The 57,030-nt window shown below is 72.8% G+C and carries 50 protein-coding genes, 1 tRNA gene and 1 other RNA gene (2 of these 52 cut by a window edge); 33 read left to right on the top strand and 19 right to left on the bottom strand.

Translation table 11 applies throughout. The features are described from left to right. Positions 1–709: the 3' portion of a hypothetical protein gene (locus ACH4EB_RS21225; RefSeq protein WP_398349079.1), read on the top strand. The gene continues 212 nt to the left of window position 1, outside the view; the window shows 709 of its 921 coding nt (coding positions 213–921); its start codon lies beyond the left edge, outside the window; its stop codon occupies positions 707–709. A 144-nt stretch (positions 710–853) separates the two neighbouring features. Here the strand turns inward: ACH4EB_RS21225 and ACH4EB_RS21220 are convergent, their stop codons facing one another. Next, positions 854–1,042 carry a hypothetical protein gene (locus ACH4EB_RS21220; RefSeq protein ID WP_398349078.1) on the bottom strand — a complete coding sequence of 63 codons (189 nt, stop codon included), beginning with the start codon at positions 1,040–1,042 and terminating at the stop codon, positions 854–856. 295 nt (positions 1,043–1,337) lie between these two features. Here ACH4EB_RS21220 and ftsE point away from each other — a divergent pair, with 295 nt between their 5' ends. The 5 genes from ftsE to ssrA all read left to right on the top strand — a co-directional run bounded on the left by ftsE (position 1,338) and on the right by ssrA (position 5,281). Further along, complete coding sequence (gene ftsE / locus ACH4EB_RS21215) at positions 1,338–2,027, top strand: cell division ATP-binding protein FtsE (RefSeq protein ID WP_003986514.1); 690 nt, start codon at positions 1,338–1,340, stop codon at positions 2,025–2,027. Positions 2,028–2,059: 32 nt separating this feature from the next. Then, complete coding sequence (gene ftsX, locus ACH4EB_RS21210; protein WP_365835497.1) at positions 2,060–2,971, top strand: permease-like cell division protein FtsX; 912 nt, start codon at positions 2,060–2,062, stop codon at positions 2,969–2,971. 67 nt (positions 2,972–3,038) lie between these two features. Next, a complete protein-coding gene (locus ACH4EB_RS21205; RefSeq protein WP_398349077.1) occupies positions 3,039–4,223 on the top strand; it encodes a S41 family peptidase in 1,185 nt (394 codons plus the stop codon). 18 nt (positions 4,224–4,241) lie between these two features. Beyond that, complete coding sequence (smpB, locus tag ACH4EB_RS21200; protein ID WP_398349076.1) at positions 4,242–4,760, top strand: SsrA-binding protein SmpB; 519 nt, start codon at positions 4,242–4,244, stop codon at positions 4,758–4,760. 151 nt (positions 4,761–4,911) lie between these two features. After that, positions 4,912–5,281: a transfer-messenger RNA gene (ssrA, locus tag ACH4EB_RS21195) on the top strand. A gap of 104 nt (positions 5,282–5,385) precedes the next feature. On the opposite strand, the gene ACH4EB_RS21190 is transcribed toward ssrA, so the two are convergent. Continuing rightward, a complete protein-coding gene (locus tag ACH4EB_RS21190) occupies positions 5,386–6,681 on the bottom strand; it encodes an MFS transporter (protein WP_398349075.1) in 1,296 nt (431 codons plus the stop codon). Between the two features lie 320 nt (positions 6,682–7,001). Here ACH4EB_RS21190 and ACH4EB_RS21185 point away from each other — a divergent pair, with 320 nt between their 5' ends. Both ACH4EB_RS21185 and ACH4EB_RS21180 read left to right on the top strand, forming a co-directional pair. Beyond that, positions 7,002–7,979 carry a LysR family transcriptional regulator gene (locus ACH4EB_RS21185; RefSeq protein ID WP_398349074.1) on the top strand — a complete coding sequence of 326 codons (978 nt, stop codon included), beginning with the start codon at positions 7,002–7,004 and terminating at the stop codon, positions 7,977–7,979. A gap of 100 nt (positions 7,980–8,079) precedes the next feature. Continuing rightward, positions 8,080–8,601 carry a DUF4232 domain-containing protein gene (locus ACH4EB_RS21180; RefSeq protein WP_398349073.1) on the top strand — a complete coding sequence of 174 codons (522 nt, stop codon included), beginning with the start codon at positions 8,080–8,082 and terminating at the stop codon, positions 8,599–8,601. 116 nt (positions 8,602–8,717) lie between these two features. Here the strand turns inward: ACH4EB_RS21180 and ACH4EB_RS21175 are convergent, their stop codons facing one another. The 4 genes from ACH4EB_RS21175 to ACH4EB_RS21160 all read right to left on the bottom strand — a co-directional run bounded on the left by ACH4EB_RS21175 (position 8,718) and on the right by ACH4EB_RS21160 (position 11,909). Then, entirely contained in the window at positions 8,718–9,128 is a 411-nt protein-coding gene (locus ACH4EB_RS21175; RefSeq protein WP_398349072.1) for a lasso peptide biosynthesis B2 protein, read from the bottom strand. Beyond that, positions 9,125–9,382, bottom strand: coding sequence for a lasso peptide biosynthesis PqqD family chaperone (locus tag ACH4EB_RS21170; protein WP_398349071.1), 258 nt, complete (start codon positions 9,380–9,382; stop codon positions 9,125–9,127). Before ACH4EB_RS21170 ends, ACH4EB_RS21175 begins: the two co-directional genes overlap by 4 nt. 5 nt (positions 9,383–9,387) lie before the next feature. After that, positions 9,388–11,265: an asparagine synthase-related protein gene (locus ACH4EB_RS21165; RefSeq protein WP_398349070.1), complete on the bottom strand. Its 1,878-nt coding sequence runs from the start codon at positions 11,263–11,265 to the stop codon at positions 9,388–9,390. 500 nt (positions 11,266–11,765) lie between these two features. Continuing rightward, on the bottom strand, positions 11,766–11,909 hold the full coding sequence (locus tag ACH4EB_RS21160) for a lasso RiPP family leader peptide-containing protein (protein ID WP_398349069.1): 144 nt from the start codon (positions 11,907–11,909) through the stop codon (positions 11,766–11,768). A 326-nt stretch (positions 11,910–12,235) separates the two neighbouring features. Here ACH4EB_RS21160 and ACH4EB_RS21155 point away from each other — a divergent pair, with 326 nt between their 5' ends. Both ACH4EB_RS21155 and ACH4EB_RS21150 read left to right on the top strand, forming a co-directional pair. Next, positions 12,236–13,633: a nitrate/nitrite transporter gene (locus ACH4EB_RS21155; RefSeq protein WP_398349068.1), complete on the top strand. Its 1,398-nt coding sequence runs from the start codon at positions 12,236–12,238 to the stop codon at positions 13,631–13,633. 140 nt (positions 13,634–13,773) lie between these two features. Further along, complete coding sequence (locus ACH4EB_RS21150; protein ID WP_398349067.1) at positions 13,774–15,153, top strand: uroporphyrinogen-III synthase; 1,380 nt, start codon at positions 13,774–13,776, stop codon at positions 15,151–15,153. 145 nt (positions 15,154–15,298) lie between these two features. Here the strand turns inward: ACH4EB_RS21150 and ACH4EB_RS21145 are convergent, their stop codons facing one another. Next, a complete protein-coding gene (locus tag ACH4EB_RS21145; protein ID WP_398349066.1) occupies positions 15,299–16,075 on the bottom strand; it encodes a class I SAM-dependent methyltransferase in 777 nt (258 codons plus the stop codon). A gap of 142 nt (positions 16,076–16,217) precedes the next feature. Here ACH4EB_RS21145 and ACH4EB_RS21140 point away from each other — a divergent pair, with 142 nt between their 5' ends. The 6 genes from ACH4EB_RS21140 to ACH4EB_RS21115 all read left to right on the top strand — a co-directional run bounded on the left by ACH4EB_RS21140 (position 16,218) and on the right by ACH4EB_RS21115 (position 23,915). Next, the gene (locus ACH4EB_RS21140; protein ID WP_398349065.1) at positions 16,218–16,856 is read left to right on the top strand and encodes a CGNR zinc finger domain-containing protein; all 639 of its coding nucleotides are present in this window, start codon (positions 16,218–16,220) and stop codon (positions 16,854–16,856) included. Positions 16,857–17,454: 598 nt separating this feature from the next. Then, positions 17,455–17,943 (top strand): sigma-70 family RNA polymerase sigma factor, encoded by a 489-nt coding sequence (locus ACH4EB_RS21135; RefSeq protein ID WP_398349138.1) that lies wholly within the window; start codon positions 17,455–17,457, stop codon positions 17,941–17,943. After that, positions 17,940–18,680 (top strand): anti-sigma factor family protein, encoded by a 741-nt coding sequence (locus tag ACH4EB_RS21130; protein WP_398349064.1) that lies wholly within the window; start codon positions 17,940–17,942, stop codon positions 18,678–18,680. Before ACH4EB_RS21135 ends, ACH4EB_RS21130 begins: the two co-directional genes overlap by 4 nt. Positions 18,681–19,024: 344 nt before the next feature. After that, positions 19,025–21,448, top strand: coding sequence for a HelD family protein (locus ACH4EB_RS21125; protein ID WP_398349063.1), 2,424 nt, complete (start codon positions 19,025–19,027; stop codon positions 21,446–21,448). 445 nt (positions 21,449–21,893) lie between these two features. Further along, complete coding sequence (locus ACH4EB_RS21120) at positions 21,894–23,327, top strand: NAD-dependent malic enzyme (protein WP_398349062.1); 1,434 nt, start codon at positions 21,894–21,896, stop codon at positions 23,325–23,327. Positions 23,328–23,633: 306 nt separating this feature from the next. Further along, a complete protein-coding gene (locus ACH4EB_RS21115) occupies positions 23,634–23,915 on the top strand; it encodes an HU family DNA-binding protein (RefSeq protein WP_004571953.1) in 282 nt (93 codons plus the stop codon). Between the two features lie 709 nt (positions 23,916–24,624). On the opposite strand, the gene murA is transcribed toward ACH4EB_RS21115, so the two are convergent. Continuing rightward, positions 24,625–25,971, bottom strand: coding sequence for a UDP-N-acetylglucosamine 1-carboxyvinyltransferase (gene murA, locus ACH4EB_RS21110; RefSeq protein ID WP_360136259.1), 1,347 nt, complete (start codon positions 25,969–25,971; stop codon positions 24,625–24,627). 309 nt (positions 25,972–26,280) lie between these two features. On the opposite strand from murA, the gene ACH4EB_RS21105 reads away from it, so the two are divergent. After that, positions 26,281–26,871, top strand: coding sequence for a YqgE/AlgH family protein (locus ACH4EB_RS21105; protein WP_030018029.1), 591 nt, complete (start codon positions 26,281–26,283; stop codon positions 26,869–26,871). A 540-nt stretch (positions 26,872–27,411) separates the two neighbouring features. On the opposite strand, the gene ACH4EB_RS21100 is transcribed toward ACH4EB_RS21105, so the two are convergent. The 4 genes from ACH4EB_RS21100 to ACH4EB_RS21085 form a co-directional block, all read right to left on the bottom strand. Continuing rightward, the gene (locus ACH4EB_RS21100; RefSeq protein WP_398349061.1) at positions 27,412–28,338 is read right to left on the bottom strand and encodes a LysR family transcriptional regulator; all 927 of its coding nucleotides are present in this window, start codon (positions 28,336–28,338) and stop codon (positions 27,412–27,414) included. A 168-nt stretch (positions 28,339–28,506) separates the two neighbouring features. Further along, a complete protein-coding gene (locus ACH4EB_RS21095) occupies positions 28,507–28,905 on the bottom strand; it encodes a hypothetical protein (protein ID WP_398349060.1) in 399 nt (132 codons plus the stop codon). Positions 28,906–28,930: 25 nt separating this feature from the next. Then, a complete protein-coding gene (locus ACH4EB_RS21090; RefSeq protein WP_398349059.1) occupies positions 28,931–29,494 on the bottom strand; it encodes a hypothetical protein in 564 nt (187 codons plus the stop codon). Positions 29,495–29,663: 169 nt separating this feature from the next. Beyond that, positions 29,664–29,918 (bottom strand): hypothetical protein, encoded by a 255-nt coding sequence (locus tag ACH4EB_RS21085; RefSeq protein ID WP_398349058.1) that lies wholly within the window; start codon positions 29,916–29,918, stop codon positions 29,664–29,666. 1,123 nt (positions 29,919–31,041) lie between these two features. On the opposite strand from ACH4EB_RS21085, the gene ACH4EB_RS21080 reads away from it, so the two are divergent. Beyond that, positions 31,042–32,253, top strand: a complete 1,212-nt coding sequence (locus ACH4EB_RS21080; RefSeq protein ID WP_398349057.1) for an MFS transporter — start codon at positions 31,042–31,044, stop codon at positions 32,251–32,253. Beyond that, a complete protein-coding gene (locus tag ACH4EB_RS21075) occupies positions 32,240–32,533 on the top strand; it encodes a DUF3039 domain-containing protein (RefSeq protein ID WP_031007434.1) in 294 nt (97 codons plus the stop codon). Before ACH4EB_RS21080 ends, ACH4EB_RS21075 begins: the two co-directional genes overlap by 14 nt. Before the next feature lie 162 nt (positions 32,534–32,695). Here the strand turns inward: ACH4EB_RS21075 and ACH4EB_RS21070 are convergent, their stop codons facing one another. Further along, positions 32,696–33,121: an SSI family serine proteinase inhibitor gene (locus ACH4EB_RS21070; protein ID WP_398349056.1), complete on the bottom strand. Its 426-nt coding sequence runs from the start codon at positions 33,119–33,121 to the stop codon at positions 32,696–32,698. Positions 33,122–33,421: 300 nt separating this feature from the next. Between ACH4EB_RS21070 and ACH4EB_RS21065 the strand changes: the two genes are divergently transcribed. The 7 genes from ACH4EB_RS21065 (at position 33,422) to ACH4EB_RS21035 (ending at position 44,796) form a co-directional block, all read left to right on the top strand. Further along, complete coding sequence (locus ACH4EB_RS21065) at positions 33,422–34,720, top strand: extracellular solute-binding protein (RefSeq protein ID WP_398349055.1); 1,299 nt, start codon at positions 33,422–33,424, stop codon at positions 34,718–34,720. A 41-nt stretch (positions 34,721–34,761) separates the two neighbouring features. Further along, positions 34,762–35,673 carry a carbohydrate ABC transporter permease gene (locus ACH4EB_RS21060; protein WP_398349137.1) on the top strand — a complete coding sequence of 304 codons (912 nt, stop codon included), beginning with the start codon at positions 34,762–34,764 and terminating at the stop codon, positions 35,671–35,673. After that, positions 35,670–36,536: a carbohydrate ABC transporter permease gene (locus ACH4EB_RS21055; RefSeq protein ID WP_398349054.1), complete on the top strand. Its 867-nt coding sequence runs from the start codon at positions 35,670–35,672 to the stop codon at positions 36,534–36,536. The genes ACH4EB_RS21060 and ACH4EB_RS21055 overlap by 4 nt, the downstream gene beginning before the upstream one ends. An 83-nt stretch (positions 36,537–36,619) precedes the next feature. Continuing rightward, positions 36,620–38,386, top strand: coding sequence for a beta-N-acetylhexosaminidase (locus tag ACH4EB_RS21050; protein ID WP_398349053.1), 1,767 nt, complete (start codon positions 36,620–36,622; stop codon positions 38,384–38,386). A gap of 445 nt (positions 38,387–38,831) precedes the next feature. Beyond that, entirely contained in the window at positions 38,832–39,728 is an 897-nt protein-coding gene (locus ACH4EB_RS21045) for an FAD binding domain-containing protein (protein ID WP_365835450.1), read from the top strand. Beyond that, positions 39,725–42,478, top strand: coding sequence for a 2Fe-2S iron-sulfur cluster-binding protein (locus ACH4EB_RS21040; RefSeq protein WP_398349052.1), 2,754 nt, complete (start codon positions 39,725–39,727; stop codon positions 42,476–42,478). The genes ACH4EB_RS21045 and ACH4EB_RS21040 overlap by 4 nt, the downstream gene beginning before the upstream one ends. Further along, on the top strand, positions 42,475–44,796 hold the full coding sequence (locus ACH4EB_RS21035) for a xanthine dehydrogenase family protein molybdopterin-binding subunit (RefSeq protein ID WP_398349051.1): 2,322 nt from the start codon (positions 42,475–42,477) through the stop codon (positions 44,794–44,796). Before ACH4EB_RS21040 ends, ACH4EB_RS21035 begins: the two co-directional genes overlap by 4 nt. 185 nt (positions 44,797–44,981) lie before the next feature. On the opposite strand, the gene ACH4EB_RS21030 is transcribed toward ACH4EB_RS21035, so the two are convergent. Continuing rightward, positions 44,982–45,053: transfer RNA gene (locus ACH4EB_RS21030), tRNA-Cys, on the bottom strand. Between the two features lie 373 nt (positions 45,054–45,426). On the opposite strand from ACH4EB_RS21030, the gene ACH4EB_RS21025 reads away from it, so the two are divergent. From ACH4EB_RS21025 to ACH4EB_RS21000, 6 genes are all read left to right on the top strand, one after another. Continuing rightward, a complete protein-coding gene (locus ACH4EB_RS21025) occupies positions 45,427–46,182 on the top strand; it encodes a hypothetical protein (RefSeq protein ID WP_398349050.1) in 756 nt (251 codons plus the stop codon). A gap of 91 nt (positions 46,183–46,273) precedes the next feature. Beyond that, positions 46,274–46,528, top strand: a complete 255-nt coding sequence (locus ACH4EB_RS21020; RefSeq protein ID WP_398349049.1) for a hypothetical protein — start codon at positions 46,274–46,276, stop codon at positions 46,526–46,528. Between the two features lie 214 nt (positions 46,529–46,742). Next, a complete protein-coding gene (locus ACH4EB_RS21015) occupies positions 46,743–48,281 on the top strand; it encodes an MFS transporter (RefSeq protein ID WP_398349048.1) in 1,539 nt (512 codons plus the stop codon). A gap of 42 nt (positions 48,282–48,323) precedes the next feature. Beyond that, complete coding sequence (locus ACH4EB_RS21010; RefSeq protein ID WP_398349047.1) at positions 48,324–50,123, top strand: DEAD/DEAH box helicase; 1,800 nt, start codon at positions 48,324–48,326, stop codon at positions 50,121–50,123. 372 nt (positions 50,124–50,495) lie between these two features. Next, positions 50,496–51,137 (top strand): IclR family transcriptional regulator, encoded by a 642-nt coding sequence (locus ACH4EB_RS21005; protein ID WP_398349046.1) that lies wholly within the window; start codon positions 50,496–50,498, stop codon positions 51,135–51,137. Positions 51,138–51,213: 76 nt separating this feature from the next. After that, entirely contained in the window at positions 51,214–51,993 is a 780-nt protein-coding gene (locus ACH4EB_RS21000; RefSeq protein WP_398349045.1) for a S16 family serine protease, read from the top strand. A 73-nt stretch (positions 51,994–52,066) separates the two neighbouring features. Here the strand turns inward: ACH4EB_RS21000 and ACH4EB_RS20995 are convergent, their stop codons facing one another. Genes ACH4EB_RS20995 through ACH4EB_RS20975 form a run of 5 tightly spaced genes read right to left on the bottom strand, consistent with a single transcriptional unit; the run spans position 52,067 to position 56,340 of the window. Then, on the bottom strand, positions 52,067–53,071 hold the full coding sequence (locus ACH4EB_RS20995) for a glycine betaine ABC transporter substrate-binding protein (RefSeq protein ID WP_398349044.1): 1,005 nt from the start codon (positions 53,069–53,071) through the stop codon (positions 52,067–52,069). Next, complete coding sequence (locus ACH4EB_RS20990; RefSeq protein ID WP_398349043.1) at positions 53,068–53,967, bottom strand: ABC transporter permease; 900 nt, start codon at positions 53,965–53,967, stop codon at positions 53,068–53,070. The genes ACH4EB_RS20995 and ACH4EB_RS20990 overlap by 4 nt, the downstream gene beginning before the upstream one ends. Further along, positions 53,964–55,217 carry a betaine/proline/choline family ABC transporter ATP-binding protein gene (locus ACH4EB_RS20985; RefSeq protein ID WP_398349042.1) on the bottom strand — a complete coding sequence of 418 codons (1,254 nt, stop codon included), beginning with the start codon at positions 55,215–55,217 and terminating at the stop codon, positions 53,964–53,966. The genes ACH4EB_RS20990 and ACH4EB_RS20985 overlap by 4 nt, the downstream gene beginning before the upstream one ends. Beyond that, a complete protein-coding gene (locus ACH4EB_RS20980; RefSeq protein WP_398349041.1) occupies positions 55,210–55,857 on the bottom strand; it encodes an ABC transporter permease in 648 nt (215 codons plus the stop codon). The genes ACH4EB_RS20985 and ACH4EB_RS20980 overlap by 8 nt, the downstream gene beginning before the upstream one ends. 15 nt (positions 55,858–55,872) lie before the next feature. Further along, entirely contained in the window at positions 55,873–56,340 is a 468-nt protein-coding gene (locus tag ACH4EB_RS20975) for an Lrp/AsnC family transcriptional regulator (protein WP_073761201.1), read from the bottom strand. Between the two features lie 129 nt (positions 56,341–56,469). Here ACH4EB_RS20975 and hppD point away from each other — a divergent pair, with 129 nt between their 5' ends. Continuing rightward, positions 56,470–57,030, top strand: the start of a protein-coding gene (hppD, locus tag ACH4EB_RS20970) for a 4-hydroxyphenylpyruvate dioxygenase (RefSeq protein ID WP_398349040.1). It continues 585 nt past the right edge of the window; only the first 561 of its 1,146 coding nucleotides appear in the window; the start codon lies at positions 56,470–56,472; the stop codon falls past the right edge of the window.

Below are 57,030 nucleotides of genomic sequence, written 5' to 3'. Positions count from 1 at the left end.
CGGTGGTTCCGAGACCGGCGGTAGCGAGACCGGTGGTTCCGAGACCGGTGGCAATGAGACCGGTGGCAGCGAGACCGGTGGCAATGAGACCGGCGGTAGCGAGACCGGTGGCAACCCGACCGGTGGTTCCGAGACCGGCGGTAACCAGACCGGTGGCAATGAGACCGGTGGCAACCAGAACGGCGGCCAGTCCGGCAGCCAGACCGGCGGCAACGAGACCGGTGGCAACCAGAACGGTGGCCAGAGCGGCAGCCAGACCGGTGGCAACCAGAACGGTGGCCAGAGCGGCAGCCAGACCGGTGGCAACCAGAACGGTGGCCAGTCCGGCAGCCAGACCGGTGGCAACGAGACCGGTGGCAACCAGAACGGTGGCCAGACCGGCGGCAACGAGAACGGTGGCCAGACCGGTGGCAGCAGCACCGGCAGCAGCACCGGCGGCAGCGCCACCGGTGGCAGCGACGACGGCACCGGCACCGGCACCGACAACGAGGGCAGCAAGCCCATCGAGCAGCCCGGCGAGGGCAGCCAGCAGATCGTGGACACGCCCGGCCAGCCGCAGCAGCAGGCCAAGGGCGGCGAGCTGGCGGAGACCGGTGCCTCCGGCACCACCTTCCTGCTCGTCGGCGCGGCGACGATGATCGCCGGTGGCATCGGCTTCCGCCTGATGCCGCGCCTGATCAACAAGAACGGCGGCGCGGCCGCGGCCTGACACCGGGCCCCGCCCCGCACCCGGGGCAGCGCATGACGAAGGGCCCGGAGCGCGAGCAGCGCTCCGGGCCCTTCGGCGTTCTCACGTCATCGCCACCTCGTGCGCGGCGACACTCCGTACTCGGTGCGTCACACGGGGCACGTCTCAGGCGGCCTGATGCAGCAGCATCGCGAGCGCGACCAGTGCCACCAGCAGCGCCACCACGGCCGCGGGCGTCACCTGGCCGAACGGCCCGGTCTCCTGCAGCCGTTCCCTGCTGGCCCGGCACACGGGGCAGCGGCCCTCGCTCACAGGGGCCGCGCAGTTGGCGCACACCAGCCGGTCGTACGTCATGCGACCTCCTCCTCAACCGCTGCAACGCGCAAGGGACCACGATGGTTCCCGCTACCACTCTGCCAGCTCGTCGGCGGAACGGCGCGCCCCGGTCGGCTTCCGGCCTTTTCGGCGCGACCGCTCGGGTCCACGGGCCGGAATGTGCTCGTTTTGTCCCCGTAGATGCCGTGAATAAACGCACCAACCCCGAACGGCGACTGCGCCGTCGCGCGAGACTCGCGTAGGGTCACGCTCACCGACGGGAGCCACAACAGGGGCATCCCGTGCCGCTACCCAGGTCGACCGTGGTGCATCAGTGATCCGATTCGACAACGTCTCCAAGACCTACCCGAAGCAGAACCGCCCCGCCCTCAGGGATGTCTCCCTGGAGATCGAGCGCGGCGAGTTCGTCTTCCTGGTGGGCTCCTCGGGCTCCGGCAAGTCCACCTTCCTGCGTCTGCTCCTGCGGGAGGAGCGTGCCAGCCATGGTGCCGTGCACGTACTGGGCAAGGACCTCGCGAAGCTGTCCAACTGGAAGGTGCCGCAGATGCGGCGCCAGGTGGGCACCGTCTTCCAGGACTTCCGGCTGCTCCCCAACAAGACGGTGGGGCAGAACGTCGCCTTCGCCCTCGAAGTCATCGGCAAGCCGCGCGGCCAGATCCGCAAGACGGTCCCCGAGGTCCTCGACCTCGTCGGCCTCGGCGGCAAGGAGGACCGGATGCCGGGCGAACTGTCCGGTGGTGAGCAGCAGCGCGTCGCCATCGCGCGGGCGTTCGTCAACCGCCCCCTGCTGCTCATCGCGGACGAGCCCACCGGCAACCTCGACCCGCAGACCTCGGTCGGCATCATGAAGCTGCTGGACCGGATCAACCGGACCGGTACGACGGTGGTCATGGCCACCCACGACCAGCAGATCGTCGACCAGATGCGCAAGCGCGTCATGGAACTCGAAAAGGGCCGGCTCGTGCGCGACCAGTCGCGCGGCGTGTACGGCTACCAGCACTAAGCGTGTACGGCCCCCAGCACTGAAAGGACGCCATGCGCGCCCAGTTCGTCCTGTCGGAGATCGGCGTCGGTCTCCGCCGGAACCTCACGATGACGTTCGCGGTCATTGTCTCCGTCGCCCTCTCCCTCGGCCTGTTCGGCGCCTCGCTGCTGATGCGCGACCAGGTCAGCACGATGAAGGGCTATTGGTACGACAAGGTCAACGTCTCCATCTTCTTCTGCAACAAGAACGACGCCGAGACGGGTGCCCACTGCGCCAAGGGCGCGGCCACCGAGCAGCAGAAGAACGACATCAAGGCCGAGCTGGACCGGCTGCCGATCGTGCAGAACGTCCAGTACGAGTCCAGCGACCAGGCGTACAAGCACTACAAGGAGCAGTTCGGCGACACGCCCGTGGCGGGCCTGGTCACCCCCGACCAGTTGCCGGAGTCCTTCCGGGTCAAGCTCAAGGACCCCACGAAGTACGAAGTGATCAAATCGGCGTTCTCCGAGCGGCCGGGCGTGCAGGAGGTGCAGGACCAGCGGGACACCATCGAGCCGCTGTTCAACCTCCTCAACGGCATGAACATCGCCGCGCTGGTGGTGATGGCGCTGATGCTGGTGGTGGCGCTGATGCTGATCGTCAACACCGTGCGGGTGTCGGCGTTCAGCCGGCGGCGGGAAACCGGGATCATGCGCCTGGTGGGCGCGTCCAGCTTCTACATCCAGATGCCGTTCATCCTGGAGGCGGCCATCGCGGGCCTGCTGGGCGCGGTGTTCGCGTGTGTGCTGATCGTCGGCGGCAAGTGGGTCCTGATCAACAACTGGCTGGCAACGAAGATCCTGGTCATCAAGTTCATTGGCTGGGATTCGGTCGTCGCCGTGCTGCCGTTGGTGCTGCTGATCGGCCTGTTGATGCCGGCGCTCGCCGCGTTCTTCGCGCTCCGTAAGTACCTCAAGGTGTGATGTATGCCAAGGGCGCCGTACGGTCAACTCACCGTACGGCGCTTCTTTCTGTCCTACACTCACCGGCATGACGGGTCCGTGTTTGTTCGTCCGGCCCCGCCGCAGCCGCCGCGGGGCGGCCCTGACGTTGGTCTTCGTGAGCGTGCTGGCGACCGGCGCGGCGGCGGGCACCTGGAAGGAGAGCGGGCACCCGGCGGGCGAGCGGCAGGCACCCGGGCGTGCGGCCGCCGAGGCCGACCGCGGCCACCGGCCGACGCACACCGGACCGCACACGAACGCCTCCGGCGCGGCGGACGACGTCGTCAGCCGCAGCGGTGACCGCTGGTCCACGGCGTTCTCCGCCCGCGAGTACGAGGACTTCCAGCGGGAGCTGGACGGCGAGTACGTGGGCGTGGGCCTGTGGCTGCGGCCGGCGGCGGACGGCCGCGCCCTGGTCTCCCGGGTACGGCCCGGCAGCCCCGCGGCGGCAGCCGGTCTGCGCCCCGGCGACGAGCTGCGCGCGGTGGACGGCCTGCCCTCACGGGGCAGCCCGGTCACCGAGGTCGTGGCGCGGCTGCGCGGCGACGCCGGGCCGGCCGCCGCCGGCCCGGGGCCGGGCGTCGGGAGCAGCGTCGCCCTGGAGCTGCGGCGCGGTGCGCGGCAGTGGACCGAGACCCTGCGCCGGGCCCGCCTGCGCGACCAGAACGTGACCACCGACCACCCCGACGGCCCGGACGGGCCCACCCGCATCAGGGTCGGCGCCTTCAGCAGCGGCACGGGCGAGGAGATCCGCCGGGCGGTGCGCACGGCGTCCCCGCACGGTGGCGTGCTGCTGGACCTGCGCGGCAACACCGGCGGCCTGGTGCGCGAGGCGGTCACCGCCGCCTCCGCCTTCCTGGACGGCGGGCTGGTCGCCACGTACGACGTCCGCGGCAGCCAGCGCGCCCTGTACGCGAAGGGCGGCGGCGACACGGAGATCCCCCTCGTGGTGCTCGTGGACGGCGGCACGATGAGCGCCGGCGAACTGCTGGCCGGGGCGCTCCAGGACCGCGGCCGCGCGGTCCTCGTCGGCACGCCCACCTTCGGCAAGGGCTCGGTGCAGTTGCCCAGCGAGCTGCCGGACGGCTCGGTCGCCGAGCTGACCGTCGGCCACTACCGCACGCCCTCGGGGCGGACGGTGGACGACCGCGGCGTCACCCCCGACCTGGTCGCCGAGGACGACGCCCAGGCTCGCGCCCGCACAGTATTGAGTGGCCTCGGGGGTGGGGCGTAGTGCGAAAATGGCTTCACTATGACCAAGACGTCTAAGGCGAACAAGAAGAACAGCAAGAAGGACGACGGGACCGGCCGCAAGCTCATCGCCCAGCACAAGAAGGCGCGGCACGACTACCTCATCCTGGACACGTACGAATGCGGGCTGGTGCTGACCGGCACCGAGGTCAAGTCGCTGCGCCAGGGCCGGGCGTCCCTGGTGGACGGCTTCGTGCAGATCGACCGCGGGGAGGCGTGGCTGCACAACGTGCACATCCCCGAGTACGCCCAGGGGACGTGGACCAACCACAGCGCCCGGCGCAAGCGCAAGCTGCTGCTGCACCGCCTGGAGATCGACAAGCTGGCGTCCAAGTCGCAGGAGACCAGCCACACGATCGTGCCGCTGTCGCTGTACTTCAAGAACGGCCGCGCGAAGGTCGAGATCGCGCTCGCCAAGGGCAAGAAGGAGTACGACAAGCGGCAGACGCTGCGCGAGCAGCAGGACCGCCGCGAGGCGCATCGGGCGATCTCGGCGGCCAAGCGGCGCGAGCGGGCCTGAGAGCCCGGGCGCGCGAGCGGGCCCGAGAGTCCGGGCGCCGGTGCGCGGCCCGCCGTCCGGGTGGGAATACGCTGGCATCGTCGCGCGTTGGTCACGTACGATGGGCTACGCACCGCACGCCGGTGCAGGCACCACCTTGAAAAAACAACATGGGGATGATCGGTTTCGACAGCGGATGTCGAAGCAGGGGAAGCGAGCCGAGGAAGCGGCAATGATCTCGTAAACCATATGTCGCAAAAAATAATCGCCAACACCAAGCGCGATTCCTTCGCCCTCGCTGCCTAAGTAGCGACCTGCGAAGTGTCAGCCCGGGGGTGTTCCCGACCCGGATCCTGGCATCAGCTAGGGAACTAAACTTCTAGGTCCGGTCACGGGTCCTGGAAGGAAATCAAACAGTGACTGAGCCCGTCGGAGACTTGTCCGCGAGATCTCCGGGGCTGAGAAAATCGCAGCGGACTGCGCTCGGAGAAGCCCTGTTTCCGCACCGTTGGACGCGGGTTCGATTCCCGCCATCTCCACTCGACGGAGAACCGGAGGCCCCGGCCCCCGGACCCGTCACCCCATGTGAGGCGAAGGCCCCGCTGCCCAGGCAGCGGGGCCTTCGTCGTTGCCTGGGCAGCGGGCCTCACACCGGCCGCCGGGTGGCCCGTACGGCGTGGGCGGCGCCGGCCGCGGTCAGAGCCAGGGCAGCCGCCGCGGCGGGCACGGTGTAGCCGGCGGCGGTTCCGGCGGGCAGGTGCTGCACGGCCCAGCCGCCGCCCGCCGAGCCCACCGCGATGCCGGTCAGCAGCGCGGTGACGGCCAGCGTCATGCCCTCGTTCAGACGGCCGGCCGGTACCCGCGACTGGATCAGTCCCATCCCGGTGACCATGGTCGGCGCCGTGGCCATCCCGGCGAGCAGCAGGGCCGCCGCCAGCAGGACCCCGCCGCCCGCGCCCGCCGCCGTGAACGGCAGCCACATCAGCGCGGCCATCGCCGTGACGCACCGGACGAAGCGGCGGTCCGCCGGCCCGGTCGGGCGCACCACCCCGTACAGGAGGCCCGCCGCGCAGGACCCGGCCGCCTGGAGGGCGAGCAGCACGCCCGCCACGGCGCGCTGCCCGTGCGCGTCCGTGAAGCCGATCGTGACGACCTCCAGCGAGCCGAAGACCGCGCCGGTGGCGAGGAAGGTCAGCAGCAGGGGCAGCAGCGAGAGCACGAGTCGCCCGGCGCCGTGGCGGGCGGCGGCGGGGGCGGCCGGGGGCTCGGTGCGCCGCTGGGCGGCGAACAGCAGCACGCCGGTCAGCAGCAGCACCGCACCGGTCAGCGTGCCCGCCTCGGGGAAGAGCCCGGTGCACAGGAGCGCCGCCAGCACCGGCCCGAGCATGAAACACCCCTCGTCGGCCGCCTGCTCGAAGGAGTTGGCGGTGTGCAGCGCGCCCGGGTCGTCGCGCAGGAGGTGGGCCCAGCGGGCGCGTGCCATGCCGCCCGTGTTCGGCGTGGTCGCGGTGCAGGCGTACGCGGCGAACAGGGTCCAGGACGGCGCGCCGAGGTGGACGCACAGGACCAGGGCGAGCGACCCGAGGACGGCGAGGGCCGTGGCGGGGACGGCGATCCTGGCCTGTCCGTACCGGTCCACCAGCCGCGCCGTCCACGGCCCGGCGACCGCCGTCGCCGCCAGCCCGGTCGCGGTGACCGCTCCGGCCAGCGCGTACGAGCCGCGCGACCCGGCGATCATCAGGATCGCGCTGACGCCGAACATGCCCATGGGCAGCCGGGCGAGGAGGTTGGCGGCGGTGAAGGCACGGGCGCCGGGGGTGGTGAGGATCCGTCCGTACGGCCCGAGTGCGCGCCGGAGCACGGCGGGGGAGCGGCGGCGCCGCCGGCGGGCGGGCGGAACGGGCGGGGCGGTCACGGGTCGGGCGGCGAGGAAGAGGATCACGCAACTACGGTCGTCGCGCGGCCCGTTCCCCGTCCAACACCTGATGCGCGCGGATTCACACACTTCTGTTGTCAGTGCTGCCGGCGCGTTGGCGAGCCTGTGGTGTCAGCGCCGCCGATGCATTGACGCACCCTCGGTGTCAGTTCCGACGACGCGTTGCCGAGCCCTCGGTGTCCGTGCCGCCGACGCATTGACGCACCCTCGGTGTCAGTCCTGTCGGCGCATTAACGCGCTCCCGGTGTCGGTGTTTTGGCGATTCGCGCGCTCCCGTTGCCGACGCCACCGGCGCGTCCGGGCTCCGCGCGCGCCGGTGGCACGATGTGCCCGTGTCCCGAGACCTCGATCCTCGTCTGCTCCGCGCCTTCACCGCCGTCGCCGACGAACTGCACTTCACCCGCGCCGCCGCCCGGCTGTACGTCGCCCAGCAGGCCCTGAGCCGCGACATCCGGCGGCTGGAACGCGAGGTGGGCGCGGACCTCTTCGACCGTACGACACGCCGGGTCGCCCTCACCGAGCACGGCACCCGGCTGCTCCCGTACGCGCGCCGCGTGCTGGCCGCCCACGACGACCTGGCCGCCGCCTTCCACGCCCCCGACGACCGCCCTCTCCTGGTCGACATCGGCGTACCCATCGGCACGGCGCACGCCGTCCTGGAGGAGGCCCGCCGGCTGGCCCCCGCCTGCGAACTCGTCGCGCGCTACCACAGCGGCCTGACCGGCGCGGCGGCCGAACTCGCCGCCGGTCGGCTGGACGTGTCCTTCGGACGCGTCGCCGGACTGCCCCCGGCCGTCCGCGCCCGCCTGGGACACCAGCCCGTACGGTACGAGCCGATGGCCGTCCTGCTGGACGCCGGCCACCCCCTGGCGGCCCGCCCCGCCGTGCCCCTGGCGGCCCTCGCGGGCGAGACTCTCTACGCCGGGGCCGGGAATCCGCGCACCGCCGAGTGGACCGACCTGGCCGCCCGCCTCTTCGCCGGGCGGGACATCGCGATGGCGGCGCCGTTCCCGGAGATCGAGGGGTCGGCGGAGTTCATGCGCGTGGTCCGCAAACAGGGCTGGTCGGTACTGGCCGGAGTGGAGTTCATCGATGTGCCCGGCATGGCGCTGCGGCCGGTCACCGACCCCGTGCCGCTCTCGCCGATATCCCTGGTGTGGCGGCGCGGCCTGCGCCACCCGGGCCTGGACGCGTTGCGTACGGCCTGCCGGGAGCTGGCGGGCGAACGGGGGTGGCTGCGGTGGCCGGAGGGGCCGGTGTGGCTCCCCGAGGAGGACGCGGCTTTGATGGCGTACGGCGGGTGACGGCCGAATTCCTGTCGTATGAGCAACTTATAAGCAACCGATAAGCGCTGGAATCCCTCCCTATGGGCGGCAGAAACGTAACCGGACAACTGGGGGTCCCGTGCGCAAGCGCCCGCTGACCGTGGCGGCCCTGGCCGTGCTCGTGCTGAGCGGTGGCCTGGTCGCCTGTGACGAACCGCGTGTGCACGCGCTGCGCGCGAGCTGTACGACCGCTGACCTGAAGTGGAAGGTCACGGTGTTGAAGAAGAAGCCCCGCAGCACGCATCGGGAGGGGCGGCTCTCGGCGGTCAACACCGGGGCGAGCGAGTGTGTCTTCCGCGGCTTCCCCGCGTTGCTGGTGCATGTCGGCAAGGGGCCCGAGGCGGGAGGCGTGGGGCACGGGCGTGCTCGTGCGGTCAGCCTGCCCAGTGGGAAGGGGGTCGTGGTGGACCTGCGGTACCGGGGCGCGCCGCGTGAGCGTCCCTCCCAGGACGACTGTCTGGTGAGCGACGGGGCCGCGGAGGTCGCGGCGCCGCGGGACACGAAGGGGACGCGGGTGCAGGTGTGGGACGAGCGGGGTGAGCGGGCTCGGCTGGATGTGTGCGGCGACGTGATACGGATGGGCCCGCCGCGGCGGGCCTGACGGCGGCGCGGGGCCGTGCGTGTCCCGAGCCCGGCCGGTCGGACGGCTTGCCCGCCGCCTTGCCCGGGGCCTCCGTGGGGCGCGGGCTGCCGTCCGGGTCCGTACGGTGCTCGTCCTCAGCGGGGAACCGACAGCAGTGGGTGGTAGAGGCGGGTGTCGTCGGGCTCGCCCACGGGGCGGCCGTCCACCGCGACCCACGCGTGCGCGCGAAACGGCTCCGTCCGCACGCCCGTGCACCACTGCGGCCACCGGCCGCGCAGCCGGCACAACAGCGCGGTCGCCACGGAGCGTTGCAGACAGCCGTTGCCCGCGCAGCGCACGCTGACCGCGACGACGGCGTGCCGGGCGCGCGCGGCCTCCGGCTCGGTGGCCGGGCGGGCGCCGCGCCGTACGGTCTCCAGCGCGCGGCACAGCGTACGCGGGGAGAAGCACGTCAGCAGGCGCGCCGCGGCGACACAGCCGAGGGCGGCGCAGCGCTCCGCGAAGGGCAGCCGCGCGCGGTCGCCCACGGCGACGGGCACGCTCACGAGGTCACCAGCTTCGCCGACACGAGCGACTCCAGCAGCGCGACGGCGTCCGCGGACACCCGGTCCGCCGCCGAGGGGTGGCGGTGGCGCAGTTCGTCGGCGGCCGACGCGCAGGTGCCGCCCGCCAGGAGGTGTTCCAGGACGAACGCGCCGGTGTTGTTCATCTGCCAGTAGCGGCCCGTACGGGCGTTGAGCAGCACCATGCCTCCGGGGGTGCGCACGCTGCTGACATGGGGGGCGAGGGCGAACGCCATCGGGTTCAGGCTCCTTCCGCGGCGGGAACGGTGGGGCGGTCGGGGACGGGCGCCTGCGTCTCCTGGAGGGAGCGCAGCCAGTACTCGGCCGCCAGGGTGGGGTCGAGGGGATGCAGGGGTTGCGACAGCGGGTGCAGCGAGGTCAGGGCCGTCCGCAGCACCTCGGGCCGGATCAGGCCCAGACCGGCCAGGCGTGAGTCGTCGCAGAGCGCGGACAGCGCCCGGCGGTGGCGGCGCAGGCCCGCGTAGACCTCGGCGCTGTGCTCGCCCTTGGTGCCGCGGGCCCGTACCGGGTCCGGCAGGATCCCGCGCATGGCCGCGCTGAGCAGGGGCTTGTACGAGCCGACCGGGATCTGGTCCACGAGCCGCACGGTCAGCGCGGCCTCGATGACGTTGTCGTCGAGGAACGGGGCCTCGAAGGTGACACCGTGGCACGCGGTCAGGGCGGCCGCGCCGCGCACGATCTCCCCGGCCCGGGCGGCGGCCCGCAGCGTCTCGTGCTGGCAGCGCAGCGGCGCGAAGGGCTCGGGCTCCGCAGCGGCGGCGTCGCGCACCAGGCGGCGGACGGTGGACACCGCGTCCGGGTGCGCCCACGGCGGCATGGCCGGTACGACCTCCCAGTCGGCGCCGCTGTCGCCGGACCGTACGCCGGGCACGATCCGGTCGGCGCAGGACTCCAGCCACTGCGGATACGGGACGCCGCCGAACAGGGTGCGCAGGGTGTCGACCAGCGTCCAGCGGCCGAGGCGGCGGGCCGCGCAGGCGCGCCGGGCGGCGGAGCGGAAGTCCGTACGGGCCAGGGAGTTCAGCACCACCGGGCGCGGGCTGAACAGCTCGTCGCCGCCGACGCCGACCAGGTGGGTACGGGAGCCGCGGGCGGCGACGAGCCCGGCCTGGTGGGCGAGGCGGGCGCTCTCCCGGACCACGGCGAGCGGGCCGGCCGGGTCACCGAGCCCCGGCCGCGGCGGGGTGTACCAGGTGGGCGCGTCGGCGTACGGGAGCGGCAGGTGTTCGGCGGCCGGGAGCAGGGCCGCGCCGTGGCCGCTCCACGCGTTGTCGTCGTTGGCCTCGTCCCGGCACACCCAGGCCGTGGTGATCAGCCGGGTGTCCTCGCGGGCGGCGAGGAAACACAGGCTGGTGGAGTCCATGCCGCCGGAGAGGTCGGCGCTGAGCACCGGGCGGCGGGCACGCGCCCGTACCGCCTCGGTCAGCGCGTCCCGTACGGCCTCGGCGGCGTCCTCCAGCCACAGGTCGGGCTGTGGGGGCCGCCACCAGCGCGCCGTGCCGTGCCGCCCGTCGGCGCCCAGCGTCAGGCAGTGGCCCGGTGGTACGGCGTGCACCGCCCGCCAGGCCGGGCGCTGGGCGAGCGGGAACGGCGCGAACGGGGTGAGCAGCCGCAGCGCCAGGCCCTCTTCGTCGGCCGAGCCGAGGCCGGGCGCTCCGGTGGGCAGGCCGGCGGCGGCCGCCTCACGGGCCAGCGCCGCCAGGTCCTGCGGGTGGCTGCCCGCGACCGTGACGCCGTTGACGGCCGCGTGGTGGATCTGCCGGACCGTGGACAGGCTGCCCTGGCAGCGGACGCGGGAGCCCATCGCGGCCAGCAGGAAGAAGCTGCCGGGCAGTTCGCGGACCCGGCTGTCCAGGTCGTCGAGGCGGCGCAGCCGGCGCAGCATCCGGTCCAGGGCTCCGGCGTCGGCCGAGGTCGTACCGAGCAGCAGCAGCCGGTCCGGCCCCGAAGCGGCCGCGACCGCCTCGTCGTCGGTCCAGTGGCCCATGATCCAGGGGCGTCCCGAGGGGTGGCGCACCGTCCGCACGGTGGGGTCGCGCCGCAGGCTCAGACAGAGCGGACCGGTCGCGGGATGGTCGGGGAAGACGACGAAATCCACGATGACTTACCACCCCTGGCGTGTGATGCGGGCGTGAGGCACATGGTCGGTTCCGGTCGGGTACGGACGGGACGGACAGGTGTGGGCAGGTGTGGCCAGGTTCGGACGGGTGTGGACGGCGATCGGGGTGGCTTCCGGTCCGGGCCGGTACGGGTGGGCTCCGTACCGCCAGATCCGTACCGGCGGGGTCGTACCGCCAGACCCGTACCGCCAGATCCGTACCGGCGGGGTCGTACCGCCAGACCCGTACCGCCATGCCCGTACCGCCGGGGTCGTACGGCGGCGTCGTACCGCCGAGGCCGGAGCGCCGCGGGCGGCCGGGTCCGCGGTGCCACCGGCCGACCGGCCGCGACGGTGGGGGCGGCCCCTGCCGGGGCGGGCGGTGCGCGCCCGGGCGGGGACCGCCGGACTGGGGGCGTGTGGGCGACGTCCCGTCAGGCCGGGGGCCGGGGCCCCACCGGGGCGTGGCAGGGTCCGGTGGGGCTCAGTCAGTTTCGGGGTCACCACCACCCGTGGCCGCGGCCTGACCAGGTGTCCCAGTGGTGGCCGTGGAATCCGAGCGTCAGCTCGGTGAAGTCACCGGCCTCGGCGAGCTCCGGTGCCTCGTACTCGACCGTCTCGGGCTGTTCCTGAAATTCCGGCATAGGAATATGTCCCCTTCCCTCAGAAGTGCTGCGCCGCTCTTGATCACAGGCTGTGCTCACGCGATTACGCAGCGCGTCCAGGAGTGATGTTGCCAGGCCTCAGGGCCGCTGCCATTGCCCCTAACGAGTGATGAAGGGGGCGCACGGGGTGCATTGGCGTAACCTCCGGCGGTTGTGCGCCACCAGCGCGTAGCGCGCTCACCGCGCGCTCCCTGGCACGGTGAGCGCAAGGTTTCGCGGCGGTCACGCACCGCCACAGAGGGGAAATGCGCTTTTCCTAGCGTCGCGGTACGGCGGCAACCGGCAACCGGCACCTGGGAGGCGCGATGACGGATACTGGAACGGCCACGGGCGCGGCGGCCCGCCCGCCCGCGCGGGGAGCGGGCCGCTGGATCGAACGGTGGGACCCGGAGGACGAGACCTTCTGGCGCGGCCACGGCCGGCGGATCGCCCGGCGCAATCTCGTGCTCTCCGTCGTCTGTGAGCACATCGGGTTCTCCGTGTGGAGCCTGTGGTCGGTCATGGTGCTGTTCATGGGGCCGGAGTACGGGATCGACGCGGCCGGGAAGTTCTTCCTGGTGGCGGTGGCGACGCTGGTGGGGGCGGTGCTGCGGGTGCCGTACACCCTCGCGGTGGCGCGGTTCGGCGGGCGGAACTGGACGGTGTTCAGCGTGGCGCTGCTGCTCGTCCCCACCGCCGCCGCGGCGTTCGCCCTGCGGCCCGGGACCTCGTACAGCGTCTTCCTGCTGGTCGCGGCGCTGGCGGGGGTCGGCGGCGGGAACTTCGCCTCGTCCATGACGAACATCAACTCCTTCTACCCGCTGCGGAAGAAGGGCTGGGCGCTCGGTCTGAACGCGGGCGGCGGCAACCTCGGTGTTCCTGTCGTCCAGTTGCTCGGGCTGCTCGTCATCGCCACGGCCGGTGCGGCGCACCCGCGGCTGGTGCTCGCGGTCTACCTCCCGCTGATCGTGGCCGCCGCCGTACTGGCTGCCCTGTTCATGGACAACCTGCGCCCGGTGCGCAACGACACCGGGGCGGCCAGGGACGCGGCCCGCGACCCGCACACCTGGATCGTCTCGCTCCTCTACGTCGGCACGTTCGGGTCGTTCATCGGCTACGGCTTCGCCTTCGGCCTGGTCCTGCAGACCCAGTTCGCGCGCACGCCCCTCCAGGCGGCGTCGCTGACCTTCCTCGGACCGCTGCTCGGGTCCCTGGTGCGGCCGGTGGGCGGCCGGCTCGCGGACCGGTACGGCGGGGCCCGGATCACCCTGGCGAACTTCGCGGCGATGGCCCTGGCCACGGGCGTGGTGATCGTGGCGTCCGCGCGGCACTCCCTGGACGCCTTCCTCGCCGGTTTCGTCGCCCTCTTCGTGCTCACCGGACTCGGCAACGGCTCCACGTACAAGATGATCCCCGGCATCTTCCACGCCAAGGCGCTGGCGAAGGGCCTGACGGGCGAGGCGGCCGCGGCCCACGGGCGGCGGCTGTCCGGCGCGGCGATGGGGCTGATCGGAGCCGTCGGCGCGCTCGGCGGCCTCGGCATCAACCTCGCCTTCCGCCAGGCGTTTCGGTCCGCGGGCACGGGTATCCCGGCGTTCGTGGCCTTTCTCGGCTGTTACGCGCTGTGCTCCGCGGTGACCTGGGCCGTATACCTGAGGCGAACGGCGGCCACCGTGGCCGTTCGGGACCGGGAGGCGCCGCAGCCCGCGCTCGCGAAGGTGTGACGCACGGCTCGGCGGGCGGTCGCGGCGGTCCGTAACCGCTGGGAAATACTGCGGGAGCGAGCCTGTCACCGGCGGTTGGCAGGCTCGGACCTCCACCGGTGCCCGGCGGCACCGGAGCCAGGACAAGCCAGGGACGGACCATGTACGAGGGCGAGCACGACGGACGTCGGGACGACGGCGGCGCGGGGCGCGACGGGCGACGGCGCGATGGCCCGCGTGCCGACGACCCCGGCATCGACGGTCCGCGTGCCCACGGCTCCCGTACCGACGGCCCCCGTACCGGCGGCTCGCGTGTCGGCGACCGCAGGGGCAGCGACCTCGGCAACAGCGACCACCGGGGCAGTGCCCCCGGGGACGGCGATCACGGCCCGGCCGTCTCGGCGGGCTCCGCGGACGTACGGCCCCTGGACGGCTTCACGGTCGGTGTGACGGCCGCCCGCCGCGCCGAGGAGCTGGGCGCCCTCCTCGAACGGCGCGGCGCCCACGTCGTCCACGCCCCCACACTGCGCATCGTGCCGCTGCCCGACGACGCGGAGCTGCTCGCCGCCACCAAGGACCTGATCGACCGGGCGCCGGACGTGGTGATCGCGACCACCGCGATCGGCTTCCGGGGCTGGATCGAGGCCGCCGAGGGCTGGGGGCTCGGCGCGGCGCTGCTCGCCCGGCTCGGCGCCGTCGAACTGCTGGCACGCGGCCCGAAGGTCAAGGGCGCCATCCGCGCGGCCGGGCTGACGGAGCACTGGTCGCCGCGGTCCGAGTCGCTGGCCGAGGTGCTGGACCGGCTGCTGGAGGAGGGCGTGCGCGGACGACGGGTCGCCCTCCAGTTGCACGGCGAACCGCTGCCCGGCTTCGTGGAGTCGCTGCGGGCGGGCGGCGCCGAGGTGGTCGGCGTACCGGTCTACCGCTGGATGCCGCCCGCCGACATCGGGCCCGTCGACCGGCTGCTGGACGCGGCGGTCACCCGCGGCCTGGACGCGATCACCTTCACCAGCGCACCGGCCGCCACCTCGCTGCTGCGCCGTGCCGAGGAGCGCGGCCTGCGGGACGAGCTGCTGCGCGCGCTGCGGCACGACGTACTGCCCGCCTGCGTCGGGCCGGTCACCGCGCTGCCCCTCGAAGCGCACGAGGTGGTCACGTACCAGCCCGAACGCTTCCGGCTCGGCCCGCTCGTCCAACTGCTGTGCCGGGAACTGCCGGGCCGGGTGCGCCCGTTGACCGTCGCCGGGCGGCGGGTGGAGATCCGCGGTCAGGCCGTCCTGGTGGACGGTGTGCTGCGGACCGTGCCCCCGGCGGGGATGGCGCTGCTGCGTGCGCTGGCCCGCCGCCCCGGCTGGGTCGTCTCCCGCGCCGACCTGCTGCGTGCGCTGCCGGGTACGGGGCGCGACGAGCACGCGGTGGAGACGGCGATGGCCCGGCTGCGGGGGGCGCTGGGCGCGCCCAAGCTGATCCAGACGGTGGTCAAGCGGGGCTACCGGCTGGCGCTCGATCCGCAGGTGGGGGCCAAGTACGGGGACGCGTGACGGTTTCCGCCGTAGGGCCGTGTTGGGGACGCGTGACGGGACCTCGCCGTACGGCCGTGTGGGGCGGCCGCGTGACGGGACCTCGCCGTAGGGCCGTGTGCGGGAACGCGTGGCGGACCCCGCCGTACGGCCGTGTGCGGGGTCGCTACGCGGGATTCGTCACGCGGATCTTGGACTGTCCGTGCGGGCGGGTCTCCCAGTCCTCCATGAACCGGGCCTCCAGCCCGTGCTTGCGGGCCAGCGCCAGCAGCGTCTCGGTGCGGTAGTAGAAGTCCTCGCGCAACACCTGGTGCTCGGCGCCGTCGGTGCGGTCGAAGGTGAAGTCGAAGAACCCGCCGGGCGCCAGGATGCGGCCGACGTGCCGGAAGCACTCGTCGATCACGGACAGCGGCGAGTGCGAGAACACGCTGTGCGCGTGCACCACGTCGAAGTGCCGGTCCGGCAGGAAGTCGAAGGTCAGGTCCTGGGTGAGCGTCAGGTGCGGCAGCTTGTCCTGGATCTCGTAGGCGGCCAGCGTCTTCTTGGCGGAGATGAGGATGTCCGGGGAGATGTCGATGCCGTAGTAGTTGCCGGTGTCGAGGTGGGCGATGAAGCGCCAGCCGGCCCGCAGGTTGCCGCAGCCGATGTCCAGCATCCGCATGTCCGGCCGCAGCCCGTGCTCCATCAGATAGCCGAACTGCATCTCGCCCAGCGCCAGCCACCGTTCGTGGCTGCGGCTGCCGACCGCGGCCTCCGGGTTGCGGCTGGTGTCGGAGGCCATCACGGCGCGGTAGTACGCGACGTGGTCGGGGTGTTTGAGGCGTAGCCAGGTGTCCCGGGCGGTGCGCCGGAGGTAGGGCGCGATCCGCGCCGGGTTGCTGACCGCGTAGCGGACCTTGTGCGTCAGGCTGGAGCGGTTCTTGAGCAGGGTCTTGGCCGACATGATCCGGACTATACATTGACTGTATACATGCGATGTATACGGAGGGTGTCGCCCGGCACGCGGCGGTGTCGAGGGTTCCGGCCGGGGGCCGCGCCGGGCACTCTGATAGGGCAGAGGTTGTCTCCCAAGGAGTGACGGGCACATGGCGGCGTCTTTTGACCTGCGGTTCGACTGCGGGCGGATCTGCCTGGACCTGATGGCCACGACCGGCCGGTCCGCCGAACGCCTGGCCGGCCCGGAACAGTTGGCGGCCTGGCTGGTGGGTGCGGGCGTCGTCCCCGGCGGCGCCCAGCTCGGCGGTGTCGACCGCGGCTGGGTCGTACGTTTCCGGATGCTGCGCGAACTGCTGCGCCGCGTCGTCCACGACGAACTGCGCGGCCGGGCCGCCGACGGTGACCTGCGCCTGCTCAACGCGGCCGCCGCCGCGGCCCCGGTGCCGCCCGCCCGCGCCGTACGCGCCGACGACGGCGCCCTGGTCCGGGCCCTCGCCGGACCGCCCGACTGCGCCGGGCTGCTGGCGGCGGTCGCCCGGGACGCCATAGGGATGCTCACCGACGCGGGATCCCGCGGCCAGTTGCGGCAGTGCGAGGGCGAGAGCTGCTCGCTGGTGTATCTGGACACCTCACGTGGACGGCGGCGCCGGTGGTGCTCCAGCGAAGTGTGCGGGAACCGGGAGCGGGTGGCCCGCCACCGCCGGCGGGCCACCCACCGGGGGGACGGCGCGGCGGCCGCGGCGGCGGAAGGAGTGGTCGACGGGGCGCCCGTCGCGGGAGTGCGCTGAGCCGCGTGGTGGGCCGTCTGTCTAACCTGCGCTGCCTTCCTGGGGCGCGCTGTCTTCCCGGCCTGGGCCATCTCCCCGGCCCGCGCTGTCTTCCCGGCCTGGGCCATCTCCCCGGCCGGCGCCGGCTTCCCGACCCGCGCGGGTGGCGCCGAACTCGCGGGGGTGGCTCCGAACTCGCAGGCGGGGCACGGGAATCGCCCGCCCGCGCGCATCACCCCGCCCTGTGGCCGGTAATTCGTCCGGCGGGTGCTGAGTCGCGGCCCACCCGGGCCCGTACTGCTGGCTGAAGGGACGTAATCGAGCCCGGAGTTCCCGGGCCGGAGTTCCGGGCCGGGGCCCCGGGGCCGGAATGTCGGGCCCGGAGTGTCGAACCCGGGAGTCGGGACGAGGGGGCGGACATGCGCGAGCCCGGCCGCGGACGGCAGATCGAGGTGAGCGGCGGTGCAGGCGGTGACGGCGGTGACGGCAGTGACGACGGCGACGCGCGTGAGCGCTGATGCCCATGCGCTGCGAATGTCCGATCCGCGCTATCGACCCGGGAGTTGGCTTGCGCAAGGATGCCGTCGTGGCAGACAGTGCGGCGCCGGACGAGGAGCTGATGCGGGTCCTCTACGAGGAGCACGCCGGCCCGCTGCTCGCCTTCGTGCTGCGCCTGGTGGCCGGGGACCGGCACCAGGCGGAGGACGTGGTGCAGGAGACCCTGCTGCGGGCCTGGCGCAACGCCGGTCAGTTGCAGCGCGCGACCGGCTCCGTCCGCCCCTGGCTGGTGACCGTCGCCCGGCGGATCGTCATCGACAGTCACCGCAGCCGTCAGGCACGCCCCCAGGAGGTCGACGCCACCCCCCTGGAGTCGATGCCGGCCGCCGACGAGATCGACCGGGCCCTGCGCCTGATGACGATCACCGAAGCACTCGGCGACCTCAGTGCGGCCCACCGGGAGGCGTTGATAGAGACCTACTTCAAGGGGCGTACGGTCAGTGAGGCGGCCGAAGTGCTCCGGGTGCCGGCCGGGACCGTCCGGTCCCGGGTCTTCTACGCCCTGCGCTCCCTGAAGCTCTCGCTCGAAGAACGAGGAGTGACGGCGTGAAGCGGCCCACGGAGCCCGTAGAGCACACCGACGTCGGCGCCTACGCGCTGGGCGTCCTGGACGCCGCCGAGGCGGCACGCTTCGAGGAACACCTGGCCGACTGCGCCCGGTGCGCCGCCGAACTCGACGGCCTGATGGGCCTGCCGCCCCTGCTCGCCGCTGCCAGGGAGTCGGCGCCCGGCCCGGAGGCCGTCACCCCGGTCCCCGGGCCGGGCGTCCTGGACGGGCTCCTGGCCGAGGTCGGCGCGGTGCGCCGGACCCGCCGCCGGCGCCGCCTGTACCTGGTGGCCGCCGCTGCCGTCCTGGTCGTCGGCGGCCCGCTGACCACGTACGCGCTGACCACCGGGGGCCCCGAAGAAGCCCCCGAGCACCTGACGGGCTACGCCCGCACGATGTACGAGCACGGCGAGAAGGCCGGCACGGTCGACCCGGTGACCAAGGTGTCCGCCAGCGTCTCCCTGGAGCGCAAGCCCTGGGGTACCCACGTCGCCCTCAAGCTGGGCAACGTCAGGGGCCCGCTCACCTGCGACCTGGTCGCCGTCGGCAAGAGCGGCGCGGAGCAGACCGTGACGACGTGGGCGGTGCCCGCGGGCGGGTACGGCCTCAAGGACGGCGCCGCCAAGTGGAACAAGGAGCCCCTCTACACCCACGGCGGCTCGGCGATGAACCGTTCCCACATCGACCGTTTCGAGGTCCGCACGCTCGACGGCAGGCGGCTGGCCGAGATCAAGGTCTGACCGGCCGGCGCGCGGACCCGCCCGGAGCGGCGGCCCGGCGAGACCCCCGACGCGCTCCCGACGGCGGCCCGGTGACGCCCCCGGCGCCCCCGATGACCCCCGACGGCCGTCCGGTAGCCGTCCGGTGGACGCCTCCGACGGCGCTCCCGGCGACAGCCCGACAGCGCCGAGGCCCATCCGGCGCCTCCACCCAAAAGGGAACCCCCGATTCCGCGCGTCCCGCTCGCCCGTGGTGCCCGGTTTGCTCCTGACCGGTGGTGATTTCGTCCTTTGGGTCAGGTGCGCCCGGTGCCCGGTTCGCGTACGGTTGACGGCTGCCCTACGCACAGAAGAAGGGGGCCTGGGTGGCCGCGCAGAATGCCACGCACGCGCCGGACTCCGTCGACGACGCACAGCCGGACAGCACACGCGAACGCGAGATCGCATCCGAACAGAAGCATCTCGACCGTGTCTACCAGCGTCTGGAGGAGAAGATCCACGAGGCCGAGTTCCTCATGGACGACGCCGCCAAACGCGGCCAGGTCGGCACGCCCGGCGCCCTCGCCGAGCGGGACGCCCAGGTCTTCCAGGCCGGCGCCCATCTGAACCGGCTCAACTCCGAGTACGAGGACTTCCTCTTCGGCCGGATCGACCTGCTCCTGGGCAAGGACGGCAAGAAGGGCCCGGACGGCGCGTACACCTCCGTGGAACCGGCCGACGGCGCGATCACCGACGGCCGCGCCGAGATCGCCGAGACCCTGCACATCGGCCGCCTCGGCGTGCTGGACGCCGACTACAGCCCGCTGGTCATCGACTGGCGCGCGCCCGCCGCCGCCCCCTTCTACCGGGCCACCCCGGTCGCGCCGGGCCGCGTCGTACGCCGCCGGGTCATCCGCTCCAAGGGCCGCCGGGTGCTGGGCGTCGAGGACGACCTGATGCGCCCGGAGATCACCGCGACGCTCGACGGCGAGGAGCTGCCCGCGGTCGGCGACGGCGCGCTGATGGCCGCCCTGGGCCGGGCCCGCAGCCACACGATGCGCGACATCGTCGCCTCCATCCAGGCCGAGCAGGACATGGTCATCCGGGCCCCCGCCGCCTCCGTCACGGAGGTCGAGGGCGGACCCGGCACCGGCAAGACCGCGGTGGCGCTGCACCGCGCCGCCTACCTCCTCTACCAGGACCGCCGCCGTTACGCGGGCGGCATCCTCATCGTCTCCCCGACGCCGCTGCTCGTCGCCTACACCGAAGGCGTCCTGCCGTCCCTCGGTGAGGAGGGTCAGGTCGCCATCCGCGCGCTGGGCTCCTTGGTGGACGGCGCGGAGGCCACCGCGTACGACTCGCCGGCCGTGGCCCGCATCAAGGGCTCCAGCCGGATGCAGAAACTGCTGCGCAAGGCGGCCCGCGGGGCCCTGGAACTGCCCGGGACGGCGTCCGCGGGGGCCGCCGCCTCCGCGCCCGCCGACGGCCAGCTCGCCTTCGGCGAGGAGGACGAGGAGACGGCCGCGCCCGCCGGCCCGCCGGACCGGCTGCGGGTGGTCGTCTTCGGCGCCCGCGTCGAACTGGACGCACGCGACCTGCACCGCATCCGGCAGTCGGCCCTCGGCGGCACCGCGCCGGTCAACCTGCTGCGCCCGCGCGCCCGCCGCCTCGTCCTGGACGCCCTGTGGTCCAGGTCCGGCGCGGCCAAGCGCTACACGGACCCCGAACTGGCCGCCGAGGCCCGCCAGGCGTTCGACGAGGACATCACCACCGAGCAGTACTTCCAGGACTTCCTCGACGCCTGGTGGCCGGAGCTGACCCCGCGCGGGGTGCTGGCCGCGATGGCCGACGAACGCCGGCTGGGCCGCTGGGCGCGCCGGGTGCTCAACCAGCGTGAGGTGCGCCGGCTGGCCCGTTCGCTGGGCCGTCTGGACGACAAGGGCCAGGGGCCGCTGTCGGTCCACGACGTGGCGCTCCTGGACGAGCTTCAGCTCATCCTCGGCGCGCCACCCCGGCCCGCCAGGTCCCGCGAGGCCGACCCGCTGGACCAGCTCACCGGTCTGGAGGAGCTCAGCACCTACAGCGAGCGGCTGTCCGGCGGGGGCCGCGGCCGGCGCGAGCGGCTGGAGGAGGAGCGTACGGACTACGCCCACGTCATCGTCGACGAGGCGCAGGACCTGACGCCCATGCAGTGGCGGATGGTGGGCCGCCGCGGCCGGCACGCCACCTGGACGGTGGTCGGTGACCCGGCGCAGTCGTCCTGGTCCGACCCCGACGAGGCGGCCGTCGCCCGTGACGAGGCGCTGGGCACCCGCCCGCGCCGCCGCTTCACCCTCACCGTCAACTACCGCAACCCGGCGGAGATCGCGGAGCTGGCGGCGCGGGTGCTGGCGTTGGCGATGCCGGGCATGCAGGCGCCGGAGGCGGTCCGTTCCACGGGCCTGACACCGCGTTTCCTGGTCGCCGACGAGGACGACCTGGCCGGTTCCGTACGGGACGCGGCCCGGCTGCTGCTCGACGAGGTGGACGGCACGGTCGGTGTCGTGGTGGCGATGGACCGCCGTGCGCAGGCCCGCCGCTGGCTGGCGGAGCTGGGCGAACGGGTGGTGGCGCTGGGCTCGCTGGAGGCCAAGGGTCTGGAGTACGACGCGACGCTGGTGGTCTCGCCCGCCGAGATCGCGGACGAGTCGCCGGCCGGGCTGCGGGTGCTGTACGTGGCGCTGACCCGGGCGACCCAGCAACTGACCGTGCTGTCCGGGGCGCGGGACGAGCCGGACGGGGACGGGGTCCCGGACCTGCTCAGGGACTGAGCCGCGAGGGCCGTGCGGGGGTTTCCGGCGCCCGCCGGGAAAGAAGGTGGCGGGACGGGATTCGCTTCCAGGGATGGTTTGTTAGCCTTGGTGGTGGCACCGGCCCGATCCAAGCCCCCGGGCCCAACCATAGTCGCTGCGAGCGACCACTTGCCGCGAGGCGAGCATGGCGGGTCGGTGTCACTGAACCACACGACGGGCGCCTTCCGGAGCAATCCGGGAGGCGCCCGTCGCCGTTCGCGCACTGTTCGCCCGCCGTTGCCGGTCAGGTCTTCCGTTCGACCATGCTCTCTCGTATGGTGGAAAAGCCTTTCCGGAATGCTGGCCTGGTTACCGTGTACCGGCTGGTAGGTGGGACGATCGTCCCTCGCTCTCCGGCCAGGTCCCGCCGCGGACCCCGGAGCGGCGCGCAGAGAGAAACAAGGGAAAGCAGAGGAAGTCGGCCATGGCAACGGCGCCCAGCGTCTCGTATTCGATGACGGTGCGGCTGGAGGTTCCCGCGAGCGGTACGGCGGTCAGCCAGCTCACCACGGCCGTGGAGTCCTCCGGCGGCTCCGTCACCGGCCTCGATGTGACCGCCTCCGGCCACGAAAAACTCCGCATCGACGTCACCATCGCCGCGACCTCCACCGCCCACGCGGACGAGATCGTCGAAAAGCTCCGCGGCATCGAGGGCGTCTCGCTCGGCAAGGTCTCCGACCGTACGTTCCTGATGCACCTCGGCGGCAAGATCGAGATGCAGTCCAAGCACCCCATCCGCAGCCGCGACGACCTGTCGATGGTCTACACCCCCGGCGTGGCCCGGGTCTGCCAGGCCATCGCCAACAACCCCGACGACGCCCGCCGCCTGACCATCAAGCGCAACAGCGTCGCGGTCGTCACCGACGGCTCCGCCGTGCTGGGCCTGGGCAACATCGGCCCCAAGGCCGCGCTGCCCGTCATGGAGGGCAAGGCGGCCCTCTTCAAGCGCTTCGCCGGCATCGACGCCTGGCCGCTGTGCCTGGACACCCAGGACACCGACGCCATCGTGGAGATCGTCAAGGCCATCGCCCCCGGCTTCGCGGGCATCAACCTGGAGGACATCTCCGCACCCCGTTGCTTCGAGATCGAGGCCCGGCTGCGCGAGGCCCTGGACATCCCGGTCTTCCACGACGACCAGCACGGCACCGCCATCGTGGTGCTCGCCGCGCTGACCAACGCGCTGCGCGTGGTGGACAAGAAGTTCGAGGACGTCCGCGTGGTGATGTCCGGCGCCGGCGCCGCCGGCACGGCCATCCTCAAGCTGCTGATGGCGGCCGGCGTCCAGCACGCCGTCGTCGCCGACATCAACGGCGTGGTGCACGCGGGCCGCAAGGACCTGGTCGACGCCGACCCCGACTCGCCGCTGCGCTGGATCGCCGACAACACCAACCCGGAGGGCGAGACCGGCACCCTCAAGGAGGCCGTGGTCGGCGCCGACGTGTTCATCGGCGTCTCCGCGCCGAACGTCCTGGACGGCGACGACGTGGCCAAGATGGCGCAGGGCGCGATCGTGTTCGCACTCGCCAACCCCGACCCCGAGGTGGACCCCGCGATCGCGCGGCAGACCGCCACCGTCGTGGCCACCGGCCGTTCCGACTTCCCGAACCAGATCAACAACGTGCTGGTCTTCCCGGGCGTCTTCCGCGGCCTGCTGGACGCCCAGTCCCGTACGGTGAACACGGACATGATGCTGGCCGCGGCCGGCGCGCTGGCCGACGTCGTCCTCGACGACGAGCGCAACGCGAACTACATCATCCCGAGCGTCTTCAACGACAAGGTCGCGGGCGCGGTGGCCGACGCGGTGAAGGAAGCCGCGAAGGCCGCGGGAGAGGCTGTGACGGCCGCCACCACGGCCTGACGCCCGGCGCGTCGCGTGACACGGTGTCCGCGGCGCCCCCATAGGGTGGCGGGCAGCAAACGGCCGCCGCCCTGCGGGGCCGGCCCGGTGAGGCACGGTGCGGGACGTCACCACTATGAGGCAGTGGCGCTTTTCGTGTGACCCTCCTGGGTGCCGGATTGGCTTTACCGCCGCAGGTGGGGGCAGGATGCGTACCCGGGCGCGAGGGTCTGTCAGCAGACCCGGGTCCGGGCACCGTCCAAGGGCCCTGGCAGCATCGGCTTCGATCTCACGCCTCATTGGCAAGAAGAACACGGGAGTACAAACATGAACCGCAGTGAGCTGGTGGCCGCTCTGGCCGACCGCGCCGAGGTGACCCGCAAGGACGCCGACGCCGTTCTGGCCGCGCTCGCCGAGACCGTCGGCGAGGTCGTCGCCAAGGGCGACGAGAAGGTCACCATCCCCGGCTTCCTGACCTTCGAGCGCACCCACCGTGCCGCTCGCACCGCGCGCAACCCGCAGACCGGCGACCCGATCCAGATCCCGGCCGGCTACAGCGTGAAGGTCTCCGCGGGCTCCAAGCTCAAGGAAGCCGCCAAGGGCAAGTGACCCGCCGGGGGTCTGACCGGCCCCGGTGACAAAGGCGTGAGGGCGGCCGTCCCCATCGGGGGCGGCCGCCCTTCCTTTGTGCGCGTTCGGTCCGTACGTCTTCTTTGCGCGCCCGGCCCGTCGGCCTTCTGCGCGCGCTGGGCCCGTACGCCTTCTGCGTACGCCGGGACCGTACGCCTCCCGGCCCGGCGTCCCCGTATGCCCGCCCGGCAGGCACCCCATCGGCCCCGACACGCCCCCTGAACGGCTCTCTACGCCTCTGTAGAGCAACAGGAGGCACAAGAGCCCCACGGGCCCCACCCGCGAGCCTTCTGGACCCCTCCCCGGGCGCCGAATGCCGGACGCGGGACGCTGAGATCCGAGATCCGGGTGTCGGACACCGAGCAGACGCCGCCCCGGCAAGGCGCAGGTACCGTCCGGCATGGCGAGGGCACCGCCGGGCAAGGCGCGGGCGCCGCCTGGCATGACGAGGGCACCGCCGGGCAAGGCGCGGGCACCGCCTGGCACGGCGTACGGGATCGGCTCCCCATCCCGTCGCAGCCGCAATCCCCGCAGGTGACCCCGCTGGCGGCGCCCGACCCGAAGGCCCGCGTTCAACCATTCGCGTGAGCAAATAGGGCTTTGCCCCGTGCGCAGCGGAAGGGGCGGCCACCCGCTCGGGTGGCCGCCCCTCCTGACGTGTGCGCGGGCCGGGTGCCCGCCGCGCCGGTCAGGCGCTCAGTGCTCCGTTCGGCAGCTCGACGTGCGCCCCCAGGCTCACGAGCTTCTCCATGAAGTTCTCGTAGCCCCGGTTGATCAGGTCGATGCCGTGCACGCGCGAGGTGCCCTGCGCCGCGAGCGCGGCGATCAGGTACGAGAAGCCGCCGCGCAGGTCCGGGATGACCAGGTCGGCGCCCTGGAGCTTGGTCGGCCCGGACACCACCGCCGAGTGCAGGAAGTTGCGCTGCCCGAAGCGGCAGGCGCTGCCGCCCAGGCACTCGCGGTAGAGCTGGATGTGCGCGCCCATCTGGTTGAGCGCCGACGTGAAGCCGAGCCGGGACTCGTACACCGTCTCGTGGACGATGGACAGGCCGGACGCCTGCGTCAGGGCGACGACCAGCGGCTGCTGCCAGTCGGTCTGGAAACCGGGGTGCACATCGGTCTCCAGCGCGATCGCGTCCAGCGAGCCGCCCGGGTGCCAGAAGCGGATGCCCTCGTCGTCGATCTCGAAGGCGCCGCCGACCTTGCGGTAGGTGTTCAGGAAGGTCATCATCGAGCGCTGCTGCGCGCCGCGCACGTAGATGTTGCCCTCGGTGGCCAGCGCCGCGGACGCCCAGGAGGCCGCCTCCAGGCGGTCCGGGAGGGCGCGGTGGTTGTAGCCGCCCAGCTTGTCGACACCGGTGATCCGGATGGTCCGGTCGGTGTCCATGGAGATGATCGCGCCCATCTTCTGGAGTACGCAGATCAGGTCCTCGATCTCCGGCTCCACGGCCGCGTTCGACAGCTCGGTGACGCCCTCCGCCAGGACGGCGGTCAGCAGCACCTGCTCGGTCGAGCCGACGGACGGGTACGGCAGGCGGATCTTGCAGCCGCGCAGTCGCTGCGGAGCCTCCAGGTACTGGCCGTCCGCCCGCTTCTCGATGGTCGCGCCGAACTGGCGCAGCACGTCGAAGTGGAAGTCGACCGGGCGGCCGCCGATGTCGCAGCCGCCCAGGCCCGGGATGAAGGCGTGGCCGAGGCGGTGCAGCAGCGGGCCGCAGAAGAGGATCGGAATGCGCGAGGAGCCGGCGTGCGCGTCGATGTCGGCGACATTGGCGCTCTCCACGTGCGACGGGTCGAGGATCAGCTCGCCCGCCTCGTCGCCGGGGCGCACCGTGACGCCGTGCAGTTGCAGCAGGCCGCGTACGACGCGTACGTCGCGGATGTCGGGCACATTGCGCAGTCTGCTCGGGCTGCTGCCGAGCAGCGCGGCGACCATGGCCTTGGGCACGAGGTTCTTCGCGCCGCGAACCCGGATCTCGCCCTCCAGCGGGGTGCCGCCGTGGACAAGCAGTACGTCGTCGGTAGAGACGGTCATGGATCTCGCGTTCCTGGAGACGGACAGGGGGCCAAGGGGAAATGGTAAGGGCGGTGGAGGGGGTGCCCGTAGGCCGGAGCGGGTCCGGGGCGTGTAATGGCTTTGTCACAACACCCTCCGCGACGGTCCGCCTTTGCTCCGTAATCGACAATCGGCCCAATCCGTACGACTGTGCACCGGTATGACCACCCTGGTGTCCCCGCGGTACGGCGCCGTGCGCCGGGGCTGCCGTCGTACGCCCTGCGCTGCTCTCGCCCGGGTACCGCGGTTGACTCCCCGCCACGGTCCGAAGTGCGGGATCATGTCCCCATGACCGAGGTGTCCTCGCTCACCGGCCGGCTGCTCGTCGCCACACCGGCGCTCGCCGACCCGAACTTCGACCGCGCGGTGGTGCTCCTGCTCGACCACGACGAGGAGGGGTCCCTCGGCGTGGTCCTCAACCGCCCGACGCCCGTGGGCGTCGGCGACATCCTGCAACCGTGGGCGTCCCTGGCCGGCGAGCCCGGCGTGGTCTTCCAGGGCGGCCCGGTCTCGCTGGACTCGGCCCTCGGCGTGGCCGTGGTGCCGGGCGGTCCGGAGACACCGGAGAGCGCGCTGGTCGGCGACGGCCCGCTGGGCTGGCGCCGGGTGCACGGCGCCATAGGGCTGGTGGACCTGGAAGCCCCGCCGGAACTTCTCTCCACGGTGCTCGGCAGCCTGCGGATCTTCGCCGGTTACGCGGGCTGGGGCCCCGGCCAGTTGGAGGACGAACTGGTCGAGGGCGCCTGGTACGTCGTCGAGTCCGAACCGGGCGATGTGTCCTCCCCCGACCCGGAACAACTCTGGCGCGCGGTCCTCCGCCGCCAGCGCAACGAACTGGCCATGGTGGCGACGTACCCGGACGACCCGTCCTTGAACTGACGCCCCGCTCCGCCCGCCGAGGCTCGCGCCCCGCTCCGCCCGCCGAGGCTCCGACCCCGCTCCGTTGCCGAGGCTCCGGCCTTGCCCGCTGAGGCTTCCGCCCTGCTCCCCGAGGCTCCCGCCTGCGCCGACGTCGCCGCCCGCCCCGCTCCCCGACGTCCCTGCCCGACCCGATGTCTCCGCCCGCCTTGCTCCCTGACGTCCCCGCCCGCCCCGCCTGCTGGAGCTTCCGCCCTGGCGCGAGGTAGCCGCCCGCCTCCGCTGGGTAAGCCCCCGGTGGGGGTTCGGGAGCGTTCGATTCGCCCTGTAGGGCCGCTCACCGCAGGGCACACCGGGTGAGGCGCGCCGAGCGGTCCCCCGGGTGAGGCGCGCCGAGCGGTCCCCCGGGTGAGGCGCGCCGAGCGGTCCCCCGGGTGGGGCTCACCGGCTGGGGCTCACCGGCTGGGGGTACGCCGAGTGGCCCGTCGACTGGGGGTGCGCCGAGCGGAGGACAAGCCAAGTGGTGCGCACCGAATGGCTGCTCCCCAACCGGACGCGCATTCACCGCCCCCCACCCGCTCCTGTCCCCACCCCCATCCCGAAGAAGCGTTCCGCCAGTGGGTGGGCGGCGTGGGTGGGCAGGGCGAGGTGGACGGTCACCGGTGGGGCGTTCTTCAGGCGCACGAAGCGGATGCCCGGGTGGGTGTGCCGCTCGGCCACCGCCTGCGGCGCCACGCCGACCCCGTGCCCGGCGGCCACCGCCTCCAGCCACTCGTCGAAGTTGTCCGCCGTACAGGCCAGCCGCGGGCGCCGGTCCGGGGGCCACAGTTCGGGGCGGGTGCTGCCGGTGACGGTGTTCACCACGAGCGGGTGGTCCGCCAGCTCGGCCCAGTCCAGGACGCGGCGGCGCGCCAGGGCCGCGGCCCCGCCCAGCCGGCCGACGGCGGCGACCCGCGGTTCGTGCAGCAGCACCCGGGTACGGATGTCGGCGTCCGGCGGGGCGTCCCCGCGCAGTACGGCGATGTCCGCCTCGCCGGTGTCCAGCCCCGCCAGCGGCGTGTCCCGGCGCACCAGCCGCACCCCCGCCCCGGTCGCCGCCTCGAACTCCGCGTTCAGTGCGGCGCAGGCGCCGGGCAGCAACGAGGTGAAGCCGAGCCGCAGCACGGGCTGCCCACCGGGCGCCCGCAGCGCGGCGGCCAGTCGGGGGAGCAGCGGCGCCAGTTCGGCGTAGAGGCGGCGGCCGTCGTCGGTCAGTTCGACGCGCCGGGTGGTGCGGTCCAGCAGCCGGGTGGCGAGGGTCTTCTCCAGGGCCCGTACGGCCTTGGTCAGCGCGGGCTGCCCGACCCGGAGCCGGTCGGCCGCGTACGTGAAGCCGCGCTCCTCCGCCACCGCCATGAACGCACGCAGATGCCGCAGCTCGACACCGTCGAGCCCGTCAACGCCGCGTGTCCCGCCCGGCACCGGTCCCACGCCCACCGTCTCGTCCACACCCTGTCGCCACCCTCCACCGGAACGGTCCCGCATCCATCCGTACGCGTCCCGCCGGGCACACCTCGCTCCGTACGGGCACCTCACCGAACACCCGGAAAGCGGATGTGCTTCCCGGGCGGTTCACGCGACGGGGTGAGGCAGGGGACGCAGGAGAGGACGGGGCGGTCAGCGGAAGGCCGGCGAGCGGTCAGTGGATGGTTGGCCCAGCGCCTTCTCGACGGCTTCAAAAATGTCCGCGTCCGTCTCCTGCTGCCAGGACGGCAGGCCGGGCCAATCGGCCACCTGACCGGGCTTCGGGTTCTCGAAGTGCTTGAACATCTGGGCCGTCCAGCACGTCGCGACGAACCGGCTCTTCTGCTCTCGGGACAGTCTCGACGTGCGGCCTCCGCTGACCTCCACGAACTGGCGGACCTGCTCGTGAACGGCCCCAGCGGCGTCGCGCTCCCACTGCGGGGTGTCGTCCCACGGAGTGACGTACCCGGCCTTGGGCTCCCCGGGGAAGTGCCGGCGCACCCCTGCGATCCAGGCGTCCCGGAAAAGTCGTGCACCTTCGGTCCGCGACATGCCAACCCCTCCAGTCACGGTGCGCTCAGCGCGGCGATCTCCGCCCCAGCTCCGCCACGCGACGATCGCGGCTCAAGGGGCCGAACTCGTCACACAGGGCTCGGAGTCTACGGGCGACGTAACCGGACGATGAGGCTCCGGCGAGGCCGACGGCTTCTCCGCCGTACGTGACGACCTGTTCGGCGTCCCGCCGTTTCGCCCCGATGGCCGCCAGGCCGGTGAGCACCGTGCCCCGTCGCCGGTACGACTGTCCGGAAGTCAGGGCCGTCTGTCGCAGCGCATCCTGGAGCGCCTGCTCAGCCAGGTCGAGGCAGCCGAGCTGCACATGGCAAGCCCCTCGCTCCTCCGCCAGACGTGCGCAGCCGAAGCGGAGCCACCCACCGTCGGTGCTGTCCGCGGCGACGTCACGTACGGTCCCGGCCTGGTCCATCGCTCGTTCACACGCCTTGCGGTCGCCGAGCCCGGCACACGCCTCGGCCTGGACCGACGCGACCCAATGGCGGGTCGGGAGACTGCTGTTACCTCTCCCCGCGAGACTCGCCGCAGCGCCGAGCGTCTGCGCCGCTCGGTGCAGGCGGTGCTCGGACATCTCCACATGGGCGTGGCGGACGAGGGCGCAGGCCCACAGGCCGTACGCTCCGGCATCCTTGCTGACCGAGGCGGCCAGCGCATACGAGGCAATGGCATCGGAATACCGGTATACCGGTTTCCGTCGAACGCGATCTCGTCGGCCGACTGGAAGAGGTCGGCGGCCGCGCTCAGCAGGGGGCGGATGTTTCCACGGTTTTCCCGAGTGCCTCGTTCATGGACGCCAACTGATTGCGAACCACGGGATACACCGAACCCTTGTGCCGGGCCAGTTGGAAAACCTGCCAAAGGTGGCTGTTCATCCGGGCGAAATCGACGGGCGTTCCGCGGTGGGCGGCTTCCGTCAGAGCTTCTGCCTCCTCGGCCGGCAGGGAGGCCGAGGCGCCGGTGAGGGGCAGTACGCGGAGGAAATCACGGCGGATCATTTCGTCGGCGTCTCCTGTGTCCGGAGGGGCACCGGGCCGAGGAGACCCGGCAGCTTCGTGATCTGCCACTCGGGGTGGCGCCAAAAGGGCATCCAGCTCGGAAAGGCTGACGTCGAGGGCGGCCGCCGAGCCCCGCCGCTGTGGTGGCTGAGGGATGACCCTGCCGCTTTCCCAGCGGCAGACCGTTGTGCTTTCCCAGCGGCAGACCGTTGTGCGGTCCACGCCGAGTGTCCCGGCCAACTTCTCCTGACTGTGGCCCAGGGCCCTGCGCCGGTTCGCGAGTGGCATGAAGCGCCTCCCGGAGGCTCGGGCATCGTCGGCGTCCGTGCACGGATCTGCGTCGAGACTGCCGCATCGATGCCGTGGGTTTCCCCGACTTCGCCGTCTTTACTCGGTGTTGCCGCATACGGCGCGGCAAGGAACAGCGAGAGGGGCTGTACATGGCAACGCGAAATGCTGTCGAAGGACACGAGCCGGAAGGGACCCTCGAACGTCCGGCCCGCATACCGGACAACGCGTGCGCATGACGCTGCGCGTGTCCCGTGACTCCGGGCGCACGTGGGGGCGGACGATTGCGGTCCGGGAGGGAGATCCGGTGCGGCTTCTGGCGAGCCCGCGGTATCCGATGTGCGAGTGCCGACGCTGCACCGGCCGTCGTGCGGTACCTGCGCGCTCGCTACGGCCGGCTCCATGATGCGTTGCCCGAGCTGGTGCTGTTTGCCGTACGGCCTGGTTGCGGCGGCGGAGAACAGATCTTCCACAGGCCACGTGGACAGTGCCGTCCAGTGCCTTCTCTTCGGCCGCCACGAAGGGAGGCACTTCGGCTTCCTGGATTCTCTTGCGCGTGGGACAGGTCTGTGGGCCTGTTGGCTGAGGGCCGGGACGGAGCTGGTGGAACTGCCCGACTGCGGGAAATCCAGCCCGGGGGCCGACCCGGCGGGGTGCTGCCTCTTCGCCGGCCACGTCGAGTGCCACACCTGGGAAGAACCCCGGCTGGTGAACAGGTCCCGCCGGGGCCGTCCCATCCGCCCGGACCTCCCACTCATTCCCCCGAAACATCAATCCTCCCCCTCCGGCATTTCCCCCACCATCCGGAGACTGCCTACGTTTCCCGTCGGCGGACGTGAAGCGGAGAACAGGGGAGTTGACGGCGGTGCGCAAAATCTGGCTGCTGGTGTTGGGGGCGTTCGCGCTCGGGCTCGACGCTTATGTGATGGCGGGGTTGTTGCCGGTGGTCGCGGACGATCTCGGGACGACGGTGTCCCTGGTGGGGCAGATGGTGACGGTGTTCACGCTGGCGTATGCGATCGCCGCGCCGTTGGTCGCCGGGCTGCTGGCGGGGGTGCGGCCGCGGCTGGTCATTCTCGTGGCGCTGGCGGTGTTCACGGTGGGCAATGCCGCTACGGCGCTCGCGCCCGCGCTGGGCGCGTTGCTGGTCGCACGGGTGGTCGCGGGGGCGGGCGCCGGGGTGTACGCCGCCCTGTCGACGGCGGCGGCCTCGGCGCTGGCGCCCGCCGAGCGGCGGGGGCGGGCGCTGGCGCTGGTCATGGGCGGGATGAGTACGGGCACGGTGCTCGGTGTGCCGGTGGGGGTGCTGCTGGCCGGGCACGCGGGGTGGCGGTCGACGATGTGGCTGGTCACAGGGCTGGGCGGGGTGGCGCTGGTGGGGATGGCGGTGGGGTTGCCCGCGGTCCCGGCTGACCCGCCGGTGCCGGTGCGGGCCCGGCTGGCCGCTGTCGCGGACCGTGCGGTGGCGCCGGTGGTGGGGGTGTCGTTCCTGGCGGCCGTGGCGAGTCTGGGGCTGTACACGTACCTCGCGCCCGTGCTGGCTTCCGCGGGGGGCGTGCGGGAGGTCGCCCCGTACCTGTGGGCGTGGGGGATCGGCGGTGTGCTGGGGAGCCTGGTGGCGGGGCCGCTGGTGGACCGTACGGGAAAGGTCTCGGCGCTGGTCGGCGGGGTGCTCGTGACGGTCGTCGCGGCCCAGGCGCTGCTGCCGCTGCTGGCGTCGGCCGCGCTGCCGGGCGCGGCCGCCGCCCTGGTGCTGTGGGGCGCGGCGGGCTGGGCGCTCCAGGTGCCGCAGCAGCACCGGCTGCTCGCGCTGCGCGGCGACCGGGGCACGGTCGCCCTGGCCCTGAACAATTCGGCCCTCTATCTGGGCAGTGCGGTCGGCTCCGCGCTGGGCGGGCTGGCGCTCGCGGCGGGGGTGCGGGCGTACGCGCTGCCGTGGGCGGCGGCCGGTGTCGCGGCGCTGGGACTCGCCCTCCACCTGGGCGCGGGCCGTCGCTCCCGGCAGGCCGCGCGCGTCGGTACCCTTGGCGGTTATGAGCACTGTTGAGCCCGAGCGCGGGGCAGGTACGGGGACCCTCGTAGAGCCGACGCCGCAGACGTCGCACGGTGACGGCGACCACGAGCGCTACGCCCACTATGTCCAGAAGGACAAGATCATGGCGAGCGCGCTCGACGGGACCCCCGTCGTGGCCCTCTGCGGCAAGGTGTGGGTCCCGGGCCGTGACCCGAAGAAGTATCCGGTCTGCCCCATGTGCAAGGAGATCTACGAGTCCATGGGCGCCGGTGGCGACAAGGACAAGGGCGGCAAGGACGGCGGCAAGAAGTAGCCCCTCCGCAGCCGGCGCGCCGCCGCCCGGCTCCCTCCCGTCCGCCCTGCGCGAATCCGGCCCGTTCCCGTACGAGGAGCGGGCCGGACCCGTGCTGCGCGCCGCACACCGAGGCCCGGTCCCGTGCGGGGACCGGGCCTCCGGCGTGGGGTGCCGGGGGTGTCAGTCGCGCCAGGGGGTGAGGTTGAAGATGTCGCCGCTCTCGGCGTTGGCGACGCACTGGTTCGGATAGGTGTGCTTGTAGGCGGTCGTCTTGCCGTGCCAGGTGCCGTGGGCGACGACCGTGACCGGCTGGTAGATCTTCGTGCAGGCGCGGTGGAGCTGCGGGACGCGGGCGTAGTCGCCGTTGGCGAGGGCCAGCTTGAGGCAGGACGCCTCCGGGGTCGGGTGGCTGCCGCCGGTCGGGAAGCACCGCAGGTAGGCGGCGGCGAGGAGCGGGCCGGAGGGGTCGGTGCCCTCGTGGATGGCGATGTGCTGGCGGCCGCCGGTCTCCGGCGGGGCACCCGCGGTGGCGGGGGTGGCGGCGAAGGGCAGCAGCCCCAGGGCGGCGACGGCCAGCAGGGCGGTGCGTACGGGTCTTGCGCGCATGGGTTCGGTCGGTCCTTTGCGTGTTGTGCGGCTGGGAGCTGCTTCCAGGGGCTGGTGCCGGGGACCGGGCCGCGGGGGCGGGGTCCGGGGCTGCTTCTGGGAGCCGAGGAGGGACATCTGATTCATAGATAGACGTACCGGGACGGATTGGCGGCGATTGTGGGCCAGTGGTGGCGTGTCGCCCGTGCCGGTGGCTGATCGGCTCTTGTGGGGGAGCGTCGGCGCGCTTAGCCTCCTGAGGATTGTGCATGGCGAAACGCCCGTTGCGCATGCTGCAACGTTCCTTTCAGGGGGTCCCCAATGCAGCTCTCCGCCCGAACAGCCGCCCGCGCGGCGGCACTTGTCCTGGCGGCCGTCACCGCCGCCGGGTGCGCCCCGTCCACCTCGGGCGGCGGCGCCAGAGAAGACAGCAGGACCGGCACACTGCGGGTCTGGCTCTTCCAGGAGGTCAACAACAAGCCCAAGGAGGAGGTCGTCCGCAAGGCGGTGGCGGACTTCGAGGCCGCACACCAGGGCAGCAAGGTCGACGTGACGTACATCCCCGTCGACACCCGCGCCCAGCGCATCAAGGCCGCCTTCAACGACCCCAAGAGCGCTCCCGACGTCATCGAGTACGGGAACACCGACACCGCCGGATACGTGAAGGACGGCGGACTGGCCGACGTGACCCGGGAGTTCGGCGCCTGGAAGGACGCCAAGGACACCGACCCGACGGCCAAGGAGTCGGTGACCGTGGACGGCAAGGTCTACGGCGCGCCGCTGTTCGTCGGCGTACGGGCGCTGTACTACCGCACCGACGTCTTCAAGGACCTGGGCATCGCCGTCCCCACCACCCAGGACGAGCTGGCCGCGGCCGCCCGCAAGGTCCGCGAGGAGCGGCCCGAGCTGTACGGGATCGCCGTCGGCGGCGCGTACACCTACGGCGCGCTGCCCTTCCTCTGGGCGCACGGCGGCGAGCTGGCGACCGGCAAGGGCGAGTCGTACACCGCCGCCGTCGACAGCCCGAAGGCGCAGGCGGGCATCAAGGCGTACGCGGACCTCTTCGGCGACGCCAACTGCCCGGCCGCCAAGTGCGCCGAGATGGGCGGCAACGACACCGTCGCCGCCTTCGCCGCCGGCAAGGCGGGCATGGCCATCGGCGGCGACTTCAGCCGCCAGGCGATGGAGGACGGCAAGGTCAAGGGCAAGTACGCGGTCGTGCCGCTGCCCGGCACCACGAAGGGGTCGATCGCGCCGGCCTTCGCGGGCGGCAACAACATCGGCGTCCTCAAGAGCAGTGCACACCGCACACTGGCCGTCGACCTGATGAAGGAACTGGCCGGCAAGGACACCCAGCGGCGGCTGTTCGACGCGATGGGCTTCCTGCCGACGTACGGCGACGTACGGGCCGAGGCGGCGCGGAAGCAGCCGTTCGTGCAGCCCTTCGTGCGGACGCTGGAGGCGGGCGCCAAGTTCGTGCCGGCCTCGCCGGCCTGGGGCACCATCGACTCCTCGCTGGTGCTGCCGACGATGTACCAGGAGATCGTCAGCGGCCGCAAGGACGTCGCCGCGGCGTCCGGTGACGCGGCCAAGAAGATGGACGAGGCGTTCAAGAAGTGACGCTCACGGTCAAGCAAGCACGTACCGGGGGCGGCCGGGCGGTGCCCCCCGGCACCGGGAGACGGCCGCCGTCCCGGCACGGGAGCCGCTGGACGCCGTGGCTCTACCTCGCCCCCGCCCTGGTCGTCCTCGGCGGGCTGCTGGTCTACCCGATCTACCAGCTCGGCCTGATCTCGTTCCTCGAATACACCCAGGCCCAGGTCAGCGGCGGCGAACCGACCACCTTCCGGGGGCTGGCGAACTACGCCGAACTCCTGGGCGACGGCCAGTTCTGGCAGGTGCTGCTGGCCACGGTGGTGTTCGCCGCGGCCTGCGTCCTGTGCACCCTGGCGGCCGGCTGCTCGTCCGCCGTCCTGCTCACCCGGATACGGGCGGTGCCGCGGCTGGCCCTGATGCTCGCCGCGCTCGGCGCCTGGGCCACCCCCGCCATCACCGGTTCCACCGTCTGGGTCTTCCTCTTCGACCCGGACTTCGGGCCGGTCAACCGGGTGCTGGGCCTCGGCGACTTCTCCTGGACCTACGGGCGCTACAGCGCCTTCGCGCTGGTCCTGCTGGAAGTCGTGTGGTGCTCGTTCCCGTTCGTGATGGTGACCGTCTACGCGGGCATCCGCGCCATCCCGGGCGAGGTGCTGGAGGCGGCCGCCCTGGACGGCGCGTCGCAGTGGCGGATCTGGCGGTCGGTCATGGCGCCGATGCTGCGGCCGATCCTCGTCGTCGTCACCATCCAGTCGGTCATCTGGGACTTCAAGGTCTTCACGCAGATCTACGTCATGACCAACGGCGGCGGCATCGCCGGGCAGAACCTCGTACTGAACGTGTACGCCTACCAGAAGGCGTTCGCCTCGTCCCAGTACAGCCTGGGCTCGGCGATCGGCATCGTGATGCTGCTGATCCTGCTCTCCGTCACGCTCGTCCACCTGCGTCTGCTGCGCCGACAGGGGGAGGAACTGTGAGTACGGTCCGTACGCCGCTGATCCGGCGGCCCGGACGGCTGGCCGCCGAGGCGGGCGCGCTGCTGCTCGCCGCCGCCGTGGCCTTCCCCCTCTACTGGATGGTGCTGTCCGCCTTCAAACCGGCGGGCGAGGTGCAGTCCACCGAGCCGGTGCCCTGGACCCTGCACCCCTCGCTGGACGCCTTCCGGCGGGTCTTCCAGCAGCAGGACTTCGGCCGCTACTTCCTCAACAGCCTGTTCGTCGCGGGCGTCGTCGTCATCGTCTCCGCGCTGATCGCCTTCCTCGCGGCCACGGCCGTCACCCGCTTCCGCTTCCGGTTCCGAACCACGCTGCTGATCATGTTCCTGGTCGCGCAGATGGTGCCGGTCGAGGCGCTGACCATTCCGCTGTTCTTCCTGATGCGGGACGCCGGCGACGCCGTACCCGGCATCGGCCTGAACACCCTCGGCTCACTGATCCTGCCGCACCTCGCCTTCTCCCTGCCCTTCGCGATCTGGATGCTGCGCGGCTTCGTCCGGGCCGTGCCCGAGGCCCTGGAGGAGGCCGCCTACCTGGACGGCGCCACCCGCGCCCGCTTCCTGTGGCAGATCCTCTTCCCGCTCGTCTTCCCCGGACTCGTCGCGACCAGCGTCTTCTCCTTCATCAGCACCTGGAACGACTTCCTCTTCGCCAAGTCCTTCATCATCAGCGCGACGGAGAACTCCACGCTCCCGATGGCCCTGCTGGTCTTCTTCAAGCCGGACGAGAACGACTGGGGCGGCATCATGGCGGCCTCGACCGTGATGACCGTGCCCGTACTGGTGTTCTTCGTGCTCGTACAGCGCAGGCTGGTGTCGGGCCTGGGCGGCGCGGTGAAGGACTGACGATGCCCGCACCCGGCACTCCCCGGAACACTCCCCACCACCACTCCCACCCCCCTTTAGCCCCGGAACGGAAGGGTCAGCAGATGGACGACGCAGTGACGGCGGACGGTGCCAGGACGGAGACCGGCCTGATACCGCAGCCACGCGACACCCGACCGGAGGACGGCGCGTTCCTTCTCGGCCCGGAGACCGTGCTGGACGCGGGCCCCGGTACGGAAGCCACCGCGGCCTGGCTGCGCGGCACCGTCGGCGCCGCGACCGGCCTGCCGCTCCCGCCCGGCACCACCGGGAACGGCTCCGGCGCGGACGCCCCCGGCGGCGCCGTCCGCCTGCGCGTCGACCCCGAGACCGCCGACGCGCTCGGCCCCGAGGGCTACCGGCTGACGGCCGACAGCAGCGGCGTCACCCTCCTCGGCGGCGGCGCGGCGGGCGCCTTCTGGGGCGCGCAGACCCTGCGGCAGCTCCTCGGCCCCGACGCGTACCGCCGCGCGCCGCTGCGCCCCGGACAGCGCTGGTCCGTACCGGCCGTACGCATCGAGGACGCGCCCCGCTTCGCCTGGCGCGGCATGATGCTCGACGTCGCCCGCCACTTCCTGCCCAAGGACGGCGTGCTGCGCTACCTCGACCTGCTCGCCGCGCACAAGCTCAACGTCCTGCACTTCCACCTCACCGACGACCAGGGCTGGCGGATCGAGATCCGGCGCCACCCCCGGCTCACCGAGGCCGGCGCCTGGCGGGAGCGCACCAAGCTCGGCCACCGGGCCTCCCCGCTGTGGGACGACCGGCCGCACGGCGGCCACTACACCCAGGACGACCTCCGCGAGATCGTGGCGTACGCCGCCGCGCGGCACATCACCGTCGTCCCGGAGATCGACATCCCGGGCCACTCGCAGGCCGCCATCGCGGCCTACCCGGAACTGGGCAACACCGACGTCATCGACACCGGCGCCCTCAAGCCGTGGGACACCTGGGGCGTCAACCCGAACATCCTGGCCCCCTCCGACACCACCCTCCGCTTCTACGAAGAGGTGCTGGAGGAGGTCCTCGACCTCTTCCCCTCCCGCTTCGTGCACATCGGCGGCGACGAGTGCCCCAAGGACCAGTGGCGCGCGTCGCCGTACGCGCAGTCCCGCATCAAGGAGCTGGGGCTGGCCGGTGAGGACGAGCTGCAGAGCTGGTTCATCCGGCACTTCGACCGCTGGCTCGCCGACCGCGGACGCCGCCTGATCGGATGGGACGAGATCCTGGAGGGCGGCCTCGCGCCGGGCGCCGCGGTGTCCTCCTGGCGCGGCTACGCGGGCGGGATCGCCGCCGCCCGCGCGGGCCACGACGTCGTCATGTGTCCCGAGCAGCAGGTCTACCTGGACCACCGGCAGGACGGCGGCGCCGACGAACCCGTACCGATCGGCTACGTACGGACCCTGGAGGACGTCTACCGCTTCGAGCCGGTGCCGCCGCAGCTCACCTCCGACCAGGCCGCCCACGTCCTCGGCACCCAGGCCAACGTCTGGACCGAGGTGATGGAGAACCAGCAGCGCCTGGACTACCAGATCTTCCCGCGGCTCGCCGCCTTCGCCGAGGTGGCCTGGTCGCACCTGCCGCCCCCGGAGGAGCGCGACCACGCCGGCTTCACCCGCCGGATGGACGCCCACTACCACCGCCTGGACGCCCTCGGCGTCGACTACCGGCCGCCCGGTGGCCCCTTCCCGTGGCAACGGCGCCCCGGGTTGCTCGGACGCCCGATCGAGGGGTCGCCCCAAACGTGTGAGCCGGGGCGGATGCGGGCGGCCGGAGCGGCCGGTTGCTGGGACGGTGGTTCCCGCGGAACGCACTCAAGGCAGCCAAGGTGATGTATGTCCGGTAAGTCGCACCAGGTGTCTTCGGGGCTGCCCGCCCGCACGCCGCCCGGGCCCCGGCCCTGGCCCCCGCCACGGCCGGGACACCGTCCCGCACGCCACGCGCTCGGGGGTGCGCGGGCCGCGCACCCCCGCGTACGCCACGGCCGTCTCGTACGTCACGACCGCCCCGTACGTCACGGCCGGTCCGCCGCTCCCCGGCCCCCGTCCGCCGCCCGCGCGGCGGCACCCCCGACGGCGTGCGTCCGGAACATCCCGTACGCCCCGAACTCCGGCCATGTCCCGTCCCCGGAGCGCCCCCTGTCGCGCGCGGGCGCCTCGAAGCCGGGCCCTAGCACCGCGGGCCTGCAAAGATGTGCCAGAGTTGCCACGTCCGGACCGTGAGCACGTACCGTACGGCGGAGCGGAACAGCCGGGACACCGGGGAAGGGGCAGTGGGTTGACCACGCACGCACCGCAGGCTTCGCAATCGGTGACGTTGCCGGCCTCGCTCGACGAGGCCGTGGCGGCGCTCGCCGCCATGCCCGCCGCCGTGCCCGTCGCGGGCGGTACGGACCTGATGGCCGCCGTCAACTCCGGGCTGCTGCGGCCCGCGGGACTGGTGGGCCTCGGCCGGATCAGCGAGATCCGCGGCTGGCAGTACCAGGACGGCCACGCCCTGCTCGGCGCGGGTCTGACCCTCGCCCGCATGGGACGCCCCGACTTCGCCGCGCTCATCCCGGGCCTGGCCGCCGCCGCCCGCGCCGCCGGCCCCCCGCAGGTACGCAACGCGGGCACCCTCGGCGGCAACATCGTCACCTCCGCGCCCACCGGCGACACCCTGCCGGTGCTCGCCGCCCTCGAAGCCGACCTCGTCGTCGCCGGACCCGGCGGCGCCCGCCGCGAGGTCCCCGTCAGCCACCTGCTGGCCGGCCGCGAGATGCTGCGCCCCGGCGAACTCGTCGGCTACGTACGGGTGCCGCTGCTGCACGCCCCGCAGACCTTCCTGAAGGCCACCGGCCGCACCGGCCCCGGACGCGCCACCGCCTCGGTGGCCCTCGTCCTGGACCCGGCCCGGCGCGGCGTGCGCTGCGCGGTCGGCGCGGTGGCCGCGATGCCGCTGCGGCCCCTGGAGGCCGAGCAGTGGGTGGCCTCCATCATCGACTGGGACGGCGAACGGAAGCTGGTGCCCGAGGCGCTGGCCGCCTTCGGCGACTACGTGGCCGCCGCCTGCATCCCGGACCCGCCTCCACCGCAGGACGGCACCGAGCCCCAGACCCTGCCGCCCGCCGCGCTGCACCTGCGTCGTACGGTGGCGGCCCTGGCCCGCCGAGCACTTGGGAGGGCGCTCTCGTGAGCGACGCCGACAGCCCCCGCCGTCCCGACCGGCGCAACGGCCCCGAGGACACCCAGCCGTTGCGCGTGGTGCGGCCGCAGGACCGGCAGCGGTGGGAGCCACTGCCGCAGGGCAACGAGTACGAGTCGGAGGCCACCGCCTTCGTCCAGCTCCCGGACGGCTTCACCAGCGGGCCCTACCCGGGCGGTTACGACTACCCGGCCTACCCGGACCCGCACGGCACCGGCACGCCGGACGGCCACGGCGGCCTGCCCGGCGCCGGTGAGCACGGCGGATACGCCGCCGACCCGCTCGCCGCGCCCGGCCACGGCTACACCCCGCCGTCCTCCTTCGCGCCGCCCACCCCGGGCGCGACGACCGACCCGGGGGCCACCGGGCAGTGGACGCTGCCGTTCGCGGACGCCCCGGCCACCGGCCTGCCCGCGCACGGAATGCCGGACGGCGGCCCGCACACCGGCGTACCCGGCCACTACGGCGACGGCCAGGACGGCGCGTCGCACGGGCTCTGGCCCGCGGCGGGCACGGACGGGTCCAGCGGCACCACCGGCCAGTGGGCGATCCCGACCGCCCCGGACGAGGTGCTGGAGGAGTCCGGCGAATACCTGCTGGGCGACGACCGTACGCACCCGGCCTCCGGGTACGGCAACGCGTACGGCCACTACGACCACGGGCACGGCCACGGCCACGGCCCGGCGCACCCGGCGGCCACCGGGCACTGGAACTTCACCACCGACCAGCACACCGGCGCCGGTCACCTGCCGTACGGACAGCAGGAGGCACACCGGCCCGCCGACCAGGTGACGCCCGGCTACGACCCCGGCCACGGCGTGCCCCCGGCCGGCGAGACCGCGGGCGGCACGCTGGGCGGCGGCGCGGGCAACTGGTCCCTGCCCGCCGACGCGCTGGCCCAGTGGCCGCCACGCTCCGAACCGCTCGACGAGCCCCGTACGGAGCCGCGGAACGAGGCACCGGCGCACGACGGGGGGCCCACGCCGGGGGATGCGCCGGCGCACGGGGACGCGCCGGTGGTTGGTGACGCGTCTGGGCACGGTGAGGTGCCTGGGCACGGGGAGGCCCCTGCGCACAGTGATGTGCCCGTGCGCGGTGACGCGTCCGTGCATGGTGATGCGCCTGTACGCGGTGATGCGCCGGTACGCGGTGATGTGTCCGTGCACGGTGAGGTCGCGCCCGACGGTGGCGTGCCGCCGCACCGGGAAGCGGAGCCGGGGGCAGAGGAGGACGCCGGGCGGGCTCAGGAGCGGGTGTCCGCGCCGATCGCCCTCGGTCCGGTTGCCGCCGGCACCGCCGACACCGGCGAACCTGCCGTCGACGAGACCGAGCCGTCCGCCGCCGAGGCCCGTACGGACGAGGCCACCGAGACGGACGCCGCGCCGGAGGCCGACGGCCGTGGCGCCACGGCGGCGCTCCCGGCCGACGCCCGGCCCGCCACACCCGAGGCTCCCGCCACACCCGAGGCACCTGTCGCAACCGAGGCACCCGCAGCGACCGGGGAGGCCGGAGCGACCGGGGCGACCGTGGTGGCCGGGGCGGAGGCGCCAGGCGACGGCGTGGCCGCCGAAGCCGCCTTCCCCGAGGCCTCGGCCCGGACCGAGCCCCGGGCCGAGGCCGAGTCCCATGCCGAGTCCCAGGCCGGGACCGGAACCGGGACCGGAATCGAGGCGGCAACCGGGCCCGAGGCCCCGTCCGCCCCCACCGAGGCCGACGTACGCACCGCCCCCGACGCCCCGACGGACGCCCCCGAGGCTCCGGCTGCCCCCGCCGAGCCCGTCATGCTCGCGGAGCCCGCAGCCGCCCCGCAGCCGGCGGCCCACCCGGAGCCCGCCCCGGCGACCCCCGCCGCGGGCGAAGAGCCGCCCACGGCACCGGCATCGGCGCAGGCACCGGCACCGGCTGCCGCCCCGGCGGAAGCCCCCGCACCGTCCGGCGAACCCGCCCTCTCCGGCGAACCCGCCGCGACCGACGTCCCCCCGGCCACCGACGCGGCCCCCACCGACCTCACCCCCACCCCCGCCCACACGGACACCGAGCCCGAACCCGACTCCGCTCCCGGACCCGACCCCGTCGACCCGCACGACGAACACCCGCACACCTCCTATGTGCTGACCGTCAACGGCACCGACCGCCCCGTCACCGACGCCTGGATCGGCGAGTCGCTGCTGTACGTGCTGCGCGAGCGGCTGGGTCTCGCCGGGGCCAAGGACGGCTGTTCGCAGGGCGAGTGCGGGGCCTGTTCCGTCCAGGTCGACGGGCGGCTCGTGGCGTCCTGCCTGGTGCCCGCCGCGACCACGGCGGGCAGCGAGGTCCGTACGGTCGAGGGCCTGGCGCAGCACGGCGCGCCCTCCGACGTCCAGTGCGCCCTGGCCAACTCCGGCGCCGTACAGTGCGGTTTCTGCATCCCGGGCATGGCGATGACCGTCCACGACCTGCTGGAGGGCAACCACGCCCCCACCGAGCTGGAGACCCGGCAGGCCCTGTGCGGCAACCTGTGCCGCTGCTCGGGCTACCGGGGTGTGCTCGACGCGGTCAACGACGTCGTCCGCGGCCGGGCCGAGGCCGCGGCAGCCGCCGAAGAGGCCGCGGCCGCCGCCCCGGAGGAGCCCGGCACCCCCCGCATCCCCCACCAGGCGGGCCCCGCCGACCCGCGGGGCCCCGCTTCCCACGGCCACCACCCCCACGGGCCGCACCCCCACGGCCCGGGCGCTGATCCGCAGTCCGGAGGCTCCGCATGACCGGCACACCCGAGGGCGCCGGCGCCGTCACCGCGACCCCTGCCGCGGGCGTCCCCGCCCCCGCCGAACCGCCGCACGGCCTCGGCGTGTCCCTGCCGTCCGCGGACGCGCCCGCCAAGACGGAGGGCGTCTTCCCGTACGCCTCCGACCTGTGGGCCGAGGGCCTGCTGTGGGCGGCGATCCTGCGCTCCCCGTACCCCAGCGCCCGCATCCGGTCGGTCGACACCGAACCGGCCGTGGAGATGCCGGGCGTCCGGGCCGTCGTCACGCACGCGGACGTGCCGGGGGACGCCGGGCACGGCCGGGGCACGCCCGACCGGCCGGTCTTCGCCCACGACGTGGTGCGGTACCACGGCGAGCCGATCGCCGCCGTCGCCGCCGACCACCCCGACACGGCCCGGCTGGCGGCGGCCGCCATCGCCGTCGAATACGAGGTCCTGGAGCCGGTCACCGACCCGCAACTGGCCTTCGAGGCCGAGCCGCTGCACCCGGACGGCAACCTGATCCGGCACATCCCGCTGCACTTCGGCGACCCCGAGGTGGTGGGCGAGACCATCGTCGAGGGCCTGTACCGCATCGGCCGCCAGGACCCGGCGCCGATCGGCGCCGAGGCCGGGCTCGCGGTGCCGCGCCCGGACGGCGGCGTGGAGATCTACACCGCCTCCACCGACCCGCACACCGACCGCGACCTGGCCGCCGCCTGCTTCGGGCTGGAACCGGAGCGGGTCCGCGTCGTCGTCACCGGTGTGCCCGGCGCCACCGCGGACCGCGAGGACCCGGGCATGCAGCTCTCCCTCGGGCTGCTGGCGCTGCGCACCGGCTGCCCGGTCAAGCTGACCGCCACCCGCGAGGAGTCCTTCCTCGGTCACGCCCACCGCCACCCCACCCTGCTGCGCTACCGCCATCACGCCGACGCCGAGGGCAGGCTGGTCAAGGTCGAGGCGCAGATCCTGATGGACGCGGGCGCGTACGCGGACACCTCCGCCGAGGCGCTGGCCGCCGCCGTGTCGTTCGCCTGCGGCCCGTACGTCGTCCCGCACGCCTTCATCGAGGGCTGGGCGGTCCGCACGAACAACCCGCCGTCCGGGCATCTGCGCGGCGAGGGCGCGATGCAGGTCTGCGCCGCGTACGAGGGGCAGATGGACAAGCTGGCCGCCAAGCTCGGCATGGACCCGGCCGAACTGCGGCTGCGCAACGTCATGGCCACCGGCGACCTGCTGCCCACCGGCCAGACCGTCACCTGCCCGGCGCCGGTCGCCGAGCTGCTGCGCGCCGTCAAGGACGAGCCGCTGCCCGAACTCCCCAAGGACACCCCGGAGGAGGACTGGCTGCTGCCCGGCGGCCTGGAGGGCGCGGGCGAGCCGTCCGCGGTGCGCCGCGGCGTCGGCTACGCGCTCGGCATGGTCCACATGCTCGGCGCGGAGGGCGCCGACGAGGTGTCCACCGCCACGGTCAAGGTCAGCGGCTCGGTCGCCACCGTGCTGTGCGCCGCCGTGGAGACCGGCTCCGGCTTCTCCACGCTCGCCCGGCAGATCGTCCAGGAGACGCTGGGCATCGACGAGGTGCACGTGGCCGGCGTCGACACCGACCAGCCGCCCGCCGGGCGCGCCTGCCACGGCCGCCACACCTGGGTCTCCGGCGGCGCCGTCGAACGCGCCGCCAAGATGGTGCGTACGCAGCTCCTCCAACCCCTCGCGCACAAGTTCGGCATGTCCACCGAACTCCTCCAGATCAACGACGGCAAGATCACGTCATACGACGGTGTGCTCAGCACCACCGTCGCGGAGGCCCTGGACGGCAAGGAGCTGTGGGCCACCGCGCAGTGCCGCCCGCACCCGACCGAGCCGCTCGACGAGAGCGGCCAGGGCGACGCGTTCGTGGGCCTGGCCTTCTGCGCCATCCGCTGCGTCGCGGACGTCGACATCGAACTGGGCACGATCCGTGTCGTCGAGATGTCCGTCGCCCAGGACGTCGGCCGGGTCCTCAACCCGCGCCAGCTCCGCGCCCGTATCGAGGCCGGGGTCACCCAGGGCCTCGGCGCGGCCCTGATGGAGAACCTGCGCACCACCCGGGGCCAGGTACGCCACCCCGACCTGACCGGCTACGCCCTGCCGACGGCCCTGGACGCCCCGGACATCCGCATCGTCAAGCTCGTCGAGGAACGCGACGTGGTCGCCCCCTTCGGCGCCAAACCGGCCAGCGCGGCCCCGGTCGTCACCTCCCCGGCCGCCGTGGCCTCCGCCGTCCGCGCCGCCACGGGCCGCCCCATAGGGCGCCTCCCGATCCGTCCCCAGGCAGCGGTGGCCCAACAGCAGTAGGCATAGGTGAAGGGGCCCCGCGGATTTTCGTGGCGCCAGGCGGATACCTCACTCCTCCCGACTCCTCCCGTTCACCTCTCGGAGCCGTTCGGCCTGGATCCGTCACCTGTTGAAGGCCGTGTTTCCCGTACGCACGAACGTGAAGGCGGCCCCGTACGCGTACGGGGCCGCCTTCACGTTTCCGGAGGCCGTGATCGGATTCGAACCGACGTAACCGGATTTGCAGTCCGGCCCCTCAACCACTCGGGCACACGGCCGTGATGGAGCGATGCCCCGAGGTTAGGCCGGAGGGCCGGGGGAGGGGCAAGGGGTTCGGCCCGGGTGCCATGAGGTTGCAATGCGGTGTTCATGTGTCCGGGTTGCCGCTGGTTTTCAGGGGGCGGGTGTTGCTCGGGTGGTGTGCGGGATCTCCTCGCCGTGGCCGTTCGGGGCCGCCCCGCCGTCGCTCCGTCAGGCCGCTCGTCGTAGTCGGGGAAGTGCGGCACGGGGCCGGCTTGCCGTATGGGGCCGCCGGGGCCGCGGTCGTGTTAGTCGCCTGTTAGCGGAGCGGCAGTCTTGCGATAGTCGTGCCGAGCAGAGTGGGTGACGTACCGAGAAGACCACGTCACCGACTGCCCCGGGGGACCCGCAATGAGCTCCAGCACCACTGTCCGCACCGCGCGTCGCCGTACCCTGCGCGTCGCCGCCGCTGCCCTGACCGCGGCCGCCGCCCTGTCCCTGACCGCCTGCTCCGGCTCGGACTCCGCCGGCACGAAGCCCGCGGCCCAGACGAACATGGGCAAGACCGCCGCCGAGTCCGGGGGAACGGGCCCCTCCGCCGGGGCGCGGGGCTCCGGCGCCGAGGCGGACTCCAAGGCCGGTTCCGGGGGCGGGGCGGGCTCCAAGGCGGGCTCCGGTACCGGGGCCGAATCCAAGGCGGGGGCCGCGGACAAGCAGCCGGGCGGCGGGCGCTCGGGTGCGGCCGAGAAGTCGTCGCCGGTCCGCACCCAGGCCCTGCCGGACGGCAGCAAGGCCGAGATCCACAAGCTCGGTGCCCAGCACTACCGCGCCGAGATCGTCAACGACGGTTCGGTCCTGGCCACGTTGGAGGCGAACCAGCGCGACGCCGGGCTCGACGCCAACGGCATGTACGTCGTCCTCACGCTGGACGGCAAGGCGCATGCCTGGATGGGCGGCGAACACCAGGGGCCGGGCACGTTCGCGCTCGCGGGCGGGTGGACGGCCAAGGTCACGAAGCTCGGTGAACTCCGGTACCGCGCGCAGATCCTCGGCAGGAAGGGCTCGGTGGACGCCACGCTGGAAGCGAATCAGCACGACACCGGGACCGAGGCCAACGGCGTGCACATCGTGCTCAGCGCCGGCGGTGTGATCAGCGCCCACCAGTGAAGACCTGCGGCGGCGGAGCCGACCTGGGCCGCTCCGGTGCCGCGGTGAGGGACGGAAATGTCCGAGTGAGAAGCAAGGAGACGATCAGGTGATGACCATGAAGTCGTGGCGTACGCGTATCGGTGTCGGGCTCGCCGTCGGTGCCGCCGCCGTCGCCATTCCGCTGACCGCCACCACCGCGTCCGCCGCCGGGCCTCCCGGCGACGGATGGATCCCGGCCGGCGCCGAGAAGTACCCCTCGAAGGCGGAGTGCGAGGCGAAGGAACTTCCGGGGGCCCAGGCGAACGGCTACCACGAGGTGTGGTGCGACGACAGCGAGGCCATCATGCCGATCTACTACCGCTGACCCGCCCCGGCGAGGAGCCGCCTCGCCGGCGTCACGAAGGAATCGCCCGCTGCCCCGGTGTGCCGACGCCGGGGCAGCGGGCCGTCCCGCTCCCGGGCCGCAGCGCTTTCAGACGAGCCCGCCCGACCAGCGGGCCGGCCCTAGTCCCAACGTCCGAGGAGATCCCCGTCCCGCGACAGGGGCGCACCGTGCCGACGCCTCTTACGCTGACCGCATGACAGCCGTGGACCCGCGCGACGCCGCCGAAGTGCCCCTCCCCGCAAGCCCCGTGTCCGCGCCCGCGCCACCCGCCGAAGGCGTTCTCGGCCGTACCTACCGGGCGCTCACCCTCGGCATCATCTCCGTCGTCTCGCTCATCGCCTTCGAGGCGAGTGCGGTGAACACCGCCATGCCCGCCGTCGGCCACGCCCTGGACGGCATCGCGCTGTACGCGTTCGCCTTCTCCGCGTACTTCACGGCGAGCCTGTTCGCGATGGCGCTGTCGGGTGAGTGGTGCGACCGGAGCGGTCCGCTCGCGCCCTTGTTCACCGGGATCGCCACGTTCGGCGCGGGCCTGGTGGTCGCGGGGGCGGCGCAGCAGATGGGGCTGTTCGTGCTGGGGCGCGGGGTGCAGGGCATCGGGGGCGGGCTGGTCATCGTCGCGCTGTACGTGGTGGTCGGGCGCGCTTATCCGGAGGCGCTGCGGCCCGCCGTCCTCGCGGCCTTCTCCGCGGCCTGGGTGCTGCCGGTGATCGTCGGCCCGCTCGTCGCCGGGACGGTCACCGAACACCTGGGCTGGCGCTGGGTCTTCCTGTCCATACCCGTACTCGTCCTGCTGCCCCTGACGGTCATGCTGCCCGCGCTGCGCAAACTGCCGCCCCGGCCGGCGGAGGAGCGGATGGACCGGCGCCGCATGCTGCTCGCCCTGGCGGTGGCCGCCGGCGCCGGGCTCCTCCAGTACGCGGCCCAGCGGCGCGACTGGGCCGCCCTCCTGCCCGCGGCCGCCGGGCTGGCCCTGCTGGCGCCCGCGATCGTCCGGCTGCTCCCGAAGGGCACGTTCCGGGCCGCCCGCGGCCTGCCCTCCGTCGTCCTGATCCGCGGGCTGGCCGGGGGCTCGCTGCTGGCCGCCGAGAGTTTCGTCCCGCTGATGCTCGTCACCGAGCGCGGTCTGTCCACCACGCTGGCCGGGCTCTCGCTGACCGGCGGCGGCCTCACCTGGGCCCTGGGCTCGTACACCCAGAGCCGGCCGCGGCTGGAGCCGCACCGCGAACGGATCATGGGCATCGGGCTGCTGCTGATGACGGCGGCGATCCTGACCGTGCCGCTGGCGCTCGTCGACGGGGTGCCCGTCTGGATCGTCGCGGCCGCGTGGGTCGTGGCCGGGTACGGCATCGGTCTGAACATCTCCAGCGGCAGCGTGCTGCTCCTGAAGCTGTCCCGGCCGCAGGACGCGGGCAGCAACGCGGCCTCCCTCCAGGTCTCCGACGCCCTCGGCAACATCACCTTCGTCGGCCTGAGCGGCCTGCTGTTCAGCGCCTTCGGCGGCGCCGCGGCCGACGCGGGCGGCACGCCGGACGTGACCAACGCCGCATCCGGGCAGCCCGCCGCCTTCGCCGCGGTCTTCTTCGCCATGGCGGCGGTCGCCCTCACCGGATCGTGGGTGGCCACGCGCCTGAAGCCCGCGGGCAGCGGCCTGCCGACGGCCCCGTCCGGTGGCGCGAAGAGGGTACCGGCGCCGCACCCGCGAACGCCGTCCGCTCCCGCGGAGCGTTAGGCTGACGCGGTTGCCGATCGCCGAGCCAGCCCGACGGAGACCGTGACTACCACCACCAGCGCCACCAACAACCATCACCTGTCCCCGGCCTTCCCCGGACGGGCCCCCTGGGGTACCGCGAACAAGCTGCGCGCCTGGCAGCAGTCCGCGATGGACCGGTACATCCAGACGCAGCCGCGCGACTTCCTCGCGGTCGCCACCCCCGGCGCGGGCAAGACCACCTTCGCGCTCACCCTCGCCTCCTGGCTGCTGCACCACCACGTCGTGCAGCAGGTGACCGTGGTCGCCCCGACCGAGCACCTGAAGAAGCAGTGGGCGGAGGCCGCCGCCCGGATAGGCATCAAGCTGGACCCGGAGTACAGCGCGGGTCCGCTCGGCAAGGAGTACCACGGCATCGCGATCACGTACGCGGGTGTCGGCGTACGTCCGATGCTGCACCGCAACCGCATCGAGCAGCGCAAGACGCTGGTCATCCTCGACGAGATCCACCACGCCGGTGACTCCAAGTCGTGGGGCGAGGCGTGTCTGGAGGCGTTCGAGCCGGCCACCCGGCGGCTCGCGCTGACCGGTACGCCGTTCCGCTCCGACACCAACCCGATCCCCTTCGTGACGTACGAGGAGGGCAACGACGGTATCCGGCGCAGTGCCGCCGACTACACGTACGGCTACGGCAACGCGCTCGGCGACGGCGTCGTCCGCCCGGTGATCTTCCTGTCGTACAGCGGCAGCATGCGCTGGCGCACCAAGGCCGGTGACGAGATCGCGGCGCGGCTCGGCGAGCCGATGACCAAGGACGCGGTCTCCCAGGCCTGGCGCACCGCGCTGGACCCGCGCGGCGACTGGATGCCCAAGGTCCTCAAGGCCGCCGACCAGCGGCTGACCGAGGTCCGCAAGGCGATACCGGACGCCGGCGCCCTGGTGATCGCCTCCGACCAGGAGCAGGCCCGCGCGTACGCCAAGCTGATCCGCGAGATCACCGGCGAGGGCGCCACCCTCGTCCTGTCCGACGACAGCGGCGCCTCGCAGCGCATCGACGACTTCGCGCACTCCGACGACCGGTGGATGGTCGCGGTCCGGATGGTGTCCGAGGGCGTCGACGTGCCGCGGCTGGCGGTCGGCGTGTACGCGACGACCATCTCCACCCCGCTGTTCTTCGCGCAGGCGGTGGGCCGCTTCGTACGGTCCCGCAAACGCGGCGAGACCGCGTCCGTCTTCCTGCCCACGGTGCCCTCGCTGCTCGGCTTCGCCAACGAGATGGAGGTCGAGCGCGACCACGTCCTGGACAAGCCGAAGAAGGACGGCGACGAGGACCCGTATGCCGAGTCCGAGAAGGAGATGGACGAGGCCAACAAGCAGCAGGACGAAGAAGACGGGGCCACGGGCGAGCAGTTCTCCTTCGAGGCGCTGGAGTCCGAGGCGGTCTTCGACCGGGTGCTCTACGACGGCGCCGAGTTCGGCATGCAGGCGCACTCGGGCAGTGAGGAGGAGCAGGACTACCTCGGCATTCCCGGACTGCTGGAGCCGGACCAGGTGCAGATGCTGCTCCAGAAGCGGCAGGCCCGGCAGATAGCGCACAGCAAGAAGAAGCCGGACTCCGAGGCCGACCTGCTGGAGCTGCCCGCCGAGCGGCGTCCCGTGGTCACGCACAAGGAGCTGCTGGAGCTGCGCAAGCAGCTCAACACGTTGGTGGGCGCCTACGTCCACCAGAGCGGCAAGCCGCACGGCGTGATCCACACGGAACTGCGCCGGGTGTGCGGCGGCCCGCCGAGCGCGGAGGCCACGGCCGGGCAGCTCCACGAGCGGATCAAGAAGGTACGGGAGTGGGCCACCCGCATGAAGTGAGGTGACGGCGTCCGCGGCCGTCCGGCGGGGCAGTGCACGGTCGCCGTGCGCTGCCCCGCCGTCGCGTCCGTGGCCGGGTGTGTCGCTGTTGTGGCCCAGGCCGAAAGGCCGGAGTGCGCCGCCGACCGGTCACAACCTGCGGATGTTCGGGGATAATTCGAGGATAAAGCGGTCACGGAAGACCGGATTCTGGACGGACTCTTCCGCTCACCGGACCGGCTCGCTACTGTCCCGGTCACGCACACGCCCCGTGGCAGCGCCGCCGCGGAGCGCAGCCGGTGCCATGCGGCCGGCGGCCTCTTCGCGCGCGCTGCCCCGGGACCGGCAGCGCACCCCGCCGACGAGCCGCCACTCACCCGAGGAGGGGGCGTCGTGACCGCGGAGACCTCCCAGACGCTCGACCGAGGACTGCGCGTCCTCAAGTTGCTCGCCGACACCGACCACGGCCTGACCGTCACCGAGCTGTCCACCAAGCTGGGGGTCAACCGGACCGTGGTCTACCGCCTGCTCGCCACCCTGGAACAGCACGCCCTGGTGCGCCGGGACATCGGCGGCCGGGCCCGGGTGGGCCTGGGCGTGCTGCGGCTGGGCCGCCAGGTGCACCCGCTGGTGCGCGAAGCGGCGCTGCCCGCCCTGCGCGCCCTGGCCGAGGACATCGGCGCCACCGCCCACCTGACGCTCGTGGACGGTACGGAAGCGCTGGCCGTGGCCGTCGTCGAGCCGTCCTGGACCGACTACCACGTCGCCTACCGCGCGGGCTTCCGGCACCCGCTGGACCGGGGCGCGGCCGGGCGGGCGATACTCAAGGCCCGCCAGGGCCGCGTCGAGGACGCCGGCCTGGCCCTGACACACGGCGAGTTGGAGGCGGGCGCGAGCGGCGCGGCGGCCCCGCTGCTCGGGGTGAGCGGCATCGAGGGCAGCGTCGGGGTCGTGATGCTCGCCGAGACGGTGCCCGAGCGGGTCGGGCCCCGGGTGGTCGAGGCGGCCCGCGAGGTGTCCGCGGCGCTGCGGTGACGCGGGGCGGACCCTCGGGGACGGCGGGCAGCCCCGTGGTGAGAGGTCAGGGCGGCAGGTCATCTAGGGTGGCGGGGTGTCTTCTCGCACTCGCGCCCTCGGGATCTGCGCCGCCCTGGTCATCGCGCTGCTCGCCACCGTGGCCTTCGCACCCCTGCCGTTCTCGGTCGCCTTCCCCGGCGACACGGCGGACGTGCTCGGCAAGCACAAGGGCAAACAGGTGATCACGATCAGCGGGGCGCCGACCCGCGAGACCAGCGGCCAGCTCCGGATGGCGGCGATCGTGGCGACCGGTCCCGACGCGCCGGTCCGGCTGCCGGACGTCGTCAAGGGCTGGTTCCGTACGGACCAGGCCGTGATGCCGGTCGAGTCGGTCTACCCGGTGGGCGACACGGCGGAGAAGGCGGTGGAGCACAACCTGAAGGACATGCGCTCCTCCCAGGACGTCGCCACCCGGGCCGCCCTGAACTACCTGCACAAGAGCGACAAGGACGTGCGGGTCCGACTGGACCTGGGCACGATCGGCGGGCCCAGCGCCGGCCTGCTGTTCTCGCTGGGCATCATCGACAAGCTCGTCGGGGACGGCAAGGGCGGCGACCTGACCGGCGGGCGCAAGATCGCCGGTACCGGCACGATCACCGCGGACGGCGAGGTCGGCGCGGTGGGCGGGGTGTCCCTGAAGACGCAGGCCGCGGGCCGGGACGGCGCCACGGTCTTCCTCGTCCCGCGGTCGGAGTGCAAGGACGCGCAGGCCGAGCTGCCGGAGGGGCTGCGGCTGGTGCCGGTCAGCACGCTGTCCGGCACCGTGGACGCGCTCAAGGCGCTGAAGTCCGGCGGCAAGGTCCCGAGCTGCTGAACCGGTGAGCCGCCGAGATGCCGAGCCGGTGAGCTGCTGAGCCGCCGAGCCGCCGAGCTCCGGTCCCGGGCCCTCAGCCGCCCTCCTTGATGAAGCCCTTCTCGATCATCCACTCCTTGGCGACCTCGTGCGGGTCCTGCCCGTCCACGTCCACCTTCGCGTTCAGGCTCTGCGCGACGGCGTTGTCCAGCGCCGCGGTGACCGGCGCGAGGACGTCCGCGATCCGCGGGTACTTCTTCAACGTCGCCGCGTTGATCTCGGGCGCCGCGTTGTAGTTCGGGAAGAAGTGCCGGTCGTCCTTGAGGGCCTTCAGGCCCATCGCCTTGATCCGGCCGTCGGTCGTGTAGACCTCGCCGAAGGTGCAGGCCCGGCCCTCCGCCACCTGTGTGTAGACGACGCCGCTGGTCATCTTCTTGATGTTGCCGGGCGGAATGGTCATGCCGTACGCCTTGGTCATGCCCGGCAGGCCGTCGTTACGGGCGGAGAACTCGGCCTCCGCGCACAGCGTGACCGCGCTCGGGTTCTCGCGGGACAGCTCGGCCACGTCCGAGAGCGTCTCGACGCCCAGCCGCTCGTACTGTTCGGCGTTGAGGGCCAGCGCGTAGGTGTTGTTCAGCTTCGACTGCGGCAGCCACTCCAGGCCGTTGGCCCGGTCGCCGTCGCGTACCGCCTCCCACTGCTTCCGCGGGTCCACGATGGGCCGCTCGTGGCCGAGGTAGGTGATCCAGCCGGTACCGGTGTACTCGTACATCCCGTCCGCCGTACCGGACTTGACCGCCTCGCGGGCACCGATCGAGCCCTGGATGTTGGTCTTGTCGACGACCGTGGCGCCGGCCGCCTTGAAGGCCAGGCCCATGAGCTGGCCCAGGATGATGTTCTCGGTGAACTCCTTGGACGTGACCGTCAGTTCGGCACCCTTGAGCGGCTGTCCCCGGCCGATCGTGCCGGGCCGCACGTCGTCACTCATCGGGCTGCCGCTGACCAGCCCGCAGCCGCTCAGCCCGGCCGCCGCCAGCAGCAGGCCGGCGGCGGCCGGTACGGCCGTGGCCCGGCGGGGTCGCCGTGGTCCCGAGGTCATGATTCCCCCTCCTCCAGCCCACGCGGGCGCAGCAGCAGTTCCACGAGGGACGCCAGCCAGTCGACCAGCAGCGCCAGCACCACCGTCAGTACCGAACCGAGCACCAGCACCGGCATCCGCTGGGTGATGATGCCCGCCGAGATCAGGTCGCCGAGGCCGCCGCCACCGCCGAAGGTGGCCAGGGTGGCGGTGCCGACGTTCAGGACGAGCGCGTTGCGTACGCCCGCCAGGATCAGCGGCACGGCCAGCGGCAGTTCGACCCTGCCCAGCACACCGGCCGCCGACATGCCGATGCCGCGGGCCGCCTCGGTCAGCGTCGGGTCGATGGCCTTCAGGCCCGCGACGGTGTTGGCCAGCACCGGCAGTACGGCGTAGACGACCATGCCGATGACGGCCGCCTCGGGGCCGATGCCGATCCAGATGACCAGCAGCACCAGCAGACCCAGGGCGGGCACCGCCTGCCCGAGGTTGGCCGCCGCCACCGCGAACGGCGAGGCCCGGCGCAGCTTGGCGCGGGTCAGCGCGATGCCCAGCGGCAGCGCGATGATCAGGACGAAGAAGGTCGACACGGCGGTGAGCTGGAGGTGCTGGCGCAGCGCCAGCCACACCTTGCCGTCGTCCACCGCCTGGTGCGCGATCGAGTCCAGCCGGGCGCCGCGGAACCACAGCCACGTGGCGAGCAGCACCAGAGCCAGTACGGCGGGCAGCGTGACCGTCTTTTTCCAGGTGATCCGGCGCGACGGCCGGCCGTCCGTCGCGGCGGGCGCCGGCTCCGCCGCCTGCGCCGGGCCGCGCTCCCCGGCCGCCGCCGGGTCGCGGAAGGGCACGCCGCGCACCTCGTGCTCGCCCGGCGGCCGCTCGCCCTTCGGCGGCCGGCGCCCGCCCCGGGGGCTCACGCCTTGACCCCGTGCGCGCCGCCCGCCGGATCCACGCCCTCCTGGGCCAGCCGGGTCTGCCGCGCCCGCTGCTCCTCCAGCTCGTGCCGGTGCTCGACGGCGTCCAGCCGGTCCGCCTCCAGCAGCTCGTGGACATTGTTCATCAGCGTCTCCATGTCGACCACGCCGAGGTACTCGCCGCGCCGCCCGGTCACCGCGACCCGGCCCGCGTTGTCGGTGAGCACCGCCTCCAGCGCGTCGCGCAGCGTCGCGTCACGGGTGACCGTGTCGTGGACGAGCGTGCCCGCGCGGGCCAGCGACCCCTTGGCGCGCATCAGATCACCGCGGCGCAGCCACTTGTACGGGCGCCGGTGCCGGTCCAGCAGCAGGATCTCGTTGGTGGTGCCGGAGCGCAGCAGGTCGAAGATGGACTGCAGCGGGTCGTCCATGGACGCGGTGGGGAATTGGACGACGCCGACGTCCCGTACGCGGGTGAGGTTGAGGCGTTTGAGGGCCGCGCCCGCGCCCACGAAGCCGGAGACGAAGTCGTCGGCGGGGTTGGTGAGGATGGCCTCGGGCGTGTCGAACTGCGCGATGTGCGAGCGCTCGCGCAGCACGGCGATGCGGTCGCCCAGTTTGATCGCCTCGTCGAAGTCGTGGGTGACGAAGACGATGGTCTTGCGCAGCTCGTGCTGGAGCCGGATCAGCTCGTCCTGGAGGTGGTCGCGGGTGATCGGGTCGACCGCGCCGAACGGCTCGTCCATGAGCAGGACGGGCGGGTCGGCGGCCAGCGCCCGCGCCACGCCGACGCGCTGCTGCTGCCCGCCGGACAGTTGCCGCGGGTAGCGGCCGTGGAACTCGCGCGGGTCCAGGCCGACCAGGTCGAGCATCTCCTCGACGCGGCTGTTCACCTTCGCCTTCGGCCAGCCGGTCATCCTGGGGACGAGCGCGATGTTCTGGGCGACGGTCATGTGGGGGAACAGGCCGGACGACTGGATGGCGTAGCCGACCTTGCGGCGCAGTTTGACCGGGTCGATGCCGGTGACGTCCTCGTCGCCGATCCTGATCCGCCCGGAGGTGGGCTCGATCAGCCGGTTGATCATCTTCAGGGTGGTGGACTTGCCGCACCCCGAGGGCCCGACGAGGATCACCGTCTCGCCGGGCTTGATGTCCATGCTGACGTCGTCGACCGCGGGCGTGGGGTTGCCCGGGTACCGCTTGGTCAGGTGCTCCAGCGCGATGCCGGCGCCGGATGCGGTGGTCTCAGGCACGGATCCCCCTGGGAATGGTCAGACGTCCGATCAGGACGTACGCGGCGTCGAAGAGCAGGGCGAGGACGACGATCCCGAGCGTCCCGGACAGCACCTGGTTGAGCGCGTTGGCGCTGCCCAGGGAGGCGATGCCGCGGAAGATCTCGTTGCCCAGGCCGGGCCCGGAGGCGTAGGCGGCGATGGCCGCGATACCCATCAGCATCTGGGTGGAGACCCGGATGCCGGTCAGGATCGGCGGCCAGGCCAGCGGCAGCTCGACCCGCAGCAGCCGGGCCGTGCGGGACATCCCGATGCCCTTGGCGGCGTCGATCAGCGCGGGGTCGACGCCGCGCAGGCCGACGACGGCGTTGCGGACGACCGGCAGCAGCCCGTACAGGGTCAGGGCGATGACGGTGGGCGCCACGCCGAGGCCGACGATCGGGATGAGCAGGCCGATCAGGGCCAGTGAGGGCACCGTCAGGATCGTGGCGGTGGCGGCGGTGGCCAGGTTCCCGGCCCATTCGCTGCGGTAGGTGGCGACGCCGAGCAGCACGCCGAGCACGGTGGCCAGCACCATGCACTGGAAGACGGCGCTGGCGTGCTGGAACGTGTCCGTCAGAAGCTGGGCGTGCCGGTTGCCGACGTACTCCCAGAAACTCACACGCGCTCTCCTCGGTCAGTCCCCCGAAGCTTGTTTGACCAGGGGGATGATGCGCAACGGAACCGGGTTTTCCATGACGATCGCGGTGGAAGCCCGCATGATGCCATCGAAACCCACAACACGGTCGATCACCCGTTGCAGGTCGGCGTTGGAACGGGCAACGAGTCTGCACAGCATGTCCCCATGACCGGTCGTTGTATGCAGCTCCAGCACTTCCGGTACGGACGCCAAGTGCGCCCGTACGTCCGCGCCTTGGCCTTGTTTGATCTCCAATGTCGCGAATGCGGTGACCGGGTAGCCGAGTGCCGCGGGATCCACGTCCGGGCCGAATCCCCGGATCACTCCGTTCGACTGAAGCCGGTCCAGGCGCGCCTGTGCCGTGCCGCGCGCCACTCCGAGCCGGCGTGACGCCTCCAGCACGCCGATGCGCGGTTCCTCGGCGAGCAGCTCCAGGAGCCTGCCGTCCAAATGATCGATCGCCACGGCCGTTGCCTCCGAAATCGATGGTCATCATGTGCGGATCGTCCGGTGAATCGCGGGAAACGCTGTACAGATTGCCCAGTGAATGCACAAACTATTGCGCACCTTGTGGCCCGGGGGGAGTCTGCGGGCATGACACAGACCACGGACCACACCACCCCCACCAGTGCTCGGCAGGCCGATCCCTTCCCGGTCAAGGGGATGGACGCGGTCGTCTTCGCCGTCGGCAACGCCAAGCAGGCAGCGCACTACTACGCCACCGCCTTCGGCATGAAGCGCGTCGCCTACTCCGGACCGGAGACCGGCAGCCGCGAGACCGCCAGTTACGTGCTCGAATCCGGTGGCGCCCGTTTCGTGTTCACCTCCGTCATCAAGCCGGCCACCGACTGGGGCCGCTTCCTGGCCGACCACGTCGCCGCCCACGGTGACGGCGTCATCGACCTCGCCATCGAGGTGCCGGACGCACGCGCCGCCTACGCGTACGCCCTGGAGCACGGCGCCACCGGCATCGAGGAGCCGTACGAGACCAAGGACGAGCACGGTGTCGTCGTCCGCGCCTCCATCGCCACCTACGGCAAGACCCGGCACACCCTGGTCGAGCGCACCGACTACGACGGCCCCTACCTGCCCGGCTACGTCGCCGCCGACCCCATAGTCGAGCCCGGCAAGCGCCGCTTCCAGGCCATCGACCAC

This window comes from Streptomyces sp. NPDC018045 (genome assembly GCF_044327445.1).
Lineage (GTDB): Bacteria > Actinomycetota > Actinomycetes > Streptomycetales > Streptomycetaceae > Streptomyces.
The sequence above is the reverse complement of the archived record's forward strand: the minus strand, read 5'-3'. Positions and strand labels throughout refer to the sequence as shown.

Bases quoted from the DNA above. Each gene is read 5' to 3' on its own strand.
- ACH4EB_RS21220 (WP_398349078.1), bottom strand. From the start codon at position 1,042: ATGACGTACGACCGGCTGGTGTGCGCCAACTGCGCGGCCCCTGTGAGC.
- ftsX (WP_365835497.1), top strand. From the start codon at position 2,060: ATGCGCGCCCAGTTCGTCCTGTCGGAGATCGGCGTCGGTCTCCGCCGG.
- ACH4EB_RS21205 (WP_398349077.1), top strand. From the start codon at position 3,039: ATGACGGGTCCGTGTTTGTTCGTCCGGCCCCGCCGCAGCCGCCGCGGG.
- smpB (WP_398349076.1), top strand. From the start codon at position 4,242: ATGACCAAGACGTCTAAGGCGAACAAGAAGAACAGCAAGAAGGACGAC.
- ACH4EB_RS21170 (WP_398349071.1), bottom strand. From the start codon at position 9,382: ATGGCGTTCGCCCTCGCCCCCCATGTCAGCAGCGTGCGCACCCCCGGA.
- ACH4EB_RS21160 (WP_398349069.1), bottom strand. From the start codon at position 11,909: ATGCCGGAATTTCAGGAACAGCCCGAGACGGTCGAGTACGAGGCACCG.
- ACH4EB_RS21155 (WP_398349068.1), top strand. From the start codon at position 12,236: ATGACGGATACTGGAACGGCCACGGGCGCGGCGGCCCGCCCGCCCGCG.
- ACH4EB_RS21150 (WP_398349067.1), top strand. From the start codon at position 13,774: ATGTACGAGGGCGAGCACGACGGACGTCGGGACGACGGCGGCGCGGGG.
- ACH4EB_RS21145 (WP_398349066.1), bottom strand. From the start codon at position 16,075: ATGTCGGCCAAGACCCTGCTCAAGAACCGCTCCAGCCTGACGCACAAG.
- ACH4EB_RS21140 (WP_398349065.1), top strand. From the start codon at position 16,218: ATGGCGGCGTCTTTTGACCTGCGGTTCGACTGCGGGCGGATCTGCCTG.
- ACH4EB_RS21135 (WP_398349138.1), top strand. From the start codon at position 17,455: ATGCGGGTCCTCTACGAGGAGCACGCCGGCCCGCTGCTCGCCTTCGTG.
- ACH4EB_RS21120 (WP_398349062.1), top strand. From the start codon at position 21,894: ATGGCAACGGCGCCCAGCGTCTCGTATTCGATGACGGTGCGGCTGGAG.
- ACH4EB_RS21115 (WP_004571953.1), top strand. From the start codon at position 23,634: ATGAACCGCAGTGAGCTGGTGGCCGCTCTGGCCGACCGCGCCGAGGTG.
- murA (WP_360136259.1), bottom strand. From the start codon at position 25,971: ATGACCGTCTCTACCGACGACGTACTGCTTGTCCACGGCGGCACCCCG.
- ACH4EB_RS21105 (WP_030018029.1), top strand. From the start codon at position 26,281: ATGACCGAGGTGTCCTCGCTCACCGGCCGGCTGCTCGTCGCCACACCG.
- ACH4EB_RS21095 (WP_398349060.1), bottom strand. From the start codon at position 28,905: ATGTCGCGGACCGAAGGTGCACGACTTTTCCGGGACGCCTGGATCGCA.
- ACH4EB_RS21090 (WP_398349059.1), bottom strand. From the start codon at position 29,494: ATGTCCGAGCACCGCCTGCACCGAGCGGCGCAGACGCTCGGCGCTGCG.
- ACH4EB_RS21085 (WP_398349058.1), bottom strand. From the start codon at position 29,918: ATGATCCGCCGTGATTTCCTCCGCGTACTGCCCCTCACCGGCGCCTCG.
- ACH4EB_RS21075 (WP_031007434.1), top strand. From the start codon at position 32,240: ATGAGCACTGTTGAGCCCGAGCGCGGGGCAGGTACGGGGACCCTCGTA.
- ACH4EB_RS21070 (WP_398349056.1), bottom strand. From the start codon at position 33,121: ATGCGCGCAAGACCCGTACGCACCGCCCTGCTGGCCGTCGCCGCCCTG.
- ACH4EB_RS21065 (WP_398349055.1), top strand. From the start codon at position 33,422: ATGCAGCTCTCCGCCCGAACAGCCGCCCGCGCGGCGGCACTTGTCCTG.
- ACH4EB_RS21050 (WP_398349053.1), top strand. From the start codon at position 36,620: ATGGACGACGCAGTGACGGCGGACGGTGCCAGGACGGAGACCGGCCTG.
- ACH4EB_RS21035 (WP_398349051.1), top strand. From the start codon at position 42,475: ATGACCGGCACACCCGAGGGCGCCGGCGCCGTCACCGCGACCCCTGCC.
- ACH4EB_RS21025 (WP_398349050.1), top strand. From the start codon at position 45,427: ATGAGCTCCAGCACCACTGTCCGCACCGCGCGTCGCCGTACCCTGCGC.
- ACH4EB_RS21020 (WP_398349049.1), top strand. From the start codon at position 46,274: ATGACCATGAAGTCGTGGCGTACGCGTATCGGTGTCGGGCTCGCCGTC.
- ACH4EB_RS21015 (WP_398349048.1), top strand. From the start codon at position 46,743: ATGACAGCCGTGGACCCGCGCGACGCCGCCGAAGTGCCCCTCCCCGCA.
- ACH4EB_RS20995 (WP_398349044.1), bottom strand. From the start codon at position 53,071: ATGACCTCGGGACCACGGCGACCCCGCCGGGCCACGGCCGTACCGGCC.